The following is a 55,315-nucleotide window of genomic DNA, read 5'->3' as shown; positions in this document are numbered from 1 at the left end:
GCGAAGCGTCACCGTTTCGCAACGGGTGCAACTCCTCAGAACGAGAACGGCGGCGCAGTCCGGCGCCGCGGCACGGTCAGCGCCGCGGAAACATCAGCAGGAGACCGGCGATCAGCACGACGGCAAGCGCGACCAGCGGCGCCGGCGCCGCCTGCGGGCCCAGCACGGCATCGACCAGCGCTTCGTCGAGCCGCTGCCGGTGCGCGAACCAGGCCGCGACGGCGAGGACCAGCAGGATGCCCAGCGTGCGCAGCACCGCGACTCAGCCGGCGGCGGCCGACAGCCAGTCGCGCAGCAGCGTGCGCACCTCGTCGACGCCGAGCCGGCTCTCCGAGGAGAACAGGCGCACCTCGACTTCCGGCAGTTCGGCGACCGCCTTGCGCACCTGCAGCAGCACGTTCTTGGCGGCACCGAAGCTCAGCTTGTCGGCCTTGGTCAGCAGCAGCAGGCAGCGCAGGCCGCGCTGCGCGGCCCATTCCAGCATCTGCACGTCGAACGGCGTGAGCGGATGGCGGATGTCCATGATCTGCACGATGGCGCGCAGATTGGCGCGGCCTTGCAGATAGTCGCCGATCAGGCGCCCCCAGCTCTGGCTGACGTCCTTCGGCACTTCGGCGAAGCCGTAGCCGGGCAGGTCGGCGAAGCGGCCGCCCGGCACGTCGAACAGATTGATCAGCTGCGTGCGGCCCGGCGTCTTCGACACGCGCGCCAGCTGCTTCTGCCCGCACAGCGTGTTGAGGGCGCTCGATTTGCCGGCGTTCGAGCGGCCGGCGAAGGCGATCTCGGGCAGGCCGTCGGCGGGCAGCTGGGTGAGCTTGGCGCAGGACAGCAGGAAGGCGGCGCCCGCCAGAGGATTCGGCGTGCCGCGGTCGCCGGCGACCTTGGCGGAGGGGGAACGGCTGGCAGGCATGGGAACGGTGCACCTCGGCAATGGCGCGCAGCATAGCCGTCCGCGACCCCGCGCGGCGCGCCGGCGGCGTGAAATGTGGCCGATGGACCCTGTAGAATCCCGGAACTTTTGTTTGATCCATCTCGCGACGGCAGTCTGTGGAAGACGATCGGCCGCTGCGTCCTGTCCGGGAGTTTGTCGAATGAAGCGCGTTTTGCTGGCTGCCGTCCTCTGCGCACCGCTTGCGGTCTTCGCCGAAGGCGCCGCCAAGGATCCGTACACCCAGGGCAGCGCCGAAGCGGGCGCCTCCAAGGCTGCGGTCTGCACGGCCTGTCATGGTCCGGGCGGCAACAGCGCCAATCCGCAATGGCCGAAGCTCGCCGCGCAGAGCTCGCGCTACATCGCCGAGCAGCTGCATCAGTTCAAGGCCGGCAAGCGCCAGAATCCGCTGATGCAGCCGCAGGCCGCGGCGCTCTCGGACGAGGACGTCCAGAACCTCGCCGCCTACTTCGCCGCACAGCCGGCGGCGCCGGGCGTCGGCAGCGCCGACGCGATCCCGGTCGCGCAGAAGATCTATCGCGCCGGTGACGCCGCGCGCGGCCTGCCGGCCTGCGCCGCCTGCCACGGCCCGACCGGCGCCGGCGTGTCGCCCGCCGCCTATCCGCGCATCGGCGGCCAGCACTCGGTCTACGTTTCGGCGCGCCTCAAGCAGTACCGCGAGGACGCCAAGGGCGAGCTGCCGGAAGGCAACCACAAGATCATGGCGACGGTCGCGTCGAAGCTGAGCGATTCCGAAATCGAGGCCCTGGCCTCGTACGTCAACGGTCTCCAGTAAGCCCCGCCGGAGGCCTGCGTGCGCCATCTGTTCCGCGGTCTGCTCGCCGCTGCCCTCACGCTGAGCGCCTTCGCCTGCTCGGCCGCCGACTCGGCGAAGTTCGAGGAAGGCAAGCAGTACAAGCAGGTCCGCGAAACGACGGCGCCGGCCGACGCCAGGCGTATCGAGGTCGCCGAGTTCTTCTGGTACGGCTGCCCGCACTGCTACGCCTTCGAGCCGACGCTGCACGACTGGGAGAAGAAGAAGCCGGCCGACGTCGATCTGCTGCGCTATCCGAACTCGCTCGGCCATCCGATCGGCGTGCTGCACGCGCGGGCCTACTACACCGAGCTGGCGCTGAACGTGTTCGCCAAGATGCACCAGCCGCTGTTCGAGGCGATTCACCGCGATCCGCGCGAGCTTGGCTCCGAGCAGGCGCTCGCCGCGCTGTTCCAGGACAAGGCCGGCATCTCGGCCGATGTGTTCTCCGGCACTTTCAACAGCTTCGTGGTCGACGCCCAGGTCAACCGCGCCGAGATGCTGGCGCGCGGTTATGGCGTCACCAGCACGCCGACGCTGGTGGTCGGCGGCAAGTACATGACCGGACCGGCGATGGCGGGCGGCCTCGATCAGACGATCGCGGCCATCGATTTCCTGGTCGACAAGGTGCGCAAGGAACGTGGCATCAAGAAGTAGGCCGAGCGCCGGACAGCCGTTGCCAGCCCGGCTCCTCGCCGGGCTTTTTGTTATCTCCATGGCGGCGCTGGCGACGCCGCGCGGCGCCGGGGCGACGCCGCTGATCACCGTCGAAGGCGCCTGTCGCGCGCTCGGCGCGCGGCTCGGCAATGTCGACACCGCGAGCTGCCTGAAAGCCGGCCTGCGCCTGACCCAGGGCACCAGCGTGCGCGGGCAGCCGCTGCTGTATCGCGACTATCCGGCGAAATCGCAGCGCAGCGTGCCGCGCCGCGTGCTGCTGCTCGGCGGCATCCACGGCGACGAGTTCTCGGCGGTCAGCGTCGTCTTCCAGTGGATGCAGCGCATCGACCAGGAACGCTTCCAGCCCTTCGAGTGGCGCGTGATTCCCTGCGCCAATCCGGACGGCCTGCTGGCCCAGCCGGCGACGCGCGTCAACGCCAACGGCGTCGATCTCAACCGCAATTTCCCGACCGCCGACTGGAAGACCGAGGCGCTCAGCTACTGGGAGAAGAAGACGCGCAAGGACCCGCGCCGCTATCCGGGTCCGGGCGCGCTGTCGGAGCCGGAAACGCGCTGGCTGCTGCAGCAGATCGAGGAGTTCCGCCCCGACGCGATCGTCTCCGTGCACGCGCCATACGGCGTGCTCGACTACGACGGTCCGGACCAGCCGCCGGCGCGCTTCGGCTATCTGCGCCTGCATCAGCTCGGCACCTATCCGGGCTCGCTCGGCAATTTCGCCGGCCTCAACCTGGGCATGCCGGTGATCACGCTGGAGCTGCCGCATGCCGGCATCATGCCGACCGCGCAGCAGTCGCAGCGCGTGTGGGCCGACATGCTGAGCTGGCTGCAGCACAACATGCCGAAGCGCTCGCCGGCGCGCCTCAGCTATCCGGCCGCCGAACCGGCGGTGCAGCCCAAGCCGCTGCCGTGATCGCGCGCCGAGCGGCGCGCGCCGCTCAGCGGTTCTCCTCGCGGAAAATCTTCCAGCCGCCCTCGGCGTCGCGCTTCCAGAACTGCTGCTTGCGCGAGTCCATGCCGAAATTGTCGGAGCGGTAGTGCTGGGTGAACTCGGCGAGCATCAGCTCGCCGTCGCTGCCCGGATAGCGGTACAGGCTGATGTCGGACAGCTGCACGTCGATGAATTTCTTCTGCGCGTTGACGCGCCGCTTGTGCGCGGCGAAGTCCTTGAGGCGCATGCCTTCGGTGGTGAAGTCGTCGCCGTAGAACGACAGGTAGCGCTCGGTGTCCTTGCCGGTCCAGGCGCGGCGCCACTTCTCGATGCGCGCCATGAACGCCTCGCGTTCCTTCTGCGTCTGCTCGCTGCTCTGCCAGCTCAGGGCGTCGCTGAGCAGCACCGGCGTCTGGCCGAGTTCGACGTAAGGCTTGAGCGCGAGCAGGTCGGCATTGGCCATGGTCACGCAGCCCTCGCTCGACAGCGGCGGCCGCGTGTCGGTCGTGCTCGGCACGCCGTGCAGCCAGATGCCGGAGCCGGTGCGCCGCTTGAACTGGTCCCAGAGATTCGGATAGTTGAGCGGGAAGGCGCCGGCGCCATAGAAATCCGGCAGCTTCCGGCCGTCGATCCAGCCGGTGACGTGATAGAGGCCGACCGGCGTGCGGTTGTCGCCGGCGCTCTGCTTGCCCCAGCCGTTCTTGCCCATCGCCGCGTACTGGTTGCGCACCAGCTTCAGCTCGCCGCCGTCGTTGCGCAGCACGTAGAGGCGCGCGCGCGGCAGGTCGACGACGATCAGGTGCTTGAACGCGGCGGCAAGGCGCAGCACCGAGTCCGGCATGGTGCCGGCCTTCGGCACGGCGCGTTCGCTGGCGAGCCGCACGCGCGCTTCATCGGCGAGCGCGGCCAGTTGTGTCGCGCGCGCGTCGGCGGCGAGGCGCTTCTTCACTTCGCCGTAGAACTGCGTCCCCAGCCGGAAATCGGGCGCGCGCTGCGTCAGCTGCTCGAGCGCGTGCAGCGCGTCCTCGGCCTTGCCGGCCGAGAGCAGGTCGATGACGGCGCTGAACTGCTGTTCCGGGGAAGCGGCCTCGGCCGCCTGCACGCCGGCGCTGAAGAGCCCGGCAGCGAGCAGCAGCGGCCGGGCATAGGCAAACACACGCATCAGAAGTACCGCGTCCCTCGCACGGAAAAATCCCCGAACCGCAAAGCGTCGCTCAGCGAGTGTACTCGCGGACGATCAGCCAGCTGCCGTTGACCGGCACCAGTTCGAGCACCTTGCTGACCGAATCCTTGAACGAATCCGATTCGTAGACCTGGCGGAAGCTCACGCGCACCGCGCCGTCCTCGATGTCGGTGGCCTGCGGATTGTCGACGCGCACGGCGATGTGCTTCGGCTTCTCGATGCGATCGCGGCGCTGCGCCTGCCAGGTCTCGCGCGAGATGCCGCCCTCCGGCGTGAACTCGGGGGCGTACAGCGCGAAGTAGGCGTCGAGGTCCTTGCTCGCCCAAGCCTTCGCCCAGGCGTTGACCTGGCCGATGGCGGCGCTGTGGCGCGCCTCGCTCTCCGCGCTCTTCGGCGCCTCGGCCGCTTTGGCCGGCGCCGCGACGGGCGCCGCGCTCGGCGGCGCTGCGGCCGCTGCGGCCGCGACCGGCTGCGGCGCGACGGCGGCGTCGAGGCCGGTGTCGAGCTGGTTGATGACCGCGAGCTTGCGGCGCACGCCCTGGTTGCCGGCGTCGAGCGCGGCGGCCTTGCCGTAGGCGGCGCCGGCCAGCGCGGCGTAGATGTCGCCGAGATTCTCGTGCGCCGTCGCGTAGCCCGGATGCTTGACGACCGCGGCCTGCAGCGCGTCGCGCGCCTTGTCGTATTCGCCCTGCGCGGCGTAGAGCACGGCGAGGTTGTTGTACGGCTCCGGCAGCTGCGGATAGTCGCGCGTCAGATCGGCGAACACGCGGATGGCGTCCCTGCTGCGGCCCAGCTTGACCAGCGCCAGACCCTTGGTGAAACGCGCTTCGGCGTCCTGCGGATTCTTGGCCAGATGGTCGTCGAGCTTGCTGAGCGCCTCGCTGGCCTTGCCGGCGTCGATCAGGGCCTGGGCGTCCTGCGCCACGTTGGCGGCGAAGCTCAGCGGCGCCAGGGCGATACCGCCGGCGAAGACCGCCGTCAGTGCGGCTTTGCGAAAGCTGTTCATGCGTCCTTGTTTCCCCGAGTGCTTTTTAGCCGCCCAACTATAGCAGCCGTTTCCTGCGCCTTCGCGCTGCCGATGACGGCGCGGCCTGTTATTGAGGCGGCCATCATGAACTTGAAGATGCTGAAGGCTCGGCCGAACGCCTGCGGGCTTTGCCGAACGCGCGGTCGCCGCCTCAATAACCGCAGAGCACGGGTTTTGTTATTGATCCGGCCACGCCGGCCGTGGCTCATATCCGATTCAAGTTCATTGTGGCCGGATCAATAAGTCGATCTGTACGGGTTGGGCGTGCCCGGCGGCAGGCGCTTGAAACGGCGGTGCACCCAGAAATACTGGCTCGGCGCCAGGGCGATGCCGTCCTCGAGCACGCGGTTGATGCGCGCGGCGTCGGCGAATTCGTCGCCGCTCGGAAAATGTTCCAGGGCCGGAAAGAAGGTGACGCGGTAGCGGCCGCCGATGCGCTGCGGAAAGTACGGCACGACTTTGGCACGGCCCATCTGCGCGAGGCGCGCGGTCGCGGTGATGGTGCCGACCGGCACGCCGAAGAACGGCGCGAACACGCTGATGCGTGGATCCAGCGTCTGGTCCGGCGCGTACCAGATCGCGTGGCCCTGGCGCAGGGCCTTGACCAGGCCGCGCAGATCGTCGCGCGGCAGCGCCGGCAGGCCGGAGCGGCCTTCGCGCCAGTGATGCATGAAGTAGTCGAGCACGGCGTTGTTGTACGGCCGGTACATGGCGTGGAACGGGCGATGCGCGAGGCAGACGTAGCGCGCGCCGATTTCCAGCGTCGTGAAATGCCCGGTCAGCAGCAGCACGCCGGAGCCGTCGGCCTGCGCGGCGTCGAGATGCTCGAGGCCGACCACCTCGCCGCGCCGCGCCAGCCGCCAGTCGGGTGCGAACCAGGCGACCGCCGCTTCGAACACGCCGGCGCCGAGCGCGCGGAAGTGCGCGTCGATCAGGCGCTCGCGCGCATCGCGACCCATCTGCGGATAGCAGAGCTCGAGATTGACGCGCACCACGCGCCGCCGCCCGCGCAGCAGGCGGCCGGCCAGCCAGCCGAGCCCGGCGCCGACCGCGAGCAGCAGCGACAGCGGCAGCCAGCTCAGCAGCCAGATCAGCGCGATGCCGATCCAGGTCGGCCACCAGCGCGGATGGAAGTGACGGGCTTCGAGCTTGGGAGCGGCCATGAGGCGCGGGACATGGAGGAGCGCGCATTGTAGCGGTCACACGGCACGGTTACGCTCGCCGCCCATGCGCGTCCTCTACACGGTTCTTCTCTACCTGCTCACGCCGTTCTTGCTGCTGCGCCTGCTCTGGCGCAGCCGCGCGCTGCGCGCCTATCGCGAACGCTGGGGCGAGCGTTTCGGTTTCGTCGCGCGGCCGGCCGAGCCGGTCGCGGTCTGGGTGCACGCGGTCTCGGTCGGCGAAACGCTGGCCGCGCTGCCCCTGATCCGCGCGCTGGTCGCCAAGCACGGCGCCGGCCGCGTCTGGGTGACGACCACCACGCCGACCGGCTCGGAACGCGTGCGGGCGACGCTCGGCGCCGACGTGCGTCACAGCTACGCGCCCTACGATCTGCCGGATGTCGTCGCGCGCTTTCTCGGCCGCGTGCGGCCGCGGCAGATCGTCGTCATGGAAACCGAGCTGTGGCCGAACCTGCTGCGCGCCGCGGCGGCCCGCCACATTCCGCTGACCATCGCCAACGCGCGCCTGTCGCCGCGCTCGTTCCAGGGCTATTCGCGCGTCAAGGGTTTCGCGCGCCGCACGCTCGCCGACGCCGCCCACATCGCCGCACAGAGCGCGGCCGATGCCGAGCGCTTCCGCGCGCTCGGCGCGCCCGACGCGCGCGTCAGCGTGATGGGCAACATCAAGTTCGATCAGGCGGTTCCCGAAACGCAGCTCGCGCTCGGCGCGCAGCTGCGCGCGCGCTGGGCGGGACGGCCGGTCTGGGTCGCGGCGAGCACGCACGAAGGCGAGGACGAGATCGTGCTCGCCGCGCATCGCGAACTGCTGCGCAGCGAAGCGCGCGCCCTGCTGCTGCTGGTGCCGCGCCACCCGCAGCGCTTCGACGCGGTGGCGAAACTGATCGAGGGCAAGGGCTTCAGCCTGCAGCGGCGCAGTGCGCTCGACGGCGACGCCGCCGTCACGGCGCAGGTCCTGCTCGGCGACAGCATGGGCGAGATGTTCGCCTACTTCGCCGCCAGCGACGTCGCCTTCGTCGGCGGCTCGCTGCTGCCGGTCGGCGGCCACAACGTGCTCGAACCGGCGGCGCTCGGCCTGCCGGTGCTGTTCGGTCCGCACATGCACAACTTCGTGCAGGCGCGCGACCTGCTGCTCGACGCGCAAGGCGGCATCCAGGTCAGCGCCAACTCGCTGCCCGAGTCGCTGCGCGTGCTGCTGCGCGACGAACGCCGCCGCCGCGCGATCGGCGAGGCGGGCCGCGCGGTGGTCGCGGCGAATCGCGGCGCGCTGCAAAGACTGCTGTCGGTGATCGGCGAGGCCTGAAAGCCGCTACGCTGTCGCGATGTCCGATCTCGTCGTCCTGCGCCCCGAAGGCCTCTACTGCCCCGCCGGCGATTTCTATATCGACCCGCACAAGCGCGTGACGCGCGCGGTGGTCACGCATGCGCATGGCGATCACGCGAAGAGCGGCTGCGCGCGCTACTGGACGGCGGCGCCTGGCTACGGCCTGCTGCGCACGCGGCTCGGCGCCGGCGCGCAGGTCAAGCCGCAGGACTACGGGCAGACGTTCGAGCTCGGCGCGGCGCGCGTGTCGCTGCACCCGGCCGGACACATCCTCGGCTCGGCGCAGGTGCGCATCGAGGTCGACGGCGAGGTCTGGGTGGTGTCCGGCGACTACAAGCGCGACGACGATCCGAGCTGCGCGCCGTTCGAGGTCGTGCGCTGCGACACCTTCGTCACCGAAGCCACGTTCGCCTCACCCGAGTACGTGTGGCCGCCGTCGGGCAGCGCCAGCGCCGAGATCCACGCCTGGTGGATGCGCAATCGCGCCGAAGGTTTCGCGTCCGTGCTGTTCTGCTACGCGCTCGGCAAGGCGCAGCGCGTGCTCGCCGAGTTGCTGCGGCACGTCGATCCGCAGACGACGGCCGACAGCACGGCCTACCTGCACGAGGCGATGACCAAGCTGGTCGGCCACTACCGCCGCGCCGGCATCGCCATGCTGCCGACCAGGCCGGTCAACGAATGCGTGGCGAGCCACGACTTCCGCGGATCCTTGATCCTGGTGCCGCCGCACGCCTTCGGCACGCCGTGGCTGAAGCGCCTGGCGCCGTACCGCACCGGGTTCGCCTCCGGCTGGATGGGCGCCGACAATGGCCGCGCCGCCAAGTACGACCGCGGCTTCACGCTGTCCGATCACGCCGACTGGCCGTCGCTGCTGCGCACGATCGAGGAAACCGGCGCGCGCCGCGTGCTGGCCATGCACGGCGACTGCGGCCTGCTCGTCGAACTGCTGCGAGCGCGCGGCCTGCGGGCCGAGGCGCTCGATCTGCAGCACTGAGCGGCGCCAACGAAAACGCCGCCCGCGGGCGGCGTCTGCGCCGAACCGCGCCGCGTTCAGCCGTCGATCTGCGCGGCGTTGTCGATGATGCGGCCGACCAGGCCGTACTCCTTGGCCTGCTGCGCGCTCATCCAGTAGTCGCGCTCGGTGTCGCGCTGGATGCGTTCCAGCGGCTGGCCGGTCTCGCGCGCGAAGATCTCGTTGAGGCGCTGGCGCATCAGCACGATCTCCTTGGCCATGATGGCGATGTCGGACGCCGTGCCGCCGGCGCCGCCGGACGGCTGGTGCAGCATGAAGCGCGTGTTCGGCAGGCTCAGGCGGTTCTCGCGCTTGGCGGCGCTGTAGATCAGCGCGCCGGCGCTGGCGACCCAGCCGGTGCCGATGATGCGTACCGCCGGCTTCACGAACTTGATCATGTCGTGGATGGTGTCGCCGGATTCGACGTGGCCGCCCTGGCTGTTGATGTAGAGGGTGATCGGCTCATCGGAATCCGCGGCCAGCGCCAGCAGGCGCGCGCTGAAGGTCTCGGCGAGCTTCTGGTTGATCGCGCCATAGATGAGGATGATGCGCGCCTTGAACAGGCGCTCCTCGAGGCCCGGGACCTTGCGGTTCTTGTCGTCTTCTTCCTTCGCCGCGTTGATGAAATCGCTAACTGACATATGGGGTCCTGGTGACGGCGCCGGGGCCGGCGCCGGTTCTGGTCGGTGGATTCCGGTGGGTGTCGCGATTCTAGGGAATCCGCGCCGGCGGTGCCTCACGCAGTGGGGACGGCGCGGCGGCTGCGCAAGAGCCCGTCGAGCGCGAACAGCACGAGCGCCGCCCAGATGCCGGCGAAGCCGAGCGCCCGAGCGCCGCCGAAAGGTTCGCCGTAGAGCAGCACGCCGATGACGAGCTGCATCGACGGCGTCAGGTACTGCAGGATGCCGATGAGGCTGAGCGGCACGCGGCGCGCGCCATGGGCGAAGAGCGCCAGCGGCACGGCGGTGACCAGACCGCCGAGAATGAGGCCGGCGTCGACGCCGCGGCCGAGGTGCGCGAAGCCGGCCACGCCGGCGTGTTCGGCCCACAGCAGATAGGCGAGCGCCGGCACGAATAGCAGCGCCGTCTCGATCGCCAGGCCCTGCACGGCCGGCACCACGGCGAGCTTGCGGAGCAGCCCGTAGCCGCCGAACGAGGCGGCGATGCCGAGCGCGACCCAGGGCACGTGCCCGGTGCTGGCGCCGAGCCAGACCACGCTGGCGGCGGCCAGTGCCACGGCCAGCCATTGCGCGGCGTTGAGGCGCTCACGCAGGAAGCCGACGCCGAGCAGCACGCTGAACAGCGGATTGATGAAGTAGCCGAGGCTGGCGTCGACGACGTGGCCGGCGTTGACCGCCCAGATGTACAGCCACCAGTTGCAGGCGATCAGCAGCGAGCTGGCGGCGAGCATCGCCAGCAGCCGCGGCGACAGGCCGCGCAGCCAGGCCCAGCCTTCGCGCGCCGCGAGCCAGGCGGCGACGAAGGCGGCGCTCCAGGCGATGCGGTGCGCCATGATCTGCGTCGCCGGCACGGCGTGCAGCAGGCGCCAGTAGAGCGGGAACAGGCCCCAGATCAGATAGGCGGCAGTGGCGGCGACGAGACCTTCGCGCATGGCGGCGAACTTCCGCGGCGGCGGACGGGCAAAAGCGGGGCGCGAAGTCTACGCCCTTTCGTGCCGCGCTCCCTGAGGGAATCGCCGGCGCGACGGTCGTCCACGAAAAAGGCCGTCGCGTCACCGCGACGGCCCGCCGCAGAGACGACCGCTGCGCGCCTTACGGCGCGGTCGTCGATTCCGTCGCCTGCGCCGGATTCGTCTCGCGCAGCCAGGTCTGCGTGCGGCCGAGCATCGAGAAGCCGATGTAGCCGCGCAGGTTCAGCTTGCTGCCGTTGTCGCTGAGCGAAAGCTTGGCGTTGTAGACCTTGCCCTTCTTCGGATCGAGCACCTGGCCGCCCGTCCATTCGCTGCCGTCCTTTTTCAGGCCCCAGAGGATTTCCATGCCGGTGATCGGCTGGTCCTTCTTCGCGCCCTCGCACTTCTCGCAGGTCGGATTCGGCTTCGACGGATCGAAGATCTTCAGCACGCGGCCGTGCAGCTGGCCACCGCTCTCGGTGATCTCGACCAGCGATTTGGCCTTGCCGGTTTCGTCGTCGATGGTCTTCCAGACGCCGACCGGCGAGTTCGCGTCGGCGGCCGGCGCCAGGCCGGCCGCCAGGCTCAGCATCGCACCGAGCAGGACGCCGCCGAACCGCTTCATCGCCTTGTTCGTGTTGCTCATGGGGATCCTCCAAAGTGGTCTTCTATTCTGCAGCAAGAGCCTCGGCCCGGAGCCCTGAATACCTTCTTAATGCCGCCCGATGTCAGGTGGACCACGGCTTTCGTCGGGCGTTCCGCTGGCAGCCCGCGGGCCATTTTCCTACCCGCTCGCGGCGGGGCGGTTCTTAGAATCCACTCCGTGTACAACGATGCCAGCACTGCCCTCGGCGGTTATCCGCCGCTCGATTTCATCGACCCGCCGCAGGCCGATCCGGTCGTGCTGCGCAGCGGCGAGTACGAGCAGCTGCTCAAGCGCGAGCCGCGCCGCTACGCCGAGCTGGTGAAATCGGTCAGCGCCTTCGGCATCTACCTCATCGACGCGCACGGCCTGGTCGGCAGCTGGAACCGCGGCGCACGCAATCTCAGCGGCTGGCGCGCGGACGAGGTGATCGGCCGTCCTTACGCGCAGCTGTTCGGCGAGGCCGAGCAGCACGAGGGCGTGCCGCGGCGCACGCTCGACTTCGTGCGCGCCAACGGCCATTGCCGCGAGGAGCAGCGCCGCCGCCGGCAGGACGGCAGGGCACTGATCGTCGACTGTACGCTCGACGCGCTGCGCAGCGACAGCGGCGAGCTGCTCGGCTTCGTCGAGGTCTTTCACGACATCACCGACCAGAAGGCGCGGCAGCGCGAGCTCTACGAGCGCGCCACCCGCGACCAGCTGACGCAGGTCTACAACCGCAGCCATTTCCTCGAAGTCGGCGCGCAGGAGCTCGAACGCGCGCGGCGCTTCGCCGAGCCGCTCTCGGTCGCGCTGTTCGACGTCGATCAGTTCCGCAAGCTCAACGAGGCCTGGGGTTCGGACATCGGCGATCGCGCACTCGTCACCCTGGCGCGCACGCTGGGCCGGCACACGCGCAAGATCGACAGCGTCGGCCGTCTGGAGGGCGACGGCTTCGCGGTGCTGCTGCCGCGCTGCGACAAGGAGCCGGCGCTGGAAATGGCGCAGCGCCTGCGCCTGCTGATTTCGGAGCAGAAGATCGCGACCGAGCCGAACCGCAAGAACATCGCCGTCACGGTGACCGGCGGCGTCGCCGCCGCACGCCCGCTCACGCGCAGCTTCAGCGAGCTGCTGCGCAACGCCGACGCGGCCCTGTACAAGGCGCGCCGCGAGGGGAAAAACCTGGTGCGCGCCTGGTTCGAGTGACGTGCCGATTCGGCTGCTGCGCGGACCGATCTCGCGCTTTCCGTGCTCGCCGTACCGATGTACGGCTGTGCGCGGAAAACGCGACCTCGGCCCTGCTCGCAACGCCGCCTCGGCACGTCACGGCTGTGCGCAGCGCAACGCCGCGGACGCCACGCTTCGCGTAGGAGCGCCCCATGGGCGCGATCGTGGTCCGCGCTATGTCGGCAGCTTGTAGTACTCCGGCCGCCCGGCGGTCCACAGCTCGCCCCAGAGCTTGCCGCCGCCGTCGATGGTCAGCACTTCGCCGGTGATGAAGCTGCCGCTCGAAGCGGAGAGATAGATGCAGCCTTCGGCGATCTCCAGCGCGGTGCCGGGACGCTTGAGGGGATTGGCGAGCGGGAATTCCCGGACCGCCTCGGGCGGATAGACCTCCAGCCCTTCGGTGGCGGTGAGCCCCGGCGCGACGCAGTTGACGCGGATGCCGAGCGGCGCCCATTCCACGGCGACGGTGCGCGAGGCGCCGATGATGCCGGCGCGCGCGGCAACCGTGTGCGCGACGCCGGGCATGCCGCGCTCGGTGACGACCACGACATTGACGATCGAGCGCCAGGCGCCGTCCTGCGCCGGATGCTCGCGCCAGTACTGCGCGGCGCGCTGCATCATGTACCAGCTGCCGTTGAGATTGTTGTTGATGACCGCGGCCCAGCCCTTGGGCGCGTAGTCGATCGCGTTCTGCGGGAACTGGCCGCCGGCATTGTTGACCGTGCAGTCGAGCCGGCCGAATTCGTCGTGGATGCGTGCGAACAGCGCATCGACCTGCTCGGGCTCGCGCACGTTGGTCGGCACCGCGAGCATCGTCGCGCCGCGCGCGCGCGCGAAGTCGGCGACGGCGTCGAGCTTCTCCGGCGTGCGGCCGCAGATCACGACGCGGGCGCCGAGCCGCGCGAACAGCAGCGCGACGGCGCGGCCGATGCCGCTGCCGCCGCCCGACACCAGGGCGACCTTGCCCTTGAACAGATCGGCGCGATAGACGGTGTCGGCGTTCCAGATCGCCTCGGGCGTGTTCGATTTCAGCTGCTCAAGATGCGTCATAGAAGCTCTTCAACCACAGATTCACCGATTCCACCCATTGATGGAGGGGGTTCCGCTTTTGCAGTCTGTGTCGTCTGTAGTGAACCGCCTTGGGCTGCTCAGCCCCTGAGCAGCTCGCCGGCGATGATCATCTTGCGCACCTCCGTCGTGCCGGCACCGATCTCGAGCAGCTTGATGGCGCGGTACAGGCGGTTGATCTCGGATTCCCAGATGTAGCCGCTGCCGCCGTGCACCTGCACGGCGTGATTGAGCACCTTGTTCATCGTCTCGGCGACGTACATGACGCCGGCGGCGGTCAGCTTGTGGATCTCGCCGCGGCCGCCCTCGTTCTCGTCGACCACGTTGGCGGCGCGCAGCGTCTGGTAGGTGAACAGGCGCATCGACTCGACCCACACGTACATCTCGGCGAGCATCGACTGCACCATCTGGAAGTCGGCGATCGGCTTGCCGAACTGCTTGCGTTGTCTGGCGTAGTCGAGCGCCAGCGCCAGGGCGCGCTCGGCGATGCCGAGGCAGATCGGCGAGATCATGGCGCGCTCGAGATCGAGGCCGGACATGACGATCTTCACGCCGCGGTTCTCCTCGCCGACCAGGTTCTCGGCCGGCACGCGGCATTCGTCGAACACCAGCTCGGCGGTCTGCGAGCCGCGGAAGCCCATCTTCACCAGCTTCTGCGCGACCCTGAAGCCGGCGAAGTCCTTCTCGACGATGAACGCCGAGATGCCCTGCGCGCCCTTGTCCTTGTCGGTCTTCGCGTAGACCAGCAGCACGTCGGCGACCGGGCCGTTGGTGATGTAGATCTTGCGGCCGTTGAGCACGTAGTGGCCGCCTTCGCGGCGCGCCGTGGTGCGCATCGAGCCGAGCGCGTCGGAGCCGGCGCCCGGCTCGGTGAGTCCGAGTGCGCCGATCAGCGTGCCCTTGTTGAGGCCCGGCAGGTATCTGTTCTTCTGCGCCTCGCTGGCGTTGCGCAGCAGGTTGTTCATGCACAGGTTCTCGTGCGCCACCCAGGCCAGGCCCAGCGCATGGTTCCAGCGCGAGAAGGCCTGCAGGATCAGGCCGGAGGCGAACACGTCGAGTCCGCAGCCGCCGTAGGCCTCGGGCGCGGTGACGCCGAAATAGCCGGTCGCGCCGATCTTCGGGAAGATGTCGGCCGGCCACCATTCCTCGTCGTCCATGCGCTGCGCGAGCGGGTACAGCTCGGCCTGCGCGAAGCGGTCGGCGTTGTTGAGGATTTCGAGTTCGTCGAGCGACAGGCCGGAAAAAGCCTGCAGTACACTGGGGCGTTCGCCGCTGAGGTCTGCCATCTGCGTTCGTTGGTGAGTCTGACTTACCGCACATCCTAGTCTGCGCTCCCGTGCGCGGCCTCGTCCAATCCAGTGAGGGCGCGTGCACGCGGCGGGCCGGCGAATCATCAAAGCCATTGTGGAGAAGACATACCGCGCTGCGGCGGTATCGCGCGCCGGCATCGACAATCGGCATGGCGTTGATTCCGGCGGAACGCGGAGGCCGGAGTGCGAAGCGATGCGGCAGAAAGGACGGCATGGTCAGCGTGGCTGCCGGCACTGGGCGTGCTGGCCTTGGGCCTGGCCTTGACCGTCGCGGGCTACCGCTATGTTCGCCAGCTCACGGATCACGAACGGCGCGAGCGCTTCAACCACGAAACGACACGCATCAGCGGCGCCGTCGCCGCGCGCCTGCAGGCCTGCGAGCAGATCCTGCGCGGCGGCGTCGAGCTGTTCGATGCCGCCGGCGCGGTCGATCGCGGGCAGTGGCGGCACTACGTCGAAAGTCTCGATATCGGCCTGCGCTATCCCGGCGTGCAGGCGATCGCCTTCGCGCGCCGGATCGAGGCCGCGCAACTGGGCGAGCACGAGCGCCGCGTGCGCGCCGAGGGTTTTCCGGCCTATGCCGTCTTTCCGGCCGGACCGCGCGACGAGTACACCGCCATCGAATTCATCGAGCCGTTCACCAAGCGCAATCAGCGCGCCTTCGGCTACGACATGTTCGCGCAGCCGGTGCGGCGCGCGGCGATGGTGATGGCGCGCGACAGCGGCGAGGCGGCGCTGAGCGGTCCGGTCGAGCTCGTGCGGGAAACCGGCGAGGATCCGCAGAAGGGCACGCTGCTGTACCTGCCGGTGTACCGTCGCGAGCTGCCGCTGCACGACATCGCGGACCGCCGCGGCGCGCTGCTCGGTTACGTGTACGCGCCGTTTCGCATGGGCGACTTCCTGCGCCCGGTGCTCGCGGCCGCGGCCGCCGGCATCCGCCTGCGGCTGGACGATGCCGGCGGCGGCACGCTGTTCGACAACGCGCCGGCCGATGTGCGACCGCTGCTGGCGGGCGAGCAGACGCTGAACCTGTATGGCCGGCAGTGGCGTTTGCGTTACGCGGGCACGGCGGCGTTCGCCGGCGCGTCGACGGCGCCGTCGGCGACCGCGATCGCCGGCACGCTGTACAGCCTGCTGCTCGCCGTCATCGTCTTCCTGCTCGGCGGCGGCCGCCAGCGCGCACGCGCGATCGCCGAGAACATCACCACGACGCTGCGCCGCACGGAGGCCTATCAGCGCGCGATCGTCGACGGCAGCGCCGAGGGCATCCTGACGATCGACGAAGCGGGAATCGTGCAGACCTTCAACCGCGCCGCCGAACAGATGTTCGGCCACGCCGCCGCCGACGTCGTCGGCCGCAACGTGACGATGCTGATGCCGGAACGTTTCCGCGCCAGCCACGACGCGCACGTGACCCACTTCCGGCCCGAACAGTACGGCCGCATCATCGGCCTGCGCCGCGAGGTCATCGGGCAGCGCCGCAACGGCGAGGAGTTTCCGATGTCGCTGTCGGTCAACGCGATCGAGACGGATGGCCAGCGCCGCTTCGTCGGCGTGGTCGCCGACATCAGCGACCGCCGCCGCGCCGAGCAGGCGCTGGCCGACGCCGACAGTTTCCGGCAATCGATCCTCGACGGCGCGGCGTTCGGCATCATCGCCACCGATCGCGACGGCCGCGTGGTGGCGGCCAATCCGGCGGCCGAGCGTCTCTGGTGGTATCGCCAGGACGAGATGATCGGCAAGCTTGCCCTGCACCAGCTCGTCGACGGCCGCGATCTGGCGGCCCGCGCCGACGAGCTCGGCAAGGAATTCGGCGTGCGCGTCGACGCCGGCCTGTCGGCGCTGACGCTGCGCGCCGATCGCGGCCTGGTCGACGAACACGAGTGGAGCGCGCGCCGCAAGGACGACTCGTCGGTGCCGATCGAGATGGCGGTGACGGCGCGGCGCGACGGCAGCGGCCGGCTGACCGGCTATCTGGCGATGGCCTACGACATCACCGAGCGCCGCCGGCGCGAGGATTACATCCGCCATCTCGCGCACCACGACACCCTGACGCAGCTGCCGAACCGCGCGCTGTTCAACGACCGCATGGCGGTCGCGATCGCGCGCGCGCGCCGCGCCCGCAACGGCCTCGCGCTGATGATGATCGACCTCGACAACTTCAAGCGCATCAACGATTCGCTCGGCCATCACGTCGGCGACCAGATCCTGCAGGCGGTCGCCGCGCGGCTGCGCGATTGCGTGCGCGGCTGCGATTCGATCGCGCGCATGGGCGGCGACGAGTTCGCCATCCTGCTGCCGGACCTCGCCGATGCGCACAGCATCGTGCGCAGCGCGCAGGCCGTGGTGTCGGCGATGGCGCGGCCGATCGTCGTCGGGCCGCACGAGCTGCACGTGACCGCCAGCGTCGGCATCAGCCGCTATCCGGCCGACGGCCACGACCCGGTGACCTTGCTGAAGAACGCGGACACGGCGATGTACAAGGCCAAGCTCGGCGGCCGCGCCGGCTATCGCCTGTTCACGCAGGACATGCTGGTCGAGGCCGAGCAGCGCATCCTCATCGAGACCGAGCTGCGCCGCGCGCTGGCGCGCGGCGAGTTCGAGATGCACTACGAACCGCAGATCAGCCTGGCGACCGGCGAGGTGTCCGGCGTCGAGGCGCTGATCCGCTGGCGGCATCCGGAGCGCGGCCTGGTGCCGCCGTCGGCCTTCCTCGCGGTCGCCGAGGAGACCGGCCTGATCATTCCGATCGGCTACTGGACGCTGAACAGCGCCTGCCGCGAAGCCGTCGAGCTGCAGCGTCGCCTCGGCCAGAGCCTGAGCGTCGCCGTCAACCTGTCGCCGAAGCAGTTCGCCCATCCCGAGCTCGTCGAGCAGGTGCGCGCCGCGCTGGCCGGCAGCGGCCTGCCGGCATCGAAGCTGGTGCTGGAGATCACCGAAGGCGCGCTGATGGCGCAGTCCGAGGACACCACTTTCATCCTGAAGACGCTGCGCGAGCTCGGCGTGGCGATCGCCGTCGACGATTTCGGCACCGGCTATTCGAGCCTGTCGTACATCACGCGCTTTCCGATCGACCTGCTCAAGATCGACCGCAGCTTCGTGCACGACATCATCGACGATCCCGCCGATGCCGCCGTCGCGCGCGCCATCATTGCCATGGCGCACGGTCTCAAGGTACGCGTGGTCGCCGAAGGCGTCGAGACCGAGGCGCAGCTCGTCTACCTGCGCGAGCGCGCCTGCGACGCGGCGCAGGGCTACTACATCGGCAGCGCGGCGCCGGCCGACGCCTTCACCCTGCAGGGCCATCACTTCTGCATGCCGAGCCCGGCCGCCGAGCTGCCGTCGAAGCTGATCGAACTGCGCCGCCTGCGCGAAGGCTGATTCGTCCGCCCTAATAAGTCGCCGCCAGGGTCTCGAGCAGCGGCGGCAGCGCGCTGCGCAAGGCCGGCAGGCGCGAGGGCCAGGCGCGGCCGGCGTCGAGCAGCGCCTGCGGCTGGCGCAGCCGCGCGGCGGTGCGCGCGATGGCGCGATCGATGCCGGCCGGCTCGGCGTACGACAGCAGCAGCGCGGCGAACGACGCGGCCGAGCTGCGGCGGCCGCCGGCGCGCTCGAACCAGTGCGCGGCATCTGCGACCGCACGGCCGGCGCGAGCGCAGAAGTCGGGCAGCGCGTCGCCGCTGTAGCGCGGCCAGTCGAGCGCCAGCGCATGGTCGAAAGCCAGATCGAGGACGATGCCGGCGTAGCGGCGCGCGCCGTCGGGAAATTGCGCGCGCAGCGCACCGACCGCGGGATGGCGGTCGGTGACCGCGTCGATGCGCCGGTGCAGACGGATGCCGACGGCGATGTCATCCGGATAGGCGCTCAGATCGGCGCCGCGCACGACGTCGCCCAGCACGCTGCCGGCCAGCGAGGTGCCGGTGCGCTCGGCGAGCCAGAGATGCGCGAGGAAGTTCATCCGCGCAGCATGGCCGCGGCGTGCGGCCGGCGCCAGCCCGGGCTCAGGCGAGTTCGGCGACCACGCTGCCGTCGCTGGCCTCCAACCGGCCGTCGTCGCGCATCAGCAGCGCGCAGTCGCGACCGCCGCGCTTGGCGGCATACAGCGCGCGATCGGCGCGGTCGACGAGCTGCCGCACCGGCTCGCGCGGCGCGGCACTGGCGACGCCGGCGGACACGGTGACGCGCAGGCCCGGGGCGATGCGCTGCCAGTCCGCGTCGATGATGGCGCGGCGGATGCGGTCGGCGGTTGCCAGCGCGGCCTTCGGCTCGGCGCCGGGCAGCAGCAGCAGGAATTCCTCGCCGCCGTAGCGGCCGAAGGCATCGCCCGGCCGGATCTGCGCGTTCACGGTCTGCGCGAACTGGCGCAGCACTTCGTCGCCGGCGATGTGGCCGTGCTGGTCGTTGATGCTTTTGAAGTGGTCGATGTCGAGCATCACGATGCTGAACACCGGCGGGCAGGCCTGTTGCTCGATCAGGTTCCACACCGGCTTGCGCAGCAGCGTGCCGGTGAGGCTGTCGTGCATGGCGAGATAGCCGATGCGCGCGGACGCCGCCGCCAGTTCGCGATTCTTGCGCAGCAGCGCGTGGCGCAGATTGTTGCCGTACCAGCCGGCGACGCAGCAGCGCAGCAGCGTCGCGGCATGGCCGAGCCAGACCAGGAGCTGCTCGGCCGGCGTCGCGTTCGGCACGCTGAGCCGGTCGCCCAGCTGCATGCGCACGAGCACGCCGGCCAGGGTGACGATGATGAAGCTGGTCAGCATCTGCTGCAGACGCAGGCGCAATGCGCCGAACGCGAAGATCAGGAACAGGATGTTGAAGAAATAGAAAGCGAGCGGCGGCGCATACAGCGCGAAGCCGAGCTCGACCGCCGAGGAGGTGAGCAATTGCGCGCGCGTCAGGGCCGGGTCGGGCTGGCGCGCCGCCCATTCGCTGCGCAGCAGCACATAGAACACGACGACACAGGCGCCGGCGATCAGCGCGTAGAGCGCGGCGACCTTGTAGGAAATGGTGCCGGCGCGGGCGAACAGCGCGAGCAGCAGCGTGTCGACCAGGATGCTGATGGCGACCTGGCCGAGCAGCCGCCAGGGTTGCTTCAGCGGCAGGCTGTCGCCTGGCGTCCGGTCAGCGGCAACACGGGCGTCTGCAGAATTCATGCTCTCACTTTGTCGCGCCGTCCTCTGCGGCGGCGGCCGCCGCCGCCGGGCCGTCGTCGCCGGCCGGCGTCAGCGCATCGACCAGGCCCCAGTACAGCGCCTCGCTCGCGGCGAGCCGGCGCCCCGACAGGGCCAGCCAGGCCGTGCGGCGGCGGCCGATGCGCCGGCTGATGCTGACGCAACCGCCAGCGCCGGGAATGAGGCCGAACTTCAGCTCCGGCAGCTGAAACCAGGCGTCACGCGCCGCCACCACGCGGCCGGCGAAGGCGGGAAATTCGATGCCCGAGCCGACGCAGGCGCCGTGCACGAAAACTTCGGCCCGCGGGCCGCAAGCGGCGAGCCCGCGGCCCGGCAGGGCGAGGCTGCGCACGAGGTGCGCGGTCGCTGCGTCGGGCGCGCTGCCGAACTCGCGGAGGTCGCCGCCGAGCGAAAAGCATTTGCCGCGACCGTGGATACGCAGGCGCGCGACGCCGGGATCGCAGAGCGCGAGCTGCAGCGCTTCGCAGAGCGCGTCGCGCATCTCGACGGTCATCGCATTGCGATTCGCCGGCCGGTTCAGCGCGAGCTGCAGGGTGTCGCCCTCGCGCGTGAGGATCACCGCCGCGCCGTCCTCGGCCGGCGGCGGCGGCGGCGGCGCCTGCGCGGCGCGCCAGGCTCGGAATTCGGCACCGTTCTGCAGCGTGGCGTAGGCGAGCGATTCGGCGATCAGGGCCTGCTCGAGCGGCAGGCGCTCGACGAGGCGCAGCAGCTGCACGAGCACCATCGCCGCCATCGGCGTGCGCCGGATGTTGTCGATGAGCGGTGCGGCGGCGCGCACGCTGTCGACGACGACGTCGCAGGCCGCCGCCCATGGCGTGTCGTCGGCGCCGATGCCGATGACCGGCGCCGGCAGGTCGCGCAGCCATGCGGCCGCCGCCGGCGCCGGCCGGTCGGGATCGAGCGCGAGCAGCAGGAACGGCTGCGCCAGCGGCGTGTGCGCGCTGCGCTCGTGCAGCCGCGCCAGCATCGCCACGTCGCCAGCGGTCAGCAGCTCGGGTTCCGGCTTCATGGCGCGACGCTAAGCCCGGCGACGCGCCCGGCGCAAGTCAGCGTTCGCCGCGGCGCAGCAGGCGGAAGAAGCCGTAGGACGGATCGTCCGCGCCCGGCGCGCCGATGTAGGCGCCGGCGAGGAAAGGATGGTCGAGTTCGATCCTGCTCGGGTTCGCCGGATAGGCCCAGTCGGCGACGATCGAGCGATGGCTGAACTTCCACACGCCGGCGCGCTTCTCGTACTTGTCGAAGTAGCGGCCGCCGATGAGCACGTCGTAGAGCCTGTCGCCGCTGCGCACCTGGTGCATCGCGACGAGATAGACCTCGCCCTCGGCGTAATCGCCGTCGAGCTTGAGGTTCACCGTCGTGACGTTGTGATGCAGGATCGCCATCGGCGCCTGGATGTCCGGCAGCTTGTCGAGGAAATCCCGGGCCGGCCCCTTGGCGAACTTGCCGTGCTCGTCGATCGCGTCGTCGTGGTAGAGCGCGCGCATCTTCGCGAAATCATGGCGGTCGGCCGCGTTGCAGTAGGCGGCGATCAGTTCGTGGATGGCCTGCTTGTCGAGCAACTCGACGAGCTGGCGTTCGAGGTCGGCGTTCATGCGTGCTCCGGTGATGCGCGGACGCTACACCGGACCCGCCGCCGCGCAGTCCTCTGAACGGACGAGCGCGCTCGCGGTACGGCGGGCGCGCCGCGCCGGCTCACATGTTCCTGCGATACCGTCCGCCGACCTCGAACAGGGTCTGCGTGATCTGGCCGAGCGAGCAGACGCGCACCGCGTCCATCAGCACCTCGAAGACGTTGGCATCGGCGATCACCGCGTCGCGCAGGCGCGCGAGCATGGCCGGCGAAGCATCGGCGTTGCGCCGCTGGAAGTCGGCGAGGCGCTTGAGCTGTGACTGCTTTTCGTCTTCGGTCGAACGCGCCAGCTCGATCTCCTGCGCGACGGCATCACCGTGCGGGTTGCGGAAGGTGTTGACGCCGATGATCGGCAGCGAGCCGTCGTGCTTCTTGTGCTCGTAGTAGAGCGACTCTTCCTGGATCTTGCCGCGCTGGTAGCCGGTCTCCATCGCGCCGAGCACGCCGCCGCGCGAGGCGATCGCCTCGAATTCCTTGAGCACGGCCTCCTCGACGAGATCGGTCAGCTCGTCGACGATGAAGCTGCCCTGCAGCGGATTCTCGTTCTTGGCCAGGCCGAATTCGCGGTTGATGATCAGCTGGATCGCCATCGCGCGGCGCACCGATTCTTCCGTCGGCGTGGTGATCGCCTCGTCGTAGGCGTTGGTGTGCAGCGAGTTGCAGTTGTCCTGGATCGCCAGCAGCGCCTGCAGCGTCGTGCGGATGTCGTTGAAGTTCATCTCCTGGGCGTGCAGCGAGCGACCGGAGGTCTGCACGTGGTACTTGAGCTTCTGCGAACGCTCGTTGCCGCCGTAGCGATGCTTCATCGCCACCGCCCAGATGCGGCGCGCGACACGGCCGATCACCGTGTATTCCGGATCCATGCCGTTGGAGAAGAAGAACGACAGGTTCGGCGCGAAGTCGTCGATCTTCATGCCGCGCGCCAGGTACGACTCCACGTAGGTGAAGCCGTTGCTCAGCGTGAACGCCAGCTGCGAGATCGGGTTCGCGCCGGCCTCGGCGATGTGGTAGCCCGAGATCGACACCGAGTAGAAGTTCTGCACCTTGTGGTCGACGAAATACTGCTGGATGTCGCCCATCATCTTCAGCGCGAATTCGGTGCTGAAGATGCAGGTGTTCTGGCCCTGGTCTTCCTTGAGGATGTCGGCCTGCACGGTACCGCGCACGGTCGACAGCGCCCTGGCACGCAGCGCCGCGTACTCGTCGGCGTTCGGCGCGCGCTTGTGGGTTTCGGTGAACTTGTCGACCTGCTGGTCGATCGCGGTGTTCATGAACATCGCGAGAATCATCGGTGCCGGGCCGTTGATCGTCATCGAGACCGACGTAGTCGGCGCGCACAGGTCGAAGCCCGAATACAGCACCTTCATGTCGTCGAGCGTGGCGATCGACACGCCGGAGTTGCCGACCTTGCCGTAGATGTCCGGACGCGGGTCCGGATCCGCGCCGTACAGCGTCACCGAATCGAAGGCGGTCGACAGGCGATGCGCCGGCATGCCTTCCGAGACGTGCTTGAAGCGGCGGTTGGTGCGGAAGGCGTCGCCTTCGCCGGCAAACATGCGCGTCGGGTCTTCGCCCTCGCGCTTGAACGGGAACACGCCGGCGGTGAAGGGGAAGTAGCCCGGCAGGTTTTCCTTGAGCAGGAAGCGCAGCGTCTCGCCGTCGTCCTCGTAGCGCGGCAGCGAGACCTTGCGGATCTTCGTGCCGGACAGCGATTCGCTGGTCTGCCTGGTGCGGATTTCCTTGTCGCGGATCTTCACGACGTCTTCGTCCTGCGCGTAGCGCTGCTGCACCGCCGGCCACTGCGCCAGCAGCTCGCGCGCATGCGGCGTCAGCTCGCCGTCCTTCGCGGAGATCAGTTCGTCGAAGCCGGTCGCCGGCTTGCCGCTGGCCTCGAACAGGGCCTTGACCGTGCGCAGCGACTGCCGCTCGCGCGCGGCGCGCGCCTGTCGCGCGATGTCCTTGTGATAGCCGCGCACCGTGTCGGCGATCTCGGCGAGATAGCGCACACGCTCCGGCGGCACGATCGCACGGCTCGCCGACGAAGCCTTCACGTTCACCTTCGGCAGCCGGCCGGCCTCGAGCTTGAGGCCGAGCGCGGCGAGCTTGCCGGTGAGCGCCTGGTAGAGCGCGGTGACGCCGTCGTCGTTGAAGCGCGAGGCCATGGTGCCGTAGACCGGCATCTCCTCGGGTCGCTTCATGAACAGCTCGCGGTTGCGCTGCACCTGCTTGCGCACGTCGCGCAGCGCGTCGGCGGCGCCCTTGCGGTCGAACTTGTTGATCGCCACGAAGTCGGCGAAGTCGAGCATGTCGATCTTCTCGAGCTGCGAGGCGGCGCCGAACTCCGGCGTCATCACGTACAGCGAAGTGTCGACGAAGGGCACGATCGCCGCATCGCCCTGGCCGATGCCCGAGGTCTCGACGATGATCAGGTCGAAGCCCGACAGCTTGCAGGCGGCGATGACGTCCGGCAGCGCCGCCGACAGCTCGGTGCCGGTGTCGCGCGTCGCCAGCGAGCGCATGTAGACCTGTTCCTTGCCCTCGGTCCACGGCTCGATCGCGTTCATGCGGATGCGGTCGCCGAGCAGCGCGCCGCCGGTGCGCTTGCGCGAGGGATCGATCGAGACGATGGCGATGCGCAGCGCGTCGCCCTGGTCGAGGCGCAGGCGCAGCACCAGTTCGTCGGTGAGCGAGGACTTGCCGGCGCCGCCGGTGCCGGTGATGCCGAGCGTCGGCGTCTTGATGTCGGCGGCGGCGGTGCGGATCGCGTCCTTGATGCCGTCCGCATAGCTGCCGTTCTCGATCGCGGTGATGACGCGGGCGAGCGCGCGGCGGTCGCCCGACTGCAGCGCGGCGAGCGCTTCGCCCGGTTTCGGCGCCAGCGCGGCGACGTCGTAATCGCAGCCCTGGATGACGTCGTTGATCATGCCCTGCAGGCCCATGATCGCGCCGTCCTCGGGCGAGTACAGGCGCGTGACGCCGTAGTCCATCAGCTCCTTGATCTCCGACGGCACGATCACGCCGCCGCCGCCGCCGTAGACCTTGATGTTGCCGCCGCCCTTGGCGCGCAGCAGGTCGATCATGTACTTGAAGAATTCGTTGTGTCCGCCCTGGTAGGACGTGATGCACAGGCCCTGCACGTCCTCCTGCAGCGCGGCGTTGACGATCTCGCCGACCGAACGGTTGTGGCCGAGGTGGATCACCTCGGCGCCGGTCGACTGCAGGATGCGGCGCATGATGTTGACGGTCGCGTCGTGGCCGTCGAACAGCGAGGTCGCGGTGACGAAGCGCACCTTGTGCTTGGCCTTGTAGGGCTTGAGCGTATGCGCGATGGACAGGTCATTCATGGCGGGCACCGGATCGGGCCTTGGACGCACGGGCGCCGGCCCTATGAGGACGATCGCCGATTCTAGGAGCCAGCCGCTGCCCGCGGGATGCCGGAAACGATCGTGAGCGCTGAGCGGATTTGCCATAATTCCCGGGCCGTTCGGACAAGCGGCAGGCGCGGCGCAAGATGATGATCCCGATCGAGAAAGGGCCGTATGGTGGCAGCGTGGCGATCGCCTTCGTGCGCGAGGCGCTCGACGGCGTCGTGCGGCGCGGCCTCGATCCGCTGCCGCTCTTGCGCGGCGCCGGCATCGATGCCGCGCTGCTCGACCAGGACGAGGCGCGCGTGCCGGCCGATGCCTTCGGCAGCCTGTGGCTGGAGATCGCCCGCGCGCTCGACGACGAGTTCTTCGGCCTCGACACGCGGCGCCTCAAGGTCGGCAGCTTCGCGACGCTCACTCACCTGACCCTGCACACGCGCACGCTGCACGAGGCGCTGTCGCGCGGCGCGCGCCTCCTGAACCTGCTGCTCGACGACACGCGCATCGAGTTCGCGGTGACCGGCGAGCTCGTCGAGCTGCGCTTCGTCGTGCTGCGCGACGCCGGCCAGGCGCGGCGGCGCTTCGCCCACGAGACCCTGTTCGTGATGCTGCATGGCCTGCTGTGCTGGCTGATCGGCCGCCGCATCAGCGTGCGCACCGCGCGCTTCGCCTACGCGCAGCCGCCGTGGTGGCGCGAGTACATCGCCGTCTATGCCGGCGATGTCGGCTTCGACGCGCCGCAGACGGTCTTCACCTTCGCCGCGCTGGAGCTGGCGGCGCCGGTCGTGCAGACCGAGCGCAGCGCCAAGGAATTCCTGCAGCGCGCGCCGCGCAACTTCATCGTCAAGTACCAGAACCCGAAGAGCCTCTCGGCGCGCATCCGCCGCCGCCTGCGCAGCGAACCGCCGGAGCGCTGGCCGGATTTCGCGACGCTCGCCGGCGAATTCCGCGCCAGCGTGTCGACCCTGCGCCGCCGGCTCGACGACGAGGGCCAGTCGTTCCGCGGCATCCGCGACGCGCTGCGTCGCGACCTCGCGATCCGCCAGCTGACGCGCAGCTCGCAGACCATCGTCGAGATCGCGCAGAGCCTCGGCTTCGCCGAGCCGAGCGCCTTCCACCGCGCCTTCCGGCAATGGACCGGCGTCAGCCCCGGCGACTACCGGCGGCAGGCCAGCGCCGCGGCGACCGGCTTTGCGCGGTCTGAGCCCGGCGAAATTGCCTCGGAATCCGACGCGGGCTGACGCTCGACGGCCGCGCGGGAACGCCGCGCTGGCGCCGCCCTGGCCGGAGCGACAGGTTCGTCGGGGCTCGCGGCCGTATCGTCGGCTCGTCCCGCAGGGTGGATTCAAAGTTCCTGACGGAGCCCGCCGAATTTACTCGCTATCGGGCGCGCGAAGGCGCCGATACGATCGACTCGCAAAAAACTCAGGGGAGAACCGCGTGGCCGCCGCGCAGCCGCAATCCTGGTCGAATCCGGCGTCGGTGCCGGCCGCCTATTCGCTGCCCGCGCGGCTCGCGCACTGGCTCGTCGCGCTGCTGATCCTCGTCAACTTCTGCGTGGCCTGGACCATGGTCGACATGAAGCTGTCGCCGGCCAAGCTCAAGCTCTTCAACTATCACAAGTGGATCGGCGTCACCGTTTTCCTGCTCGCCGTGCTGCGCCTGTCGTGGCGGCTGTACCGCCGGCCGCCGGCGCTGCCGGAGGCGATGCGCGCCTGGGAGAAGCGCGCCGCCGAGATCACGCACCGCCTGCTGTACCTGCTGCTGTTCGCGATTCCGCTGTCCGGCTGGCTGATGAGCTCGGCGAAGGGATTCCAGACCGTCTATCTCGGCAAGCTGCCGATTCCCGACCTGCTCGGCAAGAATGCCGCGCTCGGTGCGGCGCTGACCGGGGTGCACGAAGCGCTGACCTGGCTGCTGCTGGGCCTGCTGGCGCTGCACGTCGCCGCGGCGCTCAAGCATCACTTCATCGATCGCGACGACGTGCTGCGGCGCATGCTGCCATGGACGCGCGCCTGAGCATCGCCACCCATCGCAGGAGCCGATCATGTTCCGTCACTCGCGTCTCGCCATCTTCGCCGTGCTGCTCGCCGCCGCCGGCAGCGCCCTCGCGGCGCCGCGGCCGCTGATCGCGGCCAAGAGCCGCATCGATTTCAGCGTCAAGGAAATGGGCGTCAGCGTCTCCGGACAGTTCCGCAAGTTCGACGCGAAGATCGACCTCGATCCGGCCAGGCCGGAGAACAGCACGGCCGAAGTGAGCGTCGACATCGCGAGCCTGACGACCGGCGACAACGATGCCGACGCGATCGCCGTCGACAAGCCCTGGCTCAACAAGATCGAATTCCCGAAGGCCAGCTTCAAGAGCACGTCGGTGAAGGGCCTCGCCGCGAACCGCTACGAGGTGCGGGGCACGCTGACGATCCGCGGCAAGTCGCGCGAGATCGTCGTGCCCCTCGCCACCGAGCCGCAGGCCGACGGCACGCTGAAGGCCAGCGGCGCGTTCAGCGTCAAGCGCTCCGATTTTGCGATCGGCGGCGGCGAATGGAACGAAGGCGACGTGGTCGCCGACGACGTGCCGGTCAAGTTCGCCCTGACGCTCGGCGCCGCCGCGCCGTAGAAACCCCCGCTTCACCCACCCCCGCATCAGGAGTCATCCGATGAAGAAAATGCTGCTTGCCGTCGCGCTCGCCGCGGCCTCGTTCACCGCCGCGGCCGCCGACAGCTACGACCTCGAACCGAACCACACCTTCCCGCGCTTCGCGATCAGCCACCTCGGCTTCTCGACGTTTCACGGCCAGTTCAACAAGACCAGCGGCACGGCGACGATCGACACCGCGAAGAAAACCGGCAGCGTCGACGTGACGATCGACGTCGGCTCGATCTCGACCGGCGTCGCCAAGCTCGACGAACACCTGAAGACGCCGGATTTCTTCGACGCGGCGAAGTACCCGGCGATCACCTTCAAGTCGAGCCAATTCAAGTTCGACGGCGACCAGCTGGAAAAAGTGACCGGCGACCTGACCATGCACGGCGTGACCAAGCCGGTGACGCTCGATGTCGAGCACTTCGTCTGCAAGGACCACCCGATGACCAAGAAGCCGGCCTGCGGCGCCGATCTCGAAGCCAAGATCAAGCGCTCCGACTGGGGCATCAGCACCTACGTGCCGATGGTCGGCGACGAGGTCGAACTGTCGATCGAGGTGGAGGCGGTGAAGAAGTAAAGCGCGTCGCGAATGCGAAAAGGCGCGCCACGCGGCGCGCCTTTTTCGTTTCCGGCGCACGGCCCTACATGAACTTGCCGCCGGTGATGCGGCCCTCGCCATCCAGCTCCGCGAAGTAGCGGCTGTTGTTCATGCGGAACTCGCGCGTCGCCATCTGGCCGGGCAGGATCAGGGTGACGTCGGGATACGCCTTGCGGAACTGTTCGGCGGTCGGATGCCGGGCGACGAAAGCCTTGAAGGTATCCATGTCGGTCACGAAACCGCGCACGGGCTTGGGATCGTTCATCGGCGTGTGCTGGCAGGCGGCGGCGAGACCGGCGGCGGCCAGCAGGACAGCGCAGAGCAGGCGACGCATGCGGATTTCTCCGGGCGAAAGCGGAGCCCAGTATGCACCTGCCGGCGCGGCCCGGGAAAACCCCGGCGCGGCGCCGACCTCGCTTCGTTAAGATCGCCCGGTTCCCGCGCCAGGCCCCTGCCATGCTCCGTTCCCGCCTTCCCGCCCTTGCCGCCCTGATCACCCTTCTGTCCGGACCCGCCATGGCCACTGTCGCGCTGCCCGATGCTGCGAAGCGCAGCGATCCTCATTCATACGCGAACACGCAGGACTTCCGCACCCGCGACATCGCGCTCGAGCTCGCCGTCGACTTCGGGCACCGCGCGCTGCGCGGCAGCGCCACGCTGTCGCTGGAGCGCGTCAACGCGAAGGCCGACACGCTGGTGCTCGACACGCGCGACCTCGACATCGCCTCGATCGAGGCCGGCCACGCCGGCCGGCTCGCGAAGACGACCTTCGAGCTGGCACCGCGCGATGCGATCCTCGGCAGCGCGCTGCTCATCAAGATGCCGAAGGGCGCCGACCAGGTGCGCGTGCATTACGCGACGCGGCCGCAGGCCTCCGGCCTGCAGTGGCTGACACCGGCGCAGACCGCCGGCAAGCGGCATCCCTTCATGTTCAGCCAGTCGGAATCGATCCACGCGCGCAGCTGGATTCCGCTGCAGGACACGCCGCAGGTGCGGCAGACCTACAGCGCGCACATCACCACGCCGCAGGCCCTGCGCGCGGTGATGAGCGCCGACAACGACGCGAATGCAGCGAAGTCCGGCAGCTACCGCTTCACGATGCCGCAGCGCATTCCCTCGTACCTGATCGCCATCGCCGTCGGCGATCTCGATTTCCGCGCCACCGGCCCGCGCACCGGCGTCTATGCCGATCCGAGCGTCGTCGCCGCCGCCGCGAAGGAATTCGAGGACACCGAGAAGATGCTGCAGCGCTGCGAGGCGCTGTACGGCCCGTACCGCTGGGGCCGCTACGATCTGCTGATCCTGCCGCCGAGCTTCCCGTTCGGCGGCATGGAGAATCCGCGCCTGACCTTCGCCTCGCCGACGGTGATCGCCGGCGACAAGTCGCTGGTCTCGCTGGTCGCGCACGAGATGGCGCATTCCTGGTCGGGCAATCTGGTGACCAACGCCACCTGGGCCGACATCTGGCTCAACGAGGGTTTCACCGAGCACGCGACCTTCCGCATCGTCGAGGACGTCTACGGCCTCGACGCCGCGCAGCAGGAGCGTGCGCTGTCGGCGAAGAATCTCAAGGACGAACTGGCCGGCATCGAGCGCGACGACGACAAGACGCTGACGCCGGACCTCGTCCATCGCGATCCGGACGACGGCCTGTCCGGCGTGCCGTATGCGCGCGGCAACCTGTTCCTCGATTACCTTGAAGCGAAGTTCACGCGCCCGGTCGTCGATGTCTTTCTCAATGGCTGGTTCAACGAGCACGCCTTCCAGAGCGTGCGCACGCAGGTCTTCGTCGATTACCTGCATGCCAGGCTGATGCCGCAGAAGCCCGGCGCGCTGAGCGATGCGGAGATCGAGGCCTGGCTGCATTCGCCGGCGATGCCGGCCGACACCGTGTGGCCGCAGTCCGATGCGTTCGTGAAGGTCGACGCGCAGCGCGAAGCCTGGCTCGCCGGCAAAATGCCGGCCGCCAAGCTCGACAGCGCCAAGTGGACCACGCACCAGTGGGAGTATTTCCTCGACACGCTGCCGGCACTGAAGGCCGCGCAGCTCGCCGAACTCGACACGGCGTTCGGCTTCTCGAAGACGCACAACCAGATCATCGCCGGCCACTGGTGGAAGGTCGCGACGGCGAACCATTACGCGCCGGCCGAGGCCGGCACCGAGGCCTATCTCGGCGAAGTCGGCCGCATGCTGCTGATCCGGCCGATCTACAAGGAACTCGTGAAGACGCCGGAAGGCCGCGAGCGAGCGCGGGCCATTTACGCGAAGTGGAAGGACCGCTATCACCCGATCGCGCAGGACATGATCGAGCAGCTGCTGGCCAAGGCCGGCTGAAACGTCGTTGCGACATGCCGACGGCGCCCGCGCGGCGCCGTCGGCGCTTTCATCCCTGGCGCGCGCGCTGCGCGAGCCAGGGATGGACGAGCACGGAGCCGAGCAGGATGGCCGCGCCGAAATAGAACGACACGCCCAGTTCGCGCTGCTCGCCGAACAGCAGGGCGGCGAGGATGATCGCGTACAGCGGTTCGAGATTGACCGCGAGCTGTGCCGCGAAGGCGCTGAGCCTGCGCAGTGCGAGCAGGTAGATCGTATAGGGCGCCAGCGTGCAGAACAGCACCAGCACGAACAGCAGCGCAACGTCGCGCGGCGCGGGCACCTCGAACAGTTGCGACCAGCCGCCGAACAGCGGCGCGATCAGCGCGAGGAACAGGCCGCCGGTGCCGAGCTCGATGGTCGTCACCACGATCGAATCGGCCTGATCGACGTAGCGCTTGTTGAACGAGCCGAATACCGCGACGAGCAAGGCCGACAGCACGCCGACCGCGAAACCGGCGACCATGCCCCGCGGCAGTCCGCCGACGACCAGCGCGACGCCCGGCATCGCGACCAGGGCGACGACCAGCTCGCGCAGATCGGGGCGGCGCTGCGCGATGAAGGGTTCGATGAGCGCGAGGAACACCGGCGCGAAGGCGAGGCAGGTCGCGGCGACCGAGGCGTTGGCGAGCTTGATCGCCGCGTAGAACGTGAACCAGTGCAGCGAGACGATCATGCCGATGCCGGCATAGATGCGCAGAAAGCGCGGCGGCAGCGCGCGCAGGCCGCGCCAGACGCGCGGCAGCAGCAACAGGATCGCGGCGACCAGCAGCATGCGCCAGGTCACCAGCGCGATCGCCGGCATGGCGATCGCCTTGCCGAGGATCGGCGTGAAGCCCCACAGCAGCACGCAGAAGTGGATTTGCAGCTGGGCCTTCAGCGACGGCGACATGGTGACGGCAGGGCAAGGCGAGGGCGCGCAGCTTGCCGCGTCGCCGCGCGCTTGAAAAGCACGGGACTACCCGCAGTCCGCCGGCGACAGCGCGCCGCGCGCGACCGGCACGGACCGGCCGGGCGCCGACCGGCGCTCAGAAATCGCCGTAGCGACGGCGGCGGCGGTTCTGCAGCAGCGCGGGCAGCACGAGGCCGAGGATGACGCCGCCGGCGAGCAGGGCGGCGCCGGTCAGCAGCGTCGCGCGCTGCGCGCGCTCGTGGTCGTACTTCTGCATCGCCGCATCGGCGGCCTGCTCCTTGGTCGCCAGCTCGGCTTTCAGGCGGTCGTTGTCCTGCGCGAGCTCGAACGCGGGCCGCACCTTCTCAAGCTGCGCCTGCGCCGATTTCAGCTGATCCTGCAGCGACTTGATCTCGGCCTGCGCGGCATCGAGATCGGCCTTCATCTTCTGCAGACGATCCTTGGCCGCCGGCTGTGCGGAGAGATAGCGCGCCGTCATCCAGCCCTCGCGGCCGTCGCCGGTGCGCACGCGCGCAAAGCTCTGCTGGCCGAGCGATTCGAGCACCGTCACCTTGTCGCCGCTGTGCAGGGTGCCGATCGATGCGCCGTCATTGCTGGGCGACTCGCGCAGGACGACGGCGACATCGTCGGAGATGTACTGCGTGGCGCCGGAGGAATTGGATTGTGCGTGGACGATGGGCGCTGCCAGCAGCAGCACGCCGAAAACGAAAGAGCGATTCATGGCGACCCGAGTCTAGCAACGCAGGTCTCTGGTGCCTATCGCGAATTTTCACGGCCTTCAGCCGCGATTCAGCTTGGCGGCGCGAATTGCTGCCGGCGTCGCCGCTGCGCCGCCGCGTAGCGGCGATGCTCTTCGGACGTCTGCGGTTCCAGGGCCGGCACGGGCTGCGGCTCACCGCGCTCGTTGACGGCGACCATGGTGAAGAAGCAGCTGTTGGCGTGGCGCACGCTGTTGCTGCGGATGTCTTCGGCGACGACCTTGATGCCGACTTCCATCGACGTGCGCCCGGTGTAGTTGACGCAGGCGAGGAAAGTGACGAGCTCGCCGACGTTGATCGGCTGGCGGAACATCACGCGGTCGACCGACAGGGTGACGACGTAGCTGCCCGCGTAGCGGCTCGCGCAGGCGTAGGCGACCTGGTCGAGCAGCTTGAGGATGTGGCCGCCGTGCACCTTGCCGGAGAAGTTCACCATGTCCGGCGTCATCAGCACGGTCATCGTCAGTTGGTGCTTTAGCAGGTCCATCCCTCGCCTCGACAAGCCGAACCACAGATTCACACAGATTGAAGCGACAGATACACGGCCACTTCCGTGTGATCTGTGGTTCGCCTTTTTCCTTACAGCGCCAGGCGTCGCAGGTCCGACAGCAGCTTGCCGAGCAGCACGATGAAGCGCGCCGCGTAGGCACCGTCGATCACGCGATGATCGTACGACAGCGACAGCGGACACATCAGCCGCGGCTGGAACTGCTTGCCGTCCCAGACCGGCTTGATCTGGCTCTTCGACACGCCGAGGATGCCGACTTCCGGCGCGTTGACGATCGGCGTGAAGAAGCTGCCGCCGATGCCGCCGAGCGAGGAGATCGAGAAGCAGCCGCCTTTCATCTCGTCGGGCTTGAGCTTGCCGTCGCGCGCCTTCTTGGCGAGTTCCGCCGTTTCCTGGGCGAGCTGCGCGATGCCCTTCTTGTCGGCGTCGCGCACCACCGGCACGACGAGGCCGTTCGGCGTGTCGGCGGCGAAGCCGATGTGGAAATACTTCTTGAGGACGATGCTCTCGCCGTCCGCCGCGAGCGAGCTGTTGAACTCCGGATACGCCTTCAGCGCGACCGTCACCGCCTTGATGATGAAGGGCAGCAAGGTCAGCTTGACGCCGCCTTCGTCGGACTGCGCCTTGCGGAAGGCGTCGAGCTCGGTGATGTCGGCCTCGTCGGTCTGCGTGACGTGCGGAATGTTGAGCCAGGCGCGATGCAGATGCGCCGCCGACAGCTTGCGGATGCGCGCCAGCGCCTTGGTCTCGATCTCGCCGAACTGCGCGAAGTCGACGGCGGGAATCGGCGGAATGCCGCCGCCGCCGTTCGCCGCGGCCGTCGGCGCCGGCTGCGCGAGGCGCGTCTTGACGAAGCCCTGCACGTCCTCGACGACGATGCGGCCGCGCGGGCCGCTGCCCCTGACCTGCGCGAGATCGACGCCCAGCTCGCGCGCGAACTTGCGCGTCGCCGGGCCGGCATACGGCACCGACGCGCCGCCGGATGCCGGCGTGACCGGGGCCGGCGGCGGCGCGGCGTCCGTCACCACCGCCTGCACGGCTTTCGGCGCCGGGCTTGCCGGCGGCGGATTCGCGGCCGCGGCCGGCGCCGCAGCCGCGGGCCTGGCCGCGACGGCGCCGACCAGCGTGCAGACCGGCGTGCCTTGCGAAACCTTGTCGCCGACCTTGAGCCTGAGGTTCTGCACGGTGCCTGCGGCCGGCGCCGGCACTTCGAGCGTCGACTTGTCGGATTCGAGCACCAGCAGCACGGCATCCTTGTCGATGCTGTCGCCGTCCTTTACCAGCAGCTCGATCACCGGCACGTCGTGGTAATTGCCGATGTCCGGGATCGTCACTTCGACGTTGCCGGCGCCGCCTTCCGGCGCCGACTGCGTCTGCGCGGCCGCCGGCGTGCGCGCCACCGGGGTCGGTGCGCTGGCCGCCGGCGCCGCCTTGGCCGGCGTTGGCGCGGGTGCGGCTTCTGCCTTTGCCTTCGGCGGCGCGGCGGCCGGCGCCGCGGCGCTTTCGAGCTCGCAGATTTCCGTGCCCTGCGACACCTTGTCGCCGACCTTGAGCTTGAGCCCGCGCACCACGCCGGCGGCCGGCGCCGGCACTTCGAGCGTCGACTTGTCGGATTCGAGCACCAGCAGCACCGCATCCTTGTCGATGCTGTCGCCGTCCTTCACCAGCAACTCGATCACCGGCACGTCGTGGTAATTGCCGATGTCCGGCACCGTCACCTTGATATTGGCCATGTTCAGCTCCGGTCAGACGGTCCAGGGAGCACGGCGATCCGGCTTGATGCCGTAGATCTTGATCGCCTGCGCGACTTTCTCGGCCGAGACCAGCTTCTTCGCCGCCAGCGCCTTCAGCGCCGTGACGACGATCCAGCGCCGATCGACTTCGAAGAAATCGCGCAAGGCCGGACGGTTGTCGGAGCGACCGAAGCCGTCGGTGCCGAGCACATGATAGTCGGCCGGCACGTAGGGGCGTATCTGTTCGGCATAGGCGCGGATCCAGTCGGTCGAGGCGACGATCGGGCCCTTGGCGTTGGCAAAGCACTGCTCGACGTAGCTGCGGCGCGGCTCCTGTGCCGGGTGCAGCAGGTTCCAGCGCTCGACCTCGCGGCCGTCGCGCGCCAGCTCGGTGAAGCTGGGCGCGCTCCACAGATCGCTGGTGACGTCCCATTCCTCGCGCAGCAGCTCGGCGGCGGCCTCGACTTCGCGCAGGATCACGCCCGAGCCGATCAGCTGCACGTGCGCCTTCGCCGGCTTGTCGGCGGCGCGCAGCTTGTACAGGCCCTTGATGATGCCGTCGGCGGCGCCTTCCGGCATCGGCGGATGCGCGTAGTTTTCGTTGTAGACGGTCAGGTAGTAGTACTGATCCAGCTGGTCGACGTACATCGCCTTGAGACCGTGCTGGATGATCACGGCAAGCTCGTAGGCGTAGGCCGGATCGTAGGAACGGCAGTTCGGGATGGTCGCGCTCATCAGGTGCGAGTGGCCGTCCTCGTGCTGCAGGCCTTCGCCGTTGATCGTGGTGCGGCCGGCCGTCGCGCCGAGCAGGAAGCCGCGTGCGCGCGCATCGCCCGCCGCCCAGCACAGATCGCCGATGCGCTGGAAGCCGAACATCGAATAGAAGATATAGAACGGCAGCAGTGGCGTGCCGTGGTTCGCGTAGCTGGTCGCGGCGGCGATCCACGAGGACATCGAGCCCGCTTCGGTGATGCCTTCCTCGAGAATCTGGCCCTTGACGTCCTCGCGGTAGAAGGCGAGCTGGTCGGCGTCTTCGGGCTTGTACTTCTGGCCGACGTTGGAATAGATGCCGAGCGAACGGAACATCGACTCCATGCCGAAGGTGCGCGCCTCGTCGGGAATGATCGGCACCACCAGCTTGCCGATGTTCTTGTCGCGGCACAGCGTCTGCAGCAGCTGCACGAAGGCCATCGTCGTGCTGATCTCGCGCTCGCCGGTGCCGGCGGTGATCTTCTCGAACGCCGCCAGTTCCGGAATCTGCAGCGCGGTCTTCACCGGCTTGCGCGCCGGCAGCGAGCCGCCGAGCCTGGCGCGGCGTTCCTTCAGGTACTGGATCTCGGGCGAGTCGTCGGCCGGCTTGTAGAACGGCGCCTCGGCGATCTTGTCGTCGGAGATCGGGATGCGGAAGCGGTCGCGGAACGCGCGCAGCGAGTCCTCGCCCATCTTCTTCTGCTGGTGCGTGATGTTCTGGCCTTCGCCGGCCTCGCCCATGCCATAGCCCTTGACGGTCTTGGCGAGGATCACGGTCGGCGAACCTTCGTGCTTGCTGGCGGCGGCGTAGGCGGCGTAGATCTTGTACGGATCATGGCCGCCGCGGTTGAGCCTCGCGATGTCCTCGTCGGTCATGGTCTCGACCAGCCTCGACAGCTCCGGATACTTGCCGAAAAAGTTCTCGCGCGTGTAGCGGCCGCCCTTGGCCTTGTAGCTCTGGTATTCGCCGTCGACCGTTTCGTTGAAGGCCTTGAGCAGATCGCCGCTGCGGTCCTGCGCGATCAGCGGATCCCACAGCGAACCCCAGATCAGCTTGATGACGTTCCAGCCGGCGCCGCGGAACGTGCCTTCCAGTTCCTGGATGATCTTGCCGTTGCCGCGCACCGGGCCGTCGAGGCGCTGCAGATTGCAGTTGACGACGAAGATCAGGTTGTCGAGCTTCTCGCGCGCAGCAATGTCGATCGCGCCCAGCGATTCCGGTTCGTCCATCTCGCCGTCGCCGCAGAAGCACCAGACCTTGCGCCCGGCGGTCTTGGCGATGCCGCGGCTCTCCAGGTACTTCATCAGGCGCGCCTGGTAGATGGCGGTGATGGGGCCTAGGCCCATGCTGACCGTCGGGAACTGCCAGAAGTCCGGCATCAGCCAGGGATGCGGATAGCTCGGCAGGCCGGGCGCCAGCGCTTCCATGCGGAAGCGGCGCAGCTGCTCCTCGCTCAGGCGGCCTTCGAGGAAGGCGCGCGCGTAGATGCCCGGCGCGACGTGGCCCTGGATGTAGAGCAGATCGGCGCCGTCCGGATGCTCCGGACCTTTCCAGAAATGGTTGAAGCCGACGTCATACAGGGTCGCGCTCGAGGCGAAGCTGGCGATGTGGCCGCCGATGCCCGAATGCTCGCGGTTGGCGTTGACGACCATCGCCATCGCGTTCCAGCGGATGATCGAGCGGATGCGCCATTCCATCTCCTGGTCGCCGTCCGGGCGCTCCTCGAGATGCGGCGGAATGGTGTTGATGTAGGCGGTGTTCGCCGAGAACGGCAGGAAGACGCCGTTGCGCCGCGCCTTCTCGACGAGCCGTTCGAGCAGATAGTGCGCGCGTTCCGGACCTTCGCGCTCGAGCACGGCGTCGAGCGCTTCGAGCCACTCGCGGCTTTCCTGCGGATCAGCATCCGTCTGCAGCGTGTTGTTGTCCGCATCCATAAGCGCTCTCCTCGCATGACCGTCGGCAAACCACGGCGAATGTAGTCCTGCTTCCTTCGATACGTCCAATATATGAGAGTATCGCTTCCCATATCTGTCAGATATCGAAGGCCCGTCATGGAACTCCGCCATCTCCGCTACTTCGTGGCCATCGCCGATGCCCGGCACTTCACGCGCGCCGCGAAAGCGCTCGGCATCGGCCAGCCGCCGCTGTCGCAGCAGATCCAGCAACTCGAGCGCGAGCTGGGCACGCCGCTGTTCCACCGCCTGCCGCGCGGCGTGCAGCTCACCGAGGCCGGCGAGGCCTTCGCCGACGACGCCCGCCGCATCCTGCGCGAGGTCGAGCATGCCACCGAGCGCGTGCGCCGCGTCGCGCGCGGCGAGCTCGGGCGCATCCGCGTCGGCATGATCAACTCGGCGCCGTTCCACCCTTTGGTGCCTCAGGTGATCCGCGAGTTCCGCCGTCGCTATCCCAATGTGGCGTTCTCGCTGGAGGAGCGCACGACGCCGGGCCTGGTCACGGCGATTCGCAACGAAACCGTCGACGTCGCCTTCGTGCGGCCGATTCACGGCAGCCACGAGGGTCTCGGCATCGAGACCGTGATCGACGAGGACATGATGGTGGCCTTGCCGTCGGGTCATCCGCTGGCGACGCGCGCGCGCGTGCCGCTGATGGCCCTGTCGATCGAACCCTTCGTGCTGTTCTCGCACGCGGTCGGCGCCGGCCTGCACGACGAGATCGTCGCCGCCTGCCGGACCGCCGGCTTCTCGCCGCGCGTCGTGCAGGAGGCCTCGCAGGTGACCTCGATCGTCAATCTCGTCGCGTCGGGCCTCGGCGTGTCGATCCTGCCGGCCTCGATGCGGCACATGCACACCGAGGGCGTCGTGTTCCGGCCGATCCGCAGGCCGGTGCCGAAGGCGCGCCTCAGCCTGATCTACCGCCTCGGCGATCGCGAGGCGCCGCAGATCGCGCGCCTGCGCGAGCTGATCCGCGAGCTGGCGCGCCGGGCATAATCGGCGCGTACCACGAACCGGGAATCGCGATGCGCCGAGCCGCCGCCGTGCTGGACGATGTCGAAGCCGCCGTCGATCACCTCATCGAGCGCGTCGGCAAGCGCGTCGTGCTCGGCATTCCGCTCGGCCTCGGCAAGCCGGTCGAGCTGACCAATGCGCTCTACCGGCGCGCCGTGCAGGACCCGACGCTCGAACTGAAGATCTTCACCGCCCTGTCGCTGGCGCGGCCGGACGCCGCGCCCGGCATCGAACGCGCCTTCATGCAGCCCTTCGTCGAGCGCGTCTTCGCCGGCGTGCCGGAGCTCGACTACGTGAAGGCGCAGCGCGCCGCCACGCTGCCGCCGAACGTCGAGGTCTGCGAGTTCTTCTTCCTGACCGGCGCCATGCTCGGCAACGCCGAGGCGCAGCGTCGCTACATCAGCAGCAACTACACGCACGCCGCGCGCGATGTCGTCAATCACGGCTGCAACGTCGTCGCGCAGATGATCTGCCGGCGCGACACGCCGCAGGGTCCGCGCTACTCGCTGTCCTGCAACCCGGACACCGGGCCGGAAGTGATCCGCCGCCTGGAAGCGCTCGGCCGCCCGCACGTCGTGGTCGGCGTGGTCAACCAGGCGCTGCCGTACTTCGGCCACGACGCCGAGGTCGCGCCGGATTATTTCGACTGCATCGTCGAGCATCCGCGCTACACCGCGCCGCTGTTCTCCACGCCGAAGATGCCGGTGACGACGGCCGACTACGCGATCGGCCTGCAGGTGAGCAGCCTGGTCCGCGACGGCGGCACCCTGCAGCTCGGCATCGGCAGCCTCGGCGACGCCATCGTGCATGCGCTGCTGCTGCGCCACGGCGACAACGCCCGCTACCGGCAGCTGCTCGGCATGCTCGGCGCGCTCGACGCCCACGCCGAGCTGATCCGCGACAGCGGCGGCGTGGCGCCGTTCGCGCAGGGCGTCTACGGCGCGACCGAGATGCTGGTCGACGGCTTCTGGCATCTGCTGCGCGCCGGCATCCTCAAGCGCCGCGTCTACGATTTCTGGGCGCTGCAGCAGCTGATCGACGAGGGTCGCTGCGATCCCGCGCAGCTCACCGCCGAGGTGCTCGAGCATTTCGACGCGCTCGGCGTGCGCGTGATCCGCACCCAGGATTTCGCGATCCTGCAGCATCACGGCTTCTTCAACGATGCGACGCGCTACGAGCGCGGCAGCATCATCGCGCCGGACGGCACGCGCGTGGTCGCCAACATCGGCGATCCGAAGTCGCGCGAGATCATCGGCGAACGCTGCCTCGGCACGCAGCTGCGCAAAGGCATCGTGCTGCACGGCGGTTTCTTCCTCGGGCCCCGCGATTTCTATCAGGGCCTGCGCGATCTGACGCCCGAGCAGCGCGACGCGATCTGCATGACTGGCGTCGACAAGATCAATCAGCTCGATCGCAATCCGCGTCTCTACCAGCTGCAGCGCGTGCACGCGCGCTTCATCAACACCGGCATGATGATCACGCTGAACGGCAATTTCGTGTCCGACGGTCTCGAGGACGGCCGCGTGGTGTCCGGCGTCGGCGGCCAGTACAACTTCGTCGCGCAGGCGCACCAGCTCGAAGGCGGCCGTTCGATCCTCATGCTGCGCGCGGTGCGCGAGAGCGGCGGCAAGGCGGCGAGCAACGTGCTGTTCAACTACGGCCATGTGACGATCCCGCGCCATCTGCGCGACATCGTCGTCACCGAATACGGCATCGCCGACCTGCGCTCGAAGACCGACAACGAGATCGCCAAGGCGCTGATCGGCATCGCCGACTCGCGCTTCCAGGCCGGGTTGCTCGCGCAGGCGCGCAAGGCCGGCAAGATCGAGGCCGGCTGGCAGCTGCCGGAGGCCTTGCGTCACAACACGCCGGAAGCGCTCGAGTCAAAGCTCGCCTCGGCGCGCCAGGCCGGCGCGCTGCCGCTGTTCCCGCTCGGCAGCGATTTCGACGCCACCGAGCAGACCTTGCTGCCGGTGCTCGGCCGCCTGCGCACGCGCGCCGCGGCGACGCCGAAGTGGCTGCTGCTGCTGCAGTTCCTGCTCGATCGCCGCGCGCCGAGCGCCGCGCAGCGGCCGTATCTGCAGCGGCTCGGCCTGGAGACGCCGCAGGGCCTCGAGAACCGCGTCGCGCGCATGCTGGTGCTCGACGAATTGGCGAAGGCCGGCATCGCCTGAAGCGGCCGGCGTGCGCGATGGCGCGCGGCTTGCTAAGGTCTGGACGCATGGAGTCCGACCTGTTCGAGGCGTCCGCCCTGGGCTTCCGGCTGCGCAAGCCGGCCGCCTGGCGCTTCGTCCCCGGCGAATGGTCGCCGCTGGCGCGCTGGAAGAACTCGGCGGGCGAGGACATCGAATGGCTGCAGCGCGCGCACGCGCCGTTCTGCTGCGCGATGGGTTCGCACGACAGCCGCCGACACGTGCGTCCGACCTTGCAGGTCGTCGCGCGGCCGTTGCTCAAGTCGAATCCGGCGCTGGCGCCGATGCTGCTGGAAGCGCAGCTCGAACAGATGTGCCGCACCTACCGCAACTTCGAACTGCTCGATGCGTCTTCGCGCGCCTGCGTGGCGGGTTGCCCGGCGACGCTGATCCGCGGCCGCTTCTCGCTGACGGCGGACGTCGACGGCGAGGCGATCGAGATGTCGGTGCTGACGCGCGGCTACATCGTCTTCGCCGCGCGCGTCGCCTTCAGCATCGGCCTGTCGAGCAGCAACGATCCGCGCTACTACACGGAAGCCGATTTCCGCGAGATCGTCGCGTCGATCGAGATCCGCTGAAGACGCGCCGCGCGCCGTCTCACGTCGCGCGCCGGAAAGGCCTTTCCTTCGGTTCGAAGCCGCGCGAGCGCAGCCAGTCGCGCAGGGCGAGGCCGGTCGCCGCCGGCCAGTAGTCCGCTTCGCCGAACGGCACGTGCTTCCATTCGGCGAGCTCTTCGTTGAGCGTCACCACGCCTTCGGCCGGCACGTGATAGGCGATGATCAGCTGGTTCATGCGCTCGAAGCTGTAGTGGCCGATGAAATGCGCGCCGCGCGGCTTGAGGCCCAGTTCTTCCTCGACCTCGCGCTGCGCGGCCTCGTGCGGAATCTCGTTTCTTTCGAGAAAGCCGGTGATCAGGGCGTAGGTGCCGGCCGGCCAGGCGACGTTGCGCGCCAGCAGCAGCTGGCCTTCGTGCTCGACGACCGCGGCGACGACCGGCGTCGGATTGTCCCAGAAGATGAAACCGCAGCCCTCGCGCTCGCAGGCGCGGCGCTCGAAGCCGCCGTGCGGGCGCGTGGCGAGCGGTGCGGCGCAACGCGGGCAGTATTGATAGATCTGGCTCATAGGCGGGCAGCGTAGCGCGCCTTGGCGGTGAGGACGAGACGGCCGTCGCAGAACAGCTGCACGGCGACCTCGCAGCGGGCGCGACCCTTCGCGCGCAGCGTTTCGAGGAAATGCGGCCATGCTTCGGGCAGCCGCGCCGCGGCGCGGAATGCGCGGTCGGCGGGCGCCAGGTAATCGCACTCGACATGCTGGATGACCAGCGCGGCCGCCAGCCCGCTGCGGCCGAGCGCGCGGTACAGCAGGGTCCAGCCGGCGACGATGGCGAGCGTCGCCAGGCTGCCGCCGAAGACCGTGCCGTGCGGGTTGCGGTTCGGCGTCAGCGGCGCGTCGATCGCCAGTGCGGCTTCATCGGCGTGCGTGACCCGCAGCGACATCGCCGCGGTCAGCGGGATCTGTTCGTGCAGGAAGGCGGTCAGGTCGGCGGGCGTCGCAGCGCTGGCGACGGCCGCGGGGGCGTGATCGGACATCGGCGGCTCGGGCTTGGCGGCGCCCGAAGCTATACGGCCGGCCGCCGGCCGGCAAGTGCGTCAGTTCGCGCAGTTGGCCAGCGGATAGTCGCGCCGCAGGCCGTCGAGGATCAGCACGCTCGCCTCGATCTGCTTCTGCGCGGCGCTCATGCGCAGCAGGCGCAGCACGACGGTGCTGCGAATCTGCGGCAGGGTCGCGCCGTTGAGGCAGTAGCCGTCGGCGTCGCCGAGCGCCACGGTGTTCAGCGACGCGACTTCGGTCGGACGCAGGCGGCCCTCGAGCAGGGCGTCGAGATAACCCATGCAGACGGCCTGGTCGTAGGTCGTGCGCTGCTGGCAGTGGCCCAGATACTCGCCGGCGCTCATCGCCGACGCTGCCGCCGGCGCGAGCAGCGCGCCGATCCAGAGCAGTCGTTTCATGGCGCATCCCCCATCCCGAATCCCCGCGCTCTTTATGCGCCCGACGGGCCTGCCGCGTCGAGTCGCATTCGCCGCGAAAAATGTCGGGTGGCTCCCGACGCTTGTGGGCCGACGACGACAGCGCCGCGGCGCTTACTTCGATGCAGAAGCTAGAAAACGCCGTAACTCATTGTTGCCAATGAGTCAGCAGCGGCTTCTGTCCGGATATGGGCACACATCTGGGAACACTTCCTCGAATTGGGGCCGTTCAAGCCCGAGAGCCGCTCCACCCCCTGTATCAATTCGGCCATGCTGAATAGCCCATCGCTTGCAGGCTGTGGCGCGTCGTCCGTCTCTTGCCCGGCATTTTGTCTGGAGTGGCGACGCGACGATGGTGTCGGCTCGTTACGGGCTTGGCAAGGCTCAGGTTCTGAGCCGGCTGCGCGCTACGGTCGCGGCATGAACCGCTCTCGCGCGTCCTCGCAGAACTATCTCCGAGCCTTCACGATGGCCTCGTTGGCAACGGCGGCGCTTGCCGATCTGTTCGGCGGGCCGTTTCAGCACCTACTGGATTATCTACTCGCCGTCCTGCTGAGTTTCTGCGCGCTGGCGGTCGTACTACTCGGCGCGTGCTTTGCCATCGGCCTTCTCGGGGGCTGCCCAAGGCAATGAGAGGCCCCGCGACCAGTCGGGAGGTCCGCTACTTGCGGCGCGGCGTCCCAGGCGCTGCCTCGAACTGCGCGACGAACTCGGACAGTGTCACCCCGCAGGCACGGCAGATCGCCTCCAGCTCGACCAGATCGAGGCGGCGCTCGCCACGCTCATACCGCGACACGAAACTCTGGTCGGCGCCGATCCGGTCGGCCAGCTCACTCTGGAGCAGGCCAGCCGCCACGCGAGCCTCGCGCAGCATCCGTTGCAAGCGCACGCGCCGCTGGTCCCATGGTTTCTTGCCCGCCATGGGACGGCGACACTATATTTAGTTTTGACATATGCAGTTTTGGCATACCAAGGGAGGGGGCCATGGCACATAACCTCGACTTCACAAGGGGCACCGCGGCTATGGCTTATGCCGGCGAAGTACCCTGGCACGGTCTCGGCGAACATCTGCCGGAAGGGCAGCCGATCGAGGCCTGGGTCAAGGCCGCGAAGCTCGACTGGGAACTGGAGCGGCTTCCCGTGCAGTACCCCTTCGAGGGTCGACTGCGCACGCTCGACGATCGATTCGTGCTCGCGCGCAGCGATACCGGCGACGGTCTCTCCATCGTCTCCAAGGACTACGAGCCGGTACAGCCACGCCAAGTGCTTGAGTTCTATCAGACGCTCGTCGATCGCTATCAGTACAAGCTGGAAACCGCAGGCGCACTGGATGGCGGGCGGAAAATCTGGGCGCTTGCTCGGACGGGCTACGTCGCATCTGTCGGCGGCGCACAGAAGGACGAGATTGCTGCGTACCTGCTCCTGGCAACCTCATGCGACAAGACCCTCGCCACGACCGCCGCATTCACTGGAGTGCGGGTGGTGTGCCAGAACACCATCAAGATGGCCTACCGCGACATTCACAATGCGCGCCGTCGTCACGTGAAGGTGCCGCACACGGTTCTGTTCGATGCCGAGGAGATTCATCAAGCACTCGGGCTCATCGATCAACCCTGGGAGGCCTACCTGAAATCCGTCAAGGCAATGGCTGCAACGCCGATCAAGCCGGATCAGGCCTCTCAGTTTTTCGAGGATCTCCTGCGCTCCAAGCCCGACAAGCCGCTGTCGCTGCCGGCGCAGCGCGAGCATCAGACTCTGATGAGCCTGAACAAATCGGCGCCCGGTCAGAACCTGCCAACAGCTGCGGGGACGCTTTGGGGTGTGGTCAACGCCGTGACCTACTACACCGACCACGTCCGGCGCGCGAAGTCGGGTGATCGCCTGGACAGCGCGTGGTTCGGTGCCGGCGATGCACTCAAGGACAAAGCGTGGCTAGCCGCCGAGCAGATCGTGGGCGTGCAGGGCTGAGGCTGCGCTCGCGCTTTGCCACTCACAGCAAATCAAGGGGAGGGTGTGGCCATGAGAAAGTTTCTGCCGCTCGTATTGGCGCTATCGATCGCGGGCGCCGTCGCTCCGGCCGCAGCGGTGAGCGTCGATGAGCAGAAGAGGCGGTGCAGGATGGAGCTGGACTCGCTGAAGAACCCGAAACGGGAAGAAGGCCCCGAGTGCAAGCTGCTCCGCGCAATGCTTGGCATGCCCGAGCCCCCCGTCATCAACAACTACTACGGCGACCGACGCCATCGCCAAGAGAAGTCCGGGCCGACCACACGATTCGATCAGTACGGGAACCCGTACACCGACTTCAATAATGGCGCGCCGGTGATCGACCAGCGAACCGGGCGCCCTTGCACGAATCTCGGCGGCAACAACATCCGTTGCGACTGAGCGCAGCGATGGGGAGAGAGCCTCAACAAGTCGCGACGCACTACGACAATCTCCGCATCGCGCGTAATGCGCCTCCGGAAGTGATCAAGGCCGCCTATCGTGCCCTGAGCCATCAGTACCACCCGGACAGGAACCGCAGCGACCCGTCTGTGGCTGAGAGGCGCATGAAAATCATCAACCGTGCTTACGAAGTTCTGTCAGACCCGGAGTCCCGCAGGCAGCACGATGAATGGATCGCGGAGCAGGAACGAATGGCTGCTGACGCTACGACAGCGCGCGTTGCGGCCGAACAGCCCGTACCTTCGGCATACGATCCAGAGTCCAGACTCCGGGAGCACGACGCACCGCCGGCACCAGAGGCGCGCTCATTCTCGAAGTTGGAGCGATGGTTCTTCATTGTTGTTTGCGCGCTTTTCTGGTTCCTGCCGCTCATCGAGCCTGACCGCAAGGGCGCGTTTCTTGTCAGCGCGCTCTTTGGCGCGACCATCGTCGGCATGCTGGCGCTCACCGATGTTGGCGATATCTACAGGAAAAGTCCGACAGGCTGGTTCGTCTCGATATCGGCGCTCAGCATCATCGTCTACAAGATGATCGAATGGCTCGAATCAGCCTGATCCGCACGAATGAATCCGCCAGTGGAACCAGATCCGCCATCATTCACTGCCTTGCAGAGGCGGGAGTGGGCGCGGGAGATGCTGCGCAATAGGCAGTCTCTCGGGCCCACCGGCTGCATCACGCCTCTGCTTGAAGCCTCATTGAGCGATGTTGAGCGGCGGTGTCTCGACATACCGGCCCTGGAAGCGCCCTCAGTGGAAGCATGGCGCCTCGTTCCGCACTGCCGCTATCACCGTTAATCCACGCGCACCTTGGCCTCCGCCTGGAGCAGGGCGACGCCCCGTGACTGGTGCTACGCAGCGCGGGGATACGGATCTCGTGCGCACCTTCACGCGAGCCCTATCGCCGCTCGCGCGCTCGGCCTTGCCGATGCCGTGTATAGACCGTCGAGGCGAGGATCGCCAGCAACTTGGTTCGCACGGACAGGGGAATGTCCTTCCGCGCGCTGGCGACCTCCAGCTCCGCGAGGGCGCGATCAATCGAGAACGTGCGCGATCGGTCATCGACGATGCTTTGGAACTGCGCCGGTCGGCGCTGAGATTCGCCGGTCATTTCCGGAACTGCCGCAGGTTCGCCAACGCGGCCCGTTTGCCCGCCTCCGTTCGTGGACCGGTCGAAAGGCCGCCGTGGAATCGGCAGCGACCGTTACCGAGAGCCTTAGCCTTGCAGGGCATGCCCGTGCTTCGGCTGTGCGCCCCGCAGCGCCGCTGCTTCAACCGAGCGTACTGCTGGGGATGCGCCTGGGCGTAGAGGGCGCCGAGCGCTGGGTATCGAAGCGTCCAGTCGTCCGATTCATCCATGCCCGAACCCCACCACGCGCGCGCACGAGTGCCTCGTCCCTTGAGTGCTAACCGGCCTCGAAACCCGATGACGCATCATCGGCGGCTCCGCGCCTTGAGCCGTTTCAGAAACTCGGCGCGTCGCTGGTTCTGCTGCGCGCGCTCTTGGCGGAATTGCCGTAGAGCCTCCTTAAGCCGGGCAGCCTCGTCAGCCGTGCACCAGACACGCAAGAGCGTCCTGCCCTCGTCGCGCATGCGATCTCGCCGGGCTTTCTGCCCAGCGCGCCAGCTCGCCTTCCGACGGTCGCTGGGGCCTAGGGTCACGGGCGCATCCCCGTTTCGATCTCGTCGGCCAGCAGCTCGACGTGCCGGCGAACCGTGTCGTCGGTCCAGTGCAGCATCTCGCGCATGTCGTCGGCGGTGACCCGCCAATCGTTGAACTGACGCAGGATCGGCGCTGGATCAAGCCCCAGGAACTTGCAGGCATCAAGGATTCGCTGCCGCGCGCGGCCGGCCAGATCGCCGTCAGCTACTTCGGCACCGCGCAAGAGCCGCAGGATGTCTGCCTTGTGCTCCCGGAGCTGCTCCACCAGTTCCGGCGGCGGCGGGGATGGCGCGCGCAGCTTGAGCTTTTCCCCAGCGGGCACCAGCGTGATGCCGATTTCGCTGGTCTCGACCAGCAGCTTTTGGGCGATGCTCAAAGTTCGATCTCGACTTCGTGCAACGGCGGGGGACAACCGTCCATACCGTCCGCATCGTCCAAAGGCGGCTTGGTCGCGGACGGTTCGGACGGTGCGGACGGTTGCTCCGGGCTGCTGCACAGACGGATCAGGCGCGCGCGGCTTCGGTCGGCTCCACGCTCCGTCCTGATTTCGATCCCTTGTCTCCGCAGTGCCGGCGCCAGCCGCCGAAGAGCCCCGCTCAGGCCGCGCGGAGTGCGGGGCCATGCCTGCGTGTTCTCCGCGCCGGATGCAACCGAGGTCAGCGCCGACAGCAACTCAGACGCTGTACCGCACCACTCCAGGCGCGCGAGCATGAAGGTCGTCAGCGCACGCCCCACGGGAGACGAGTCCACGCCCGCAGTCATGCCCGTGTCGAGATTGTCTCGGTAGGCGGACATGAATTCGGCGGCCGTAAACCCCAATGCGCCGATGCCGGCAGCCGCCCACTGTGCGAAGTCAGCCATACGCGGCAGCCGTCCAATGTCGATGGACTCGTGATCGCGGATCGCAGTCGACAGTCCTGCGATCAGTGCACCGAAGATTCGCGGGGCATCCGATTCAAACGCCCGCCAGAACGCCGCCTCCGGCATTCGGCCGTCAATCACCTCCAGTTCGATATGCAGCCCGCGCTCAACCAGATCCGGCCGGGTCGCCAGCTCTTCGATTCCGTTGACGATGACGGGGCGCTGCACCTCAATCAGGATCTCATCGGTGTTCGTGTACAGAGCCCTCTCTGAGATCGCCCCGCCGGTACTGATCCGGCAAAGCGCATCGGACAACTGCGGACCCAGAAAGCTCAGATTGTCGAGAGCGAGAATCCAGCCGTTCAATGCGCCGACGAGCAGATCACGGACCTCTTTCGGAGGCGTCCGCAAGAGAGAGGATGACGGGTCGATCAAGCGACGCAGCACGCGCGCCGCGGTGCTCTTTCCGGTGCCCTGTTCACCGCTCAGAAACAGGATCGGATAGGGGCCAGACGGCCGGAACGCAGCCAACATCCACGCGGCAACCAGTGCACGATGCTCCTCGGCTACGTTGACGTACTTCCACAACAGCCCGAAATCCGGCGAACCCGGCTCGGGCAGCGCTTGCGTCCCCGGTGTGCGCCGGAACATCGGGCCCTGATCGACCCACGTCCAGCCGGCTGCGGAGACTTCGATCATGCGCCGATCATCGTGGCCAGCATCAATCACGATGCCGCCGTCAGCCGATGCCGTGCGCAGCCACACCCGCCGACGATCGCCGCGATGCTTGGCGATGGCGGCGAGCGTGGTCACCGCATCGGCCATGCTGTTCCGGTTTGCGCCCTTGTTCGTGAGATTCAGGAATTCCTTGGCCAAGGTCTCACGGTAAGCCGAGGATTCGACGGCATAGACCGCTCGATCTACCAGCGCGTAGGCAGTCCCATCGTCACCGTGGAACAGCGTGTGCTGGCGACCAATATCAAGCAGTACGTCAGACTGTTTCCGGGGCCGTCCCTCCTCATCATGGCTGCGAATGGCAGCCGGCATATCGACCCTTGTCGCCCGTTTGAAGCGCGTGGGACCCGGCTGCCGGATGACCGCCAGATCGCGCTTCTCCTGCTCGTCCATGCGACGAGTCGCCTTCTCGGGCGTGCTCATGCCAGCATCTCGCGCGCGGCTGCGATGCGCGCGGCGGCCTCACGCAGACGCGCCTGGTCCTCATCCGACAGCGGCAGGCCGGCCACCAAATCGGCAGCGGCCGCGAACAGTACAGCCGCCTCGGAGTCCAGGACCCGCAGCGCAGCGGCCCAGCCCGCCACGCGGCGCTGCTCCCGCCACAAGCGTTGCTCCTGTGGCGTCAGTTCGCGCGCGGACTTGGGGAACAAATCGCTCCAGGACAGGCCCAGCGGACGCAGTACGTCGTCCCCGTTGCCGCATGCGAAGCAGTGCACGAGAACGGCGCCATTCGCAGATTCCGAGACCGAGACCGTCTGGCGGCTCTTGTGCCCCACGGGGCACTCAGCACGCCACCCGCCGGAGACTTCGCGCACCCCCTCCAGGCGCGCCAGCAAGGCGTCGGCGCTCATGCCACTGCCCCGCGGCTGCGCTCGATCAGCGCCTGCACATAGCGTTCAACCTCGCCCTCAATCCAACCGACCGATCCGGCACCGAGACGAATCGGGCGGGGGAAGTCGGGATCGTAGCGGGGTGATTTCGGATCGAGGCGGTCGTAGATCGTGCTGCGCGACAGCCCCAGTCGGGCCTCAAGCTGTCGGCGGCGAATGACTGCCAGTGCGTTTCGGATTGCTTCTGCCATGGTCGGCTCTGGTTTGAACGGCCGACCGTATTGTTATTCCACAAAAACCACGTTCTCCACAGCTCTGCCGGCAGGATGCTCACCCTGCTGGCAGGGTTCCGATTTCACGCTCGCGGTCCCATTCGCGCACCCAGTCCTCGATCTTCTTCTGGCTCTCCAGTTGCCCGTGCTCATCAAGCATGGCTCGTGCGAAGGCAGCCTTGCTCTTGAAAAGCTTGGGGTCTTCGCGCCAGTGTCTGTAGCGCTGGAAGACCAGCTTCTTGGCCTTTTGCTTCGGGTCCTTCTGGTGGCGCCTCAGCCCTCCTTTACGGGCTCGCAGGCGCGCATTGCCGAACTCATCCCACGCTTGGCATGTCGCTTCGATGATCGCTTCGTAGGCCGCAGACAAGTGCGGAATCGCCTCCGGAAGCCGGCCAGCGGCCAGCTCCTTTACGTACAGCTCCAGAGCGAGCAGGGCTTCCACCGCGAGCGCCTGGATCTTGATCAGCGAGTTGCGGCAAAGCGCCTCCGACAGATATGTCAGAACCCCGTCGGCGGTGCGATTTCTCGAACGTACCGTCGTCAGCTCGTCAATGATCGACTCGATCAACTCCCCTCGCTTCTGGCGATCGGGTATGTCCCGTTTATGGGAGGACAGTGGAATTCCGCTGCCCCAGAAGAAGTAGGGCGCTTCCGCTGGGTACACGCCATCGATGAATGCCATGGCGGAATCCGCCAGCCCTTCGACTGTCTGGATCAGTGCGCGGCCATGAGTCTTGAGCGCTTCTGACTGGCGTGCCGATAGTCGAACTCTTGCAGACGGCCCTCGCAGATCAAGAAAGCGAAAGGGTCTTCGTCTTGATTTTCCCATGGACCTATACCGTCGGCGCGTCGGGCGTGAAGCAGAGTGAGTAGCCTTTTACATGCCCACAGATTGAAATGCTGCGAGCCATCACCCCTTGCATTGGGCCGACATCTCAAGCCGGAGAGCGTGCTTCAGCCAGCAGCGCATTAAGCCGACCCAATGCCTCTCGCACCGTGCGGCCATGCTCTTCGATGCTGGCAACAATCTGAGCCGGAGTGCGATCGTCAGTCTCGGCAATCGCATTGGGATTGACGGCCTTCAGATCGAAAGTCGCGGCGTCGATTCCAGCCGCCTCGGCTTCAAGATCGCGCGCAGCCTTTTCCTTCTGCCGGATCTCGTGCTCAAGCGCCGCGATCCTGCTTTCCGCGCTCTTGTCCCTTCTCAGCACCTTCAGCGCTTCTTTCAAGTCAACGACCGCAGCTTTGATGCCCGCGGCCTCGTTCAGCAGCGGCTCCATCTTCGCCCGTGCATCGGCCCTGCGTTTGGCAAAGTTCACCGTCCACGAATAGCGGCTGTCCGAGCGCGACGCCAGCATTCGGGCGTAACTGGGGAATGACTGCCCGGCGTTATTGGCGTCGGCCTGCCAATCAGCCAGTAAGGTGGCCGGCAGGGCATCGTCCTCCAACACGGCGCCGTCCTTGCTGAAGCCAAAGTGCGCGAGCGTCAGCGGTGTCTTCTTGCCGACCTTCACCCAGGACAGGTCGTAGTACCAGATGTTTTCGGTCTTCTTCCCCTTGGTGAAGAACAGCAGGTTGGTCTTCACGCCTGCACCAGCCGTCGAGAAGACGCCTCCTGGCAGGCTCACGATGGCCCAGAGGTCGCACTCATCCAGCAGCTTGCGCTTGGTCTCGACGAAAGCGCTCTCGTTGGTGCGGAACAACAAGCCCTCATCCAGCACGATGGCGCAGGTGCCGCTCGGCGCCAGCTCGGCCAGGATGTCCTGCACGAACAGCACCTGTGTGGAACTGGTCTCAAATGCGAAGTTCTTCTGCGCATCCTTGCCCTCCTTGCCGCCGAACGGAGGGTTCGTGAGGATCACGTCAAACTGTGCAGGCGCGCCTTTGAACAAGGCGCCGTAGGTGGCTCGGCGTGTCAGCGAGTTGCCGTGCCAGAGGTTCGGCTGATCGATCCCGTGCAGCACCAGATTGGCCAGCGCGATCGGGAACACGAGGTTCTCCTTCTCGCGTCCGAAGAACGTCTCCTGCTTCAGCTCCCCGATATCAGTGCTCGCAGCCGAACTTCCGAGCTTGCGCGCAACGTGCTCGTAGGCAACGGCCAGAAAGCCGCCCGTGCCACAGCAAGGGTCATAGATGGTCTGGCCGAGTGAAGGATCGACGGTGTGCACCATCGCGCGGATCACTTCCCGTGGCGTGAAGAACTGACCGCCATCGGAGTTCTTCTCGCCCATCTTGAGCAGCAGGTCTTCATAGACCTGCGAGAGCGTGAAGAAATGCGTGTCGTCGATGTGATCAATACTGATTTCGTGAACGCGGTCGAGGATGTCGCGGAGGTTGGCTTCGTCATCCACCCGGACGCGCTCCACCGCGGTCATGATGCGGCCGATGATGCGCTGCTTCGGCGATGCGGCTGGATTCGCCAAGCCCGTGCGCGGATCAACGTCCAAGGCATGCAGGTGCGGCAGTAGCTCCTTGTTGATGAAGTCGAATAACTTGCCATCACCGGCCGCGAACAGCTCCTGGCGCTTCCAGCCTTGAGGTTTGCCCTCGGTTGTTTTCGGGTGATCGACCTTGTCCGACCACGGTGCAGCCCAATCCTGCCAACGGTAAGGATTGCGCAGCGCTGGCGAGAAGTCCGCACCCAGTGCCTCGGCCTGCTCGGCGTCGCGCGCCTCCTGCGCATCCAGAATGCGCAGGAACAGAATCCACGTCAGTTCCGGTACGTACTGCAAGGCGCTGGCGCAGTTGGAGCGCCGCATCACGTCGCAGATACCTTTGACGAAAGCGGACAGCGACTGGGTTGACGCGATGCCCTTCTGCGGCTTGTTAGCCGATGCTTTCTTCGAGCGCGGCATTACTGGTCCGTCTTCTTCTTCAGTTGCTTCTTCTTGGCCGATTCGAGCTGCTGAATGCTCTTGTCGGGCGCAGGCAGGTTCTCGGGCATGGTGCCGCCGAGTTCCCTGATGGTCTGGCGGACTTTGCGCCCGACCTCCAGGTGCGTCTGGTTCGCCTGCAACTTCCCGCGCACCTGCTCTCGACGCAGCTTCTCCTCGGTCTGAGTGGCGCGGAACAGGTTGGCCGCCAGTTCGGTGCTCCCCATGTGATCCAGAATCTTCTGGCTCTTCTTCAAGCCTTTGTGCGCCTGAATGTCCTTGGCGCCGAGGCCGCCATACAAGCCCTTGTACCCGTGATCCTGAAAGATCGCGTAGTCCAGCGGCGTGTCCACGCCGGCATCTTTCGCAGCGGCAGCCAGATGCTTGTTGTGCATCGCCAGTTCGTTGCGGATCGCGAGCCGCTTCTCGTCCTCGGACAGTTGCGCAAAGGTCTTATCGTCGGCCAGCTCTTGTCGACGGGTCTGAATGGCGAAATAGGTCTGCCCGTTGGCGATGACCGGCTTAGACGGATCGCCGTTCTGGACGATCAGGTAGCAGGCGTAGCGGGACAGGCGCACATCCTCGACCGGACGCAGGGCGCCGGAGCCGATCTCGACCATTCCGAGCACATCCTCGAAATGGTCGGCCACTTTTTGACCGCTCGTTTGACAGGCTAACCGCGCGCGCTCAATGACCGGCAGGAAGTGCCGGTACTCGGAATACTCCAGAACCTTGGCCAGTTCGCGCGCGCTCCAGTATTCGTTGCCCGACTCGTCTGCCTGACGGATGCCGTCGAAGGTGGCCTGATGCTGATTGCTGATCTTCTTGTCGGTCATGCCGCTGCTTCCTGTGCATTGAAGGCTTGTGCCAGTACCCGCTGTGGCAGGCTTTCGATCTCGGTCAACTGCTCGGCCGCGGCCTGACGAATGGCTTCCACCTCGGTGAGCTGCGCTTTGAGGTGCTGGACGATGCGGCGCTGTTCGTCGAGCGTCGGCGCGCACAGGTGGAATGATTCCAGCGTGGGCATGTAGATCGTCTTGTGTGTCGCGCCGGTCGCTAGCTCGCGCAGCTCCTGGCGCGAACGAATCAGAGCGTGCATCAGAAACTCCGGGTCCAGATCGTCGCTGCATACCCAGTTTGCAAAATCCTGGCTGGTCGCCATTGGCACCGCCATGATCGTGACAAACCCCACGGACGCTGTGCGCGAGAAGCACACCGTTCCACGCGGCAGGATGCGCGCCGCCGAGTTAGCGATACCGGCTTCGTTGGTCCTGAGTTGTGTACGCTCCACCCGCTTGCCATCCAAGGCACGGATTTCCGTCAACGACACCCAAGAAACATCGCCGCCCCACCAGTCGGGACGCGAGCGGCTAGGCGTATGCCCGCTTTCCAGGCGCGCAAGGTCCGTGAGCTTGCGCCAACGCCAATCTTGCGGTGCCTCACCGAAGTCCGGTGGCACGGCGATCGGAACGATGTGGTGGAAGGCTTCGCGATAGACAGACGCGCGCAGCATTTCTGTTTCGCGCACCTGTGATTTTGCGGCCTGTCGAGCGGTTGCTACTTCGGCCAACTGGGCTTCAAGGCGTGAGGAGATGCGGCGCTGCTCCTCGAACGACGGCAGCGGCATTTCAATAGATTCAACCTGGAGGGGCGAGATATGAGGCACCCCCAGGCTTTGCTCGTGCCCACTGATTGCGCGAATGAACTTAGGGCTGCGTAAAAATAGGTAGAGGTAATCGGCGTCAAGCTTGGAGCAGTCAACCAAGAAGCGGCCAACGCGCTGTACGAGCAATGCCGGCACGTCCGTGCCGCCGACGCGCGCAACCTTTATTCCCGACGAGATTATCGGGCGATCTAAGCTGAGAAGGATGTCCCCGACATTGAGTTGGAACTTTCGATACTTCTCAAGCTGATCTGAATCGAGACAGGCAAGGTCACCCCACTCAAGTCGCTGCGGGAGGACGTTCGTATTGCGGAGCAGCTTTACCCCATCTGGCTTGAACTCGGAACTCTTGAACGCGAACCCTGACTGCACTCGGGCAACGTCACCTACACGACAGGTTCTCATGCTCCGAATAACCTTGCTTTGGCTTCCTGCATTACCACCACTGGTCTGCCCAGCTTGCGCAGCGCTGCGATCCCGCCGGCCTGAGCGATCTCGGGCACGTCGAACAAGCTCTCCGATTCCAAGGCCTCAGTCCCACCCTGCGCGAACTGCGCACCCAGTCCCTTCAGTACGATGGCCGCCTTGTTATCCATGCCTGTAAACCACGCGGCATTGGCCTCCACGTATTGAGTCCCACGCTCAGGCCTGCGCAAGGCGCGGGCGTGATAGCCATGCTTGCCAAAGAAGTCGTACAGGTCGAAGTCGCTCATCTGATCCACTTCGCGAATCACGTCCGGGCTGAAGTTGTCGCCGAGCAGGTGATCGATCAACTGGCGGCGCTTCTTCTGCTCGATCCAGAGAGCGCGGAAATCGTCCAGGTCGTGTGCCTCGCGTAGCACACGGGCGATGACCTCACGCCGGTACTCGTCCACCGGGATTGGCGTGGCCTTGCCATCGCGGTTGCCGAGGATGAAGCGGCCCTGCGGGTTGATGATGACCTTGTGCCCTGCGATGACGCCAACGGCCGGGCCGGCGTCGCCGTCGTCCTCGTCGCCCCCCTCATCGCCGCCGCCACCTCCACCGGCGCCACCGGGCTTGGGCGGCTTGGTGATGAAGTCGACCCCGAACAAATCGGTCACGCCGGTGTAGTCGTACAGCCAGAACTTGTACTTGTGCGTTTCCTCGTGGATGCGCGTGCCGCGTCCAACCATCTGGTAGAACTTGATGGCGGATTGCAGGTAGCGGAAGAACACCACCGCGTTCAGGCGTTCGATATCGACGCCCGCTTCCAGCAGATCGACGGAGCAGGCGATGAAAGCCCGCTCGCTGCTACCACGCATGATTTCGATCTTCTCCGCGCCGCCCTTGCCCGTGCACTTGAAGGCGTAGTCATCCTTTCGCGGCTGCCCGTGCTCCTTGCACCACTCGGCGTAGAGATTGTTCATCTGCATGGCCACT

Annotated in this window: 55 protein-coding genes (1 of these 55 running past the window's edge); 19 read left to right on the top strand and 36 right to left on the bottom strand. The window is 67.6% G+C overall.

The window, feature by feature from the left end; all coding sequences use genetic code 11:
- Positions 1-76: 76 nt before the first annotated feature.
- Together K344_RS0113985 and yihA are read right to left on the bottom strand one after the other, a co-directional pair.
- Complete coding sequence (locus tag K344_RS0113985) at positions 77-256, bottom strand: hypothetical protein (protein ID WP_028081190.1); 180 nt, start codon at positions 254-256, stop codon at positions 77-79.
- Positions 257-262: 6 nt separating this feature from the next.
- On the bottom strand, positions 263-910 hold the full coding sequence (yihA, locus tag K344_RS0113980) for a ribosome biogenesis GTP-binding protein YihA/YsxC (RefSeq protein WP_051362233.1): 648 nt from the start codon (positions 908-910) through the stop codon (positions 263-265).
- A gap of 181 nt (positions 911-1,091) precedes the next feature.
- Here yihA and K344_RS0113975 point away from each other — a divergent pair, with 181 nt between their 5' ends.
- From K344_RS0113975 to K344_RS0113965, 3 genes are read left to right on the top strand one after another with little or no spacing between them, the layout of a single operon-like run.
- Complete coding sequence (locus K344_RS0113975; protein WP_028081188.1) at positions 1,092-1,724, top strand: c-type cytochrome; 633 nt, start codon at positions 1,092-1,094, stop codon at positions 1,722-1,724.
- Positions 1,725-1,742: 18 nt separating this feature from the next.
- A complete protein-coding gene (locus tag K344_RS0113970) occupies positions 1,743-2,399 on the top strand; it encodes a thiol:disulfide interchange protein DsbA/DsbL (RefSeq protein ID WP_028081187.1) in 657 nt (218 codons plus the stop codon).
- Between the two features lie 58 nt (positions 2,400-2,457).
- Positions 2,458-3,330: a M14 family murein peptide amidase A gene (locus tag K344_RS0113965; RefSeq protein ID WP_245586223.1), complete on the top strand. Its 873-nt coding sequence runs from the start codon at positions 2,458-2,460 to the stop codon at positions 3,328-3,330.
- Positions 3,331-3,355: 25 nt separating this feature from the next.
- Here K344_RS0113965 and K344_RS0113960 read toward each other — a convergent pair whose 3' ends face one another.
- The 3 genes from K344_RS0113960 to lpxL all read right to left on the bottom strand — a co-directional run bounded on the left by K344_RS0113960 (position 3,356) and on the right by lpxL (position 6,721).
- Entirely contained in the window at positions 3,356-4,510 is a 1,155-nt protein-coding gene (locus tag K344_RS0113960; RefSeq protein WP_028081185.1) for a L,D-transpeptidase family protein, read from the bottom strand.
- A 52-nt stretch (positions 4,511-4,562) separates the two neighbouring features.
- Positions 4,563-5,537: a tetratricopeptide repeat protein gene (locus K344_RS0113955; RefSeq protein WP_028081184.1), complete on the bottom strand. Its 975-nt coding sequence runs from the start codon at positions 5,535-5,537 to the stop codon at positions 4,563-4,565.
- Positions 5,538-5,794: 257 nt separating this feature from the next.
- Positions 5,795-6,721, bottom strand: a complete 927-nt coding sequence (gene lpxL / locus K344_RS0113950; RefSeq protein WP_028081183.1) for an LpxL/LpxP family Kdo(2)-lipid IV(A) lauroyl/palmitoleoyl acyltransferase — start codon at positions 6,719-6,721, stop codon at positions 5,795-5,797.
- Between the two features lie 64 nt (positions 6,722-6,785).
- On the opposite strand from lpxL, the gene waaA reads away from it, so the two are divergent.
- Complete coding sequence (gene waaA / locus K344_RS0113945) at positions 6,786-8,039, top strand: lipid IV(A) 3-deoxy-D-manno-octulosonic acid transferase (protein ID WP_028081182.1); 1,254 nt, start codon at positions 6,786-6,788, stop codon at positions 8,037-8,039.
- A gap of 19 nt (positions 8,040-8,058) precedes the next feature.
- On the top strand, positions 8,059-9,054 hold the full coding sequence (locus tag K344_RS0113940) for a ligase-associated DNA damage response exonuclease (protein WP_028081181.1): 996 nt from the start codon (positions 8,059-8,061) through the stop codon (positions 9,052-9,054).
- 56 nt (positions 9,055-9,110) lie between these two features.
- On the opposite strand, the gene K344_RS0113935 is transcribed toward K344_RS0113940, so the two are convergent.
- The 3 genes from K344_RS0113935 to K344_RS21805 all read right to left on the bottom strand — a co-directional run bounded on the left by K344_RS0113935 (position 9,111) and on the right by K344_RS21805 (position 11,348).
- Positions 9,111-9,713 carry an ATP-dependent Clp protease proteolytic subunit gene (locus tag K344_RS0113935; protein ID WP_043114494.1) on the bottom strand — a complete coding sequence of 201 codons (603 nt, stop codon included), beginning with the start codon at positions 9,711-9,713 and terminating at the stop codon, positions 9,111-9,113.
- Positions 9,714-9,808: 95 nt separating this feature from the next.
- On the bottom strand, positions 9,809-10,684 hold the full coding sequence (gene rarD / locus K344_RS0113930; protein ID WP_028081179.1) for an EamA family transporter RarD: 876 nt from the start codon (positions 10,682-10,684) through the stop codon (positions 9,809-9,811).
- Between the two features lie 160 nt (positions 10,685-10,844).
- Positions 10,845-11,348, bottom strand: coding sequence for a DUF2147 domain-containing protein (locus tag K344_RS21805; protein ID WP_211234547.1), 504 nt, complete (start codon positions 11,346-11,348; stop codon positions 10,845-10,847).
- A 177-nt stretch (positions 11,349-11,525) separates the two neighbouring features.
- Between K344_RS21805 and K344_RS0113920 the strand changes: the two genes are divergently transcribed.
- Positions 11,526-12,530: a sensor domain-containing diguanylate cyclase gene (locus K344_RS0113920; protein ID WP_028081178.1), complete on the top strand. Its 1,005-nt coding sequence runs from the start codon at positions 11,526-11,528 to the stop codon at positions 12,528-12,530.
- A gap of 195 nt (positions 12,531-12,725) precedes the next feature.
- Here K344_RS0113920 and K344_RS0113915 read toward each other — a convergent pair whose 3' ends face one another.
- Together K344_RS0113915 and K344_RS0113910 are read right to left on the bottom strand one after the other, a co-directional pair.
- Positions 12,726-13,601, bottom strand: coding sequence for an SDR family NAD(P)-dependent oxidoreductase (locus K344_RS0113915; RefSeq protein ID WP_028081177.1), 876 nt, complete (start codon positions 13,599-13,601; stop codon positions 12,726-12,728).
- A 98-nt stretch (positions 13,602-13,699) separates the two neighbouring features.
- Positions 13,700-14,905, bottom strand: a complete 1,206-nt coding sequence (locus K344_RS0113910) for an acyl-CoA dehydrogenase family protein (RefSeq protein WP_051362232.1) — start codon at positions 14,903-14,905, stop codon at positions 13,700-13,702.
- Positions 14,906-15,169: 264 nt separating this feature from the next.
- On the opposite strand from K344_RS0113910, the gene K344_RS21800 reads away from it, so the two are divergent.
- A complete protein-coding gene (locus K344_RS21800; protein WP_169729300.1) occupies positions 15,170-18,310 on the top strand; it encodes a bifunctional diguanylate cyclase/phosphodiesterase in 3,141 nt (1,046 codons plus the stop codon).
- 10 nt (positions 18,311-18,320) lie between these two features.
- Here K344_RS21800 and K344_RS23125 read toward each other — a convergent pair whose 3' ends face one another.
- The 5 genes from K344_RS23125 to icmF all read right to left on the bottom strand — a co-directional run bounded on the left by K344_RS23125 (position 18,321) and on the right by icmF (position 25,092).
- Positions 18,321-18,884: an acyl carrier protein phosphodiesterase gene (locus tag K344_RS23125; protein WP_051362230.1), complete on the bottom strand. Its 564-nt coding sequence runs from the start codon at positions 18,882-18,884 to the stop codon at positions 18,321-18,323.
- Positions 18,885-18,927: 43 nt separating this feature from the next.
- Complete coding sequence (locus tag K344_RS0113895) at positions 18,928-20,079, bottom strand: GGDEF domain-containing protein (protein WP_028081175.1); 1,152 nt, start codon at positions 20,077-20,079, stop codon at positions 18,928-18,930.
- 4 nt (positions 20,080-20,083) lie between these two features.
- Positions 20,084-21,127, bottom strand: a complete 1,044-nt coding sequence (locus K344_RS21790; protein WP_084197445.1) for an enoyl-CoA hydratase/isomerase family protein — start codon at positions 21,125-21,127, stop codon at positions 20,084-20,086.
- 37 nt (positions 21,128-21,164) lie between these two features.
- Complete coding sequence (locus K344_RS0113885) at positions 21,165-21,710, bottom strand: nuclear transport factor 2 family protein (RefSeq protein ID WP_028081174.1); 546 nt, start codon at positions 21,708-21,710, stop codon at positions 21,165-21,167.
- A gap of 100 nt (positions 21,711-21,810) precedes the next feature.
- A complete protein-coding gene (gene icmF, locus K344_RS0113880; RefSeq protein ID WP_028081173.1) occupies positions 21,811-25,092 on the bottom strand; it encodes a fused isobutyryl-CoA mutase/GTPase IcmF in 3,282 nt (1,093 codons plus the stop codon).
- A gap of 167 nt (positions 25,093-25,259) precedes the next feature.
- On the opposite strand from icmF, the gene K344_RS21785 reads away from it, so the two are divergent.
- From K344_RS21785 to K344_RS0113860, 4 genes are all read left to right on the top strand, one after another.
- Positions 25,260-26,354: an AraC family transcriptional regulator gene (locus tag K344_RS21785; protein WP_245586222.1), complete on the top strand. Its 1,095-nt coding sequence runs from the start codon at positions 25,260-25,262 to the stop codon at positions 26,352-26,354.
- Between the two features lie 199 nt (positions 26,355-26,553).
- Positions 26,554-27,132, top strand: a complete 579-nt coding sequence (locus K344_RS0113870) for a cytochrome b (RefSeq protein ID WP_211234546.1) — start codon at positions 26,554-26,556, stop codon at positions 27,130-27,132.
- 28 nt (positions 27,133-27,160) lie between these two features.
- A complete protein-coding gene (locus K344_RS0113865) occupies positions 27,161-27,730 on the top strand; it encodes a YceI family protein (RefSeq protein ID WP_043114492.1) in 570 nt (189 codons plus the stop codon).
- A gap of 40 nt (positions 27,731-27,770) precedes the next feature.
- The gene (locus K344_RS0113860; RefSeq protein WP_028081170.1) at positions 27,771-28,334 is read left to right on the top strand and encodes a YceI family protein; all 564 of its coding nucleotides are present in this window, start codon (positions 27,771-27,773) and stop codon (positions 28,332-28,334) included.
- Positions 28,335-28,398: 64 nt separating this feature from the next.
- On the opposite strand, the gene K344_RS0113855 is transcribed toward K344_RS0113860, so the two are convergent.
- Entirely contained in the window at positions 28,399-28,689 is a 291-nt protein-coding gene (locus K344_RS0113855; RefSeq protein WP_028081169.1) for a hypothetical protein, read from the bottom strand.
- A 122-nt stretch (positions 28,690-28,811) separates the two neighbouring features.
- On the opposite strand from K344_RS0113855, the gene K344_RS0113850 reads away from it, so the two are divergent.
- The gene (locus K344_RS0113850) at positions 28,812-30,689 is read left to right on the top strand and encodes a M1 family metallopeptidase (protein ID WP_028081168.1); all 1,878 of its coding nucleotides are present in this window, start codon (positions 28,812-28,814) and stop codon (positions 30,687-30,689) included.
- Between the two features lie 49 nt (positions 30,690-30,738).
- Here K344_RS0113850 and K344_RS21780 read toward each other — a convergent pair whose 3' ends face one another.
- From K344_RS21780 to aceE, 5 genes are all read right to left on the bottom strand, one after another.
- Entirely contained in the window at positions 30,739-31,620 is an 882-nt protein-coding gene (locus K344_RS21780; RefSeq protein WP_043114490.1) for a DMT family transporter, read from the bottom strand.
- A 136-nt stretch (positions 31,621-31,756) separates the two neighbouring features.
- Positions 31,757-32,362: a TIGR04211 family SH3 domain-containing protein gene (locus K344_RS0113840; RefSeq protein WP_028081167.1), complete on the bottom strand. Its 606-nt coding sequence runs from the start codon at positions 32,360-32,362 to the stop codon at positions 31,757-31,759.
- A 68-nt stretch (positions 32,363-32,430) separates the two neighbouring features.
- Positions 32,431-32,886, bottom strand: coding sequence for an acyl-CoA thioesterase (locus K344_RS0113835; protein ID WP_028081166.1), 456 nt, complete (start codon positions 32,884-32,886; stop codon positions 32,431-32,433).
- A 92-nt stretch (positions 32,887-32,978) separates the two neighbouring features.
- A complete protein-coding gene (aceF, locus tag K344_RS0113830) occupies positions 32,979-34,640 on the bottom strand; it encodes a dihydrolipoyllysine-residue acetyltransferase (protein ID WP_084197443.1) in 1,662 nt (553 codons plus the stop codon).
- Positions 34,641-34,652: 12 nt separating this feature from the next.
- Complete coding sequence (aceE, locus tag K344_RS0113825; RefSeq protein ID WP_028081164.1) at positions 34,653-37,325, bottom strand: pyruvate dehydrogenase (acetyl-transferring), homodimeric type; 2,673 nt, start codon at positions 37,323-37,325, stop codon at positions 34,653-34,655.
- Positions 37,326-37,442: 117 nt separating this feature from the next.
- Between aceE and K344_RS0113820 the strand changes: the two genes are divergently transcribed.
- From K344_RS0113820 to K344_RS0113810, 3 genes are read left to right on the top strand one after another with little or no spacing between them, the layout of a single operon-like run.
- A complete protein-coding gene (locus K344_RS0113820; RefSeq protein WP_028081163.1) occupies positions 37,443-38,339 on the top strand; it encodes a LysR family transcriptional regulator in 897 nt (298 codons plus the stop codon).
- Between the two features lie 29 nt (positions 38,340-38,368).
- On the top strand, positions 38,369-40,531 hold the full coding sequence (locus K344_RS0113815) for an acetyl-CoA hydrolase/transferase C-terminal domain-containing protein (protein WP_028081162.1): 2,163 nt from the start codon (positions 38,369-38,371) through the stop codon (positions 40,529-40,531).
- A gap of 47 nt (positions 40,532-40,578) precedes the next feature.
- The gene (locus tag K344_RS0113810) at positions 40,579-41,127 is read left to right on the top strand and encodes a hypothetical protein (RefSeq protein ID WP_028081161.1); all 549 of its coding nucleotides are present in this window, start codon (positions 40,579-40,581) and stop codon (positions 41,125-41,127) included.
- Between the two features lie 19 nt (positions 41,128-41,146).
- On the opposite strand, the gene K344_RS0113805 is transcribed toward K344_RS0113810, so the two are convergent.
- Genes K344_RS0113805 through K344_RS0113795 form a run of 3 tightly spaced genes read right to left on the bottom strand, consistent with a single transcriptional unit; the run spans position 41,147 to position 42,558 of the window.
- Positions 41,147-41,671, bottom strand: coding sequence for an NUDIX domain-containing protein (locus K344_RS0113805; RefSeq protein ID WP_028081160.1), 525 nt, complete (start codon positions 41,669-41,671; stop codon positions 41,147-41,149).
- Positions 41,668-42,138 carry a YiiD C-terminal domain-containing protein gene (locus tag K344_RS0113800; RefSeq protein WP_028081159.1) on the bottom strand — a complete coding sequence of 157 codons (471 nt, stop codon included), beginning with the start codon at positions 42,136-42,138 and terminating at the stop codon, positions 41,668-41,670. The genes K344_RS0113805 and K344_RS0113800 overlap by 4 nt, the downstream gene beginning before the upstream one ends.
- A gap of 60 nt (positions 42,139-42,198) precedes the next feature.
- Positions 42,199-42,558, bottom strand: coding sequence for a Rap1a/Tai family immunity protein (locus tag K344_RS0113795; protein ID WP_028081158.1), 360 nt, complete (start codon positions 42,556-42,558; stop codon positions 42,199-42,201).
- A gap of 486 nt (positions 42,559-43,044) precedes the next feature.
- On the opposite strand from K344_RS0113795, the gene K344_RS21775 reads away from it, so the two are divergent.
- Complete coding sequence (locus K344_RS21775) at positions 43,045-43,209, top strand: hypothetical protein (RefSeq protein ID WP_157622935.1); 165 nt, start codon at positions 43,045-43,047, stop codon at positions 43,207-43,209.
- Positions 43,210-43,237: 28 nt separating this feature from the next.
- Here K344_RS21775 and K344_RS21770 read toward each other — a convergent pair whose 3' ends face one another.
- Positions 43,238-43,498, bottom strand: a complete 261-nt coding sequence (locus tag K344_RS21770) for a helix-turn-helix domain-containing protein (RefSeq protein WP_043114487.1) — start codon at positions 43,496-43,498, stop codon at positions 43,238-43,240.
- Between the two features lie 62 nt (positions 43,499-43,560).
- Between K344_RS21770 and K344_RS0113780 the strand changes: the two genes are divergently transcribed.
- The 3 genes from K344_RS0113780 to K344_RS23120 are packed head-to-tail and all read left to right on the top strand — an operon-like array spanning position 43,561 to position 45,575.
- On the top strand, positions 43,561-44,544 hold the full coding sequence (locus K344_RS0113780) for a DUF932 domain-containing protein (protein WP_028081157.1): 984 nt from the start codon (positions 43,561-43,563) through the stop codon (positions 44,542-44,544).
- Positions 44,545-44,595: 51 nt separating this feature from the next.
- Complete coding sequence (locus K344_RS0113775) at positions 44,596-44,961, top strand: hypothetical protein (protein WP_028081156.1); 366 nt, start codon at positions 44,596-44,598, stop codon at positions 44,959-44,961.
- Positions 44,962-44,969: 8 nt separating this feature from the next.
- Positions 44,970-45,575 (top strand): J domain-containing protein, encoded by a 606-nt coding sequence (locus K344_RS23120; protein ID WP_084197439.1) that lies wholly within the window; start codon positions 44,970-44,972, stop codon positions 45,573-45,575.
- A gap of 340 nt (positions 45,576-45,915) precedes the next feature.
- Here the strand turns inward: K344_RS23120 and K344_RS24475 are convergent, their stop codons facing one another.
- The 11 genes from K344_RS24475 to K344_RS0113720 form a co-directional block, all read right to left on the bottom strand.
- Entirely contained in the window at positions 45,916-46,128 is a 213-nt protein-coding gene (locus K344_RS24475) for a hypothetical protein (protein WP_028081154.1), read from the bottom strand.
- Entirely contained in the window at positions 46,125-46,376 is a 252-nt protein-coding gene (locus K344_RS25040) for an HGGxSTG domain-containing protein (protein WP_084197437.1), read from the bottom strand. Before K344_RS25040 ends, K344_RS24475 begins: the two co-directional genes overlap by 4 nt.
- Positions 46,377-46,675: 299 nt before the next feature.
- Positions 46,676-47,056 carry a TubC N-terminal docking domain-related protein gene (locus tag K344_RS21755; RefSeq protein ID WP_043114484.1) on the bottom strand — a complete coding sequence of 127 codons (381 nt, stop codon included), beginning with the start codon at positions 47,054-47,056 and terminating at the stop codon, positions 46,676-46,678.
- Positions 47,053-48,699, bottom strand: coding sequence for an AICE element replication initiation protein (locus K344_RS0113750; RefSeq protein ID WP_028081153.1), 1,647 nt, complete (start codon positions 48,697-48,699; stop codon positions 47,053-47,055). Before K344_RS0113750 ends, K344_RS21755 begins: the two co-directional genes overlap by 4 nt.
- Positions 48,696-49,127: a hypothetical protein gene (locus K344_RS0113745; RefSeq protein WP_028081152.1), complete on the bottom strand. Its 432-nt coding sequence runs from the start codon at positions 49,125-49,127 to the stop codon at positions 48,696-48,698. The genes K344_RS0113750 and K344_RS0113745 overlap by 4 nt, the downstream gene beginning before the upstream one ends.
- The gene (locus K344_RS23560) at positions 49,124-49,357 is read right to left on the bottom strand and encodes a helix-turn-helix transcriptional regulator (RefSeq protein WP_084197435.1); all 234 of its coding nucleotides are present in this window, start codon (positions 49,355-49,357) and stop codon (positions 49,124-49,126) included. The genes K344_RS0113745 and K344_RS23560 overlap by 4 nt, the downstream gene beginning before the upstream one ends.
- A gap of 79 nt (positions 49,358-49,436) precedes the next feature.
- Positions 49,437-50,060 (bottom strand): hypothetical protein, encoded by a 624-nt coding sequence (locus tag K344_RS0113740; RefSeq protein WP_028081151.1) that lies wholly within the window; start codon positions 50,058-50,060, stop codon positions 49,437-49,439.
- 253 nt (positions 50,061-50,313) lie between these two features.
- A complete protein-coding gene (locus K344_RS0113735; RefSeq protein WP_028081150.1) occupies positions 50,314-52,233 on the bottom strand; it encodes a class I SAM-dependent DNA methyltransferase in 1,920 nt (639 codons plus the stop codon).
- The gene (dinD, locus tag K344_RS0113730) at positions 52,233-53,087 is read right to left on the bottom strand and encodes a DNA damage-inducible protein D (RefSeq protein WP_028081149.1); all 855 of its coding nucleotides are present in this window, start codon (positions 53,085-53,087) and stop codon (positions 52,233-52,235) included. The genes K344_RS0113735 and dinD overlap by 1 nt, the downstream gene beginning before the upstream one ends.
- Entirely contained in the window at positions 53,084-54,319 is a 1,236-nt protein-coding gene (locus K344_RS23110; RefSeq protein WP_084197433.1) for a restriction endonuclease subunit S, read from the bottom strand. Before K344_RS23110 ends, dinD begins: the two co-directional genes overlap by 4 nt.
- A protein-coding gene (locus tag K344_RS0113720; protein ID WP_028081148.1) for a DEAD/DEAH box helicase family protein crosses the window boundary here: on the bottom strand, positions 54,316-55,315 show its 3' end. 1,421 nt of this gene lie beyond the right edge of the window; the window shows 1,000 of its 2,421 coding nt (coding positions 1,422-2,421); its start codon lies off the right edge, out of view; it ends in the stop codon at positions 54,316-54,318. Before K344_RS0113720 ends, K344_RS23110 begins: the two co-directional genes overlap by 4 nt.

Origin of the sequence: Solimonas soli DSM 21787 (assembly GCF_000474945.1) — a bacterium.
In the GTDB taxonomy this organism is placed as follows: domain Bacteria; phylum Pseudomonadota; class Gammaproteobacteria; order Nevskiales; family Nevskiaceae; genus Solimonas; species Solimonas soli.
The sequence above is the reverse complement of the archived record's forward strand: the minus strand, read 5'-3'. Positions and strand labels throughout refer to the sequence as shown.

Coding starts and splice junctions, on each gene's coding strand:
- aceE (WP_028081164.1), bottom strand. CDS start 37,325: ATGGATGCGGACAACAACACGCTGCAGACGGATGCTGATCCGCAGGAA.
- waaA (WP_028081182.1), top strand. CDS start 6,786: ATGCGCGTCCTCTACACGGTTCTTCTCTACCTGCTCACGCCGTTCTTG.
- K344_RS0113820 (WP_028081163.1), top strand. CDS start 37,443: ATGGAACTCCGCCATCTCCGCTACTTCGTGGCCATCGCCGATGCCCGG.
- K344_RS0113740 (WP_028081151.1), bottom strand. CDS start 50,060: ATGGCATTCATCGATGGCGTGTACCCAGCGGAAGCGCCCTACTTCTTC.
- K344_RS0113965 (WP_245586223.1), top strand. CDS start 2,458: ATGGCGGCGCTGGCGACGCCGCGCGGCGCCGGGGCGACGCCGCTGATC.
- K344_RS0113850 (WP_028081168.1), top strand. CDS start 28,812: ATGCTCCGTTCCCGCCTTCCCGCCCTTGCCGCCCTGATCACCCTTCTG.
- K344_RS0113835 (WP_028081166.1), bottom strand. CDS start 32,886: ATGGACCTGCTAAAGCACCAACTGACGATGACCGTGCTGATGACGCCG.
- K344_RS0113940 (WP_028081181.1), top strand. CDS start 8,059: ATGTCCGATCTCGTCGTCCTGCGCCCCGAAGGCCTCTACTGCCCCGCC.
- K344_RS21770 (WP_043114487.1), bottom strand. CDS start 43,498: ATGGCGGGCAAGAAACCATGGGACCAGCGGCGCGTGCGCTTGCAACGG.
- lpxL (WP_028081183.1), bottom strand. CDS start 6,721: ATGGCCGCTCCCAAGCTCGAAGCCCGTCACTTCCATCCGCGCTGGTGG.
- dinD (WP_028081149.1), bottom strand. CDS start 53,087: ATGACCGACAAGAAGATCAGCAATCAGCATCAGGCCACCTTCGACGGC.
- K344_RS0113960 (WP_028081185.1), bottom strand. CDS start 4,510: ATGCGTGTGTTTGCCTATGCCCGGCCGCTGCTGCTCGCTGCCGGGCTC.
- K344_RS0113855 (WP_028081169.1), bottom strand. CDS start 28,689: ATGCGTCGCCTGCTCTGCGCTGTCCTGCTGGCCGCCGCCGGTCTCGCC.
- icmF (WP_028081173.1), bottom strand. CDS start 25,092: ATGAATGACCTGTCCATCGCGCATACGCTCAAGCCCTACAAGGCCAAG.
- K344_RS0113915 (WP_028081177.1), bottom strand. CDS start 13,601: ATGACGCATCTTGAGCAGCTGAAATCGAACACGCCCGAGGCGATCTGG.
- aceF (WP_084197443.1), bottom strand. CDS start 34,640: ATGGCCAATATCAAGGTGACGGTGCCGGACATCGGCAATTACCACGAC.
- K344_RS25040 (WP_084197437.1), bottom strand. CDS start 46,376: ATGGATGAATCGGACGACTGGACGCTTCGATACCCAGCGCTCGGCGCC.
- K344_RS21785 (WP_245586222.1), top strand. CDS start 25,260: ATGATGATCCCGATCGAGAAAGGGCCGTATGGTGGCAGCGTGGCGATC.
- K344_RS0113815 (WP_028081162.1), top strand. CDS start 38,369: ATGCGCCGAGCCGCCGCCGTGCTGGACGATGTCGAAGCCGCCGTCGAT.
- K344_RS0113885 (WP_028081174.1), bottom strand. CDS start 21,710: ATGAACGCCGACCTCGAACGCCAGCTCGTCGAGTTGCTCGACAAGCAG.
- K344_RS0113750 (WP_028081153.1), bottom strand. CDS start 48,699: ATGAGCACGCCCGAGAAGGCGACTCGTCGCATGGACGAGCAGGAGAAG.
- K344_RS23560 (WP_084197435.1), bottom strand. CDS start 49,357: ATGGCAGAAGCAATCCGAAACGCACTGGCAGTCATTCGCCGCCGACAG.
- K344_RS0113745 (WP_028081152.1), bottom strand. CDS start 49,127: ATGAGCGCCGACGCCTTGCTGGCGCGCCTGGAGGGGGTGCGCGAAGTC.
- K344_RS0113810 (WP_028081161.1), top strand. CDS start 40,579: ATGGAGTCCGACCTGTTCGAGGCGTCCGCCCTGGGCTTCCGGCTGCGC.
- K344_RS0113780 (WP_028081157.1), top strand. CDS start 43,561: ATGGCACATAACCTCGACTTCACAAGGGGCACCGCGGCTATGGCTTAT.
- K344_RS0113805 (WP_028081160.1), bottom strand. CDS start 41,671: ATGAGCCAGATCTATCAATACTGCCCGCGTTGCGCCGCACCGCTCGCC.
- K344_RS21780 (WP_043114490.1), bottom strand. CDS start 31,620: ATGTCGCCGTCGCTGAAGGCCCAGCTGCAAATCCACTTCTGCGTGCTG.
- K344_RS23120 (WP_084197439.1), top strand. CDS start 44,970: ATGGGGAGAGAGCCTCAACAAGTCGCGACGCACTACGACAATCTCCGC.
- yihA (WP_051362233.1), bottom strand. CDS start 910: ATGCCTGCCAGCCGTTCCCCCTCCGCCAAGGTCGCCGGCGACCGCGGC.
- K344_RS0113975 (WP_028081188.1), top strand. CDS start 1,092: ATGAAGCGCGTTTTGCTGGCTGCCGTCCTCTGCGCACCGCTTGCGGTC.
- K344_RS23110 (WP_084197433.1), bottom strand. CDS start 54,319: ATGAGAACCTGTCGTGTAGGTGACGTTGCCCGAGTGCAGTCAGGGTTC.
- K344_RS0113955 (WP_028081184.1), bottom strand. CDS start 5,537: ATGAACAGCTTTCGCAAAGCCGCACTGACGGCGGTCTTCGCCGGCGGT.
- K344_RS0113775 (WP_028081156.1), top strand. CDS start 44,596: ATGAGAAAGTTTCTGCCGCTCGTATTGGCGCTATCGATCGCGGGCGCC.
- K344_RS0113895 (WP_028081175.1), bottom strand. CDS start 20,079: ATGAATTCTGCAGACGCCCGTGTTGCCGCTGACCGGACGCCAGGCGAC.
- K344_RS21775 (WP_157622935.1), top strand. CDS start 43,045: ATGGCCTCGTTGGCAACGGCGGCGCTTGCCGATCTGTTCGGCGGGCCG.
- K344_RS0113860 (WP_028081170.1), top strand. CDS start 27,771: ATGAAGAAAATGCTGCTTGCCGTCGCGCTCGCCGCGGCCTCGTTCACC.
- K344_RS0113935 (WP_043114494.1), bottom strand. CDS start 9,713: ATGTCAGTTAGCGATTTCATCAACGCGGCGAAGGAAGAAGACGACAAG.
- K344_RS0113865 (WP_043114492.1), top strand. CDS start 27,161: ATGTTCCGTCACTCGCGTCTCGCCATCTTCGCCGTGCTGCTCGCCGCC.
- K344_RS0113795 (WP_028081158.1), bottom strand. CDS start 42,558: ATGAAACGACTGCTCTGGATCGGCGCGCTGCTCGCGCCGGCGGCAGCG.
- K344_RS0113735 (WP_028081150.1), bottom strand. CDS start 52,233: ATGCCGCGCTCGAAGAAAGCATCGGCTAACAAGCCGCAGAAGGGCATC.
- K344_RS21805 (WP_211234547.1), bottom strand. CDS start 11,348: ATGAGCAACACGAACAAGGCGATGAAGCGGTTCGGCGGCGTCCTGCTC.
- K344_RS0113910 (WP_051362232.1), bottom strand. CDS start 14,905: ATGGCAGACCTCAGCGGCGAACGCCCCAGTGTACTGCAGGCTTTTTCC.
- rarD (WP_028081179.1), bottom strand. CDS start 10,684: ATGCGCGAAGGTCTCGTCGCCGCCACTGCCGCCTATCTGATCTGGGGC.
- K344_RS24475 (WP_028081154.1), bottom strand. CDS start 46,128: ATGACCGGCGAATCTCAGCGCCGACCGGCGCAGTTCCAAAGCATCGTC.
- K344_RS21790 (WP_084197445.1), bottom strand. CDS start 21,127: ATGAAGCCGGAACCCGAGCTGCTGACCGCTGGCGACGTGGCGATGCTG.
- K344_RS0113800 (WP_028081159.1), bottom strand. CDS start 42,138: ATGTCCGATCACGCCCCCGCGGCCGTCGCCAGCGCTGCGACGCCCGCC.
- K344_RS23125 (WP_051362230.1), bottom strand. CDS start 18,884: ATGAACTTCCTCGCGCATCTCTGGCTCGCCGAGCGCACCGGCACCTCG.
- K344_RS0113840 (WP_028081167.1), bottom strand. CDS start 32,362: ATGAATCGCTCTTTCGTTTTCGGCGTGCTGCTGCTGGCAGCGCCCATC.